Source organism: Cytobacillus sp. FSL H8-0458, assembly GCF_038002165.1.
Lineage (GTDB): Bacteria > Bacillota > Bacilli > Bacillales > Cytobacillaceae > Cytobacillus.
On the sequence record NZ_JBBOBR010000004.1, the window covers coordinates 1 to 57,671 of the forward strand.

Consider the following 57,671-nt stretch of genomic DNA (forward strand, 5'->3'; position numbering starts at 1 on the left):
CGCAGGTGCTTCTTCCTTTGCTTCCCCCTGCTCTTTCGCTTTCATTTTAGCCAGAGCGGCTGCCTTCGCTTTTGCTGCAGCTTCTTTTTTCAGCTGTTCAAGATCTTTTTCTCCGCTCATAGGTTAGATCACCTTCTTCCCAGTCTTAGCCTCATAACGGATTTTCTCTTTTAACTTATTAATTCCATAAATCAATGCTGCCGGGTTCGGCGGGCATCCTGGTATGTATACATCAACAGGGACAATCTGGTCGACCCCTTTAACAACAGAGTAAGATTTCACATATGGTCCTCCCGCAGTTGCACAAGAACCCATCGCGATCACCCATTTTGGTTCAGGCATCTGATCATAAAGGCGGCGGACAATAGGCGCCATTTTCTTTGTTACTGTACCTGAAACAATCATGACATCAGACTGACGGGGAGATGTACGGAAAAAAGAACCAAAACGGTCCAAATCGTAATGCGATGAACCTACACCCATCATTTCAATGGCACAGCAAGCAAGCCCGAAGGTCATTGGCCACAATGAATTACTCCGCGCCCACGCTTTAATCTGTTCCAAAGTTGCCATAAACACATTACGCTGCAGTTCTTCCATTTCTTCCGGTGTAATATTATCCAGCTTTAAATCCATTTCAGCACCTTCTTTTTCCATGCATAAACAAGTCCAATTATTAGCATAAATACAAAAATCAGCATCTCAATCAATGCAAAAATACCAAGCTTCTCATATGCCACTGCCCAAGGATACAAAAATACTGTTTCCACATCAAAAATGACAAACATCAGGGCAAAAATATAATAGCGGACATTGAACTGCACCCTCGAATCATGGAATGGCTCAATCCCGCTTTCATATGTGGTATACTTCGTATCATATGGCTTATAGGGCCGCAAAAGCTTTCCCAAAAACAAAGCCACCACAGGCAGCAAAACGCCCAGGCACAAAAACACGAAAACTATCAAATAGTTATTCTGGTATAAATTCCAAAGCTCCATGCCCATCCCCTCCAATGCTGAAAATTTTCACAACATTTAAACATGTAACCGTAACCATTATACACCCTACTCTCCCATGTGTCGACACAACCTCAGACTATTATTGGAAATTCTCAACGAACGCATAATTGGATCTCCGGAAGAGAATTTACATAGCCACTTTTGACCCATCCTCCTTAGATTATATGAGCTTGCCCCCTGTCAATATCCATTAATTTCTTCTTTATATTCATTTACCATTAAAAAACAAATTTTCTGCTGTGTCAGTGAGATATGTAACACTATCGGATAATTTTCTTCTTACCATTGCAAGGAAAAAATTTCTATATAAACCATCTTAAGGTTTTAATATATCAAATATGACTATTTCTAATGCTTTTTGTCCATCTAATATGAACATTATGATGTTTTGCCATTTCTTCGTTATTTTCCTGAAATGTACGTAATTTAATTATAACCTCTCTGTTCTTTTACTCAGAATTTTCTGTGCTAGCATAATAATTGTCAACCAAGTTTATAGGAGGTTTAAAATGAAAAAGTATTTTTATTATCTGCTCGCGAGCTTAATCATCTGGAGCACAGCAGGTGTAAGCGCATATGCAGAAGAAGTAACTGTAAATAAAGGGGATACCCTATGGTCCATAGCACAAAAACATGAAGTGTCCGTTCAGGATATTAAAAACTGGAATGGTCTAACTGGAGATTTGATTCACCCAAATGATACACTTGATGTTTCACCTGAAGAAATATACATAGTAGTATCCGGTGATACGCTCTGGAATATTGCCAAAACATACAATATAAGTGTACAAAACCTTAAGAAGTGGAATCAGCTGAAATCCGATTTTATTAAACCTGGATTAGAGCTTATCATCTATAAAAATGAATCAATGAAAAAAGAAGCTGCTAATCCTAAGACCGTCGTAAAAGCAGCAAACACCAATGAGCCTGCAGCAAAAGAAGGCAAAGTTCTGACTGTCACTGCAACTGCCTATACAGCAAGCTGTGAAGGATGTATCGGCATTACAAAAACAGGAGTCAATCTTATCGATAACCCGGAGGAAAAAGTAATTGCAGTTGATCCGGACGTAATTCCTTTGGGTTCTAAAGTATTTGTAGAAGGATATGGATATGCTACAGCCGAGGATATTGGCGGAGGAATTAATGGAAATGAAATTGATGTGTTTATTCCTGCAGAAGAAGATGCACTGCAGTGGGGAAGAAAAGATGTAAAGGTTACTATCCTAAATTAAACAAAGAGGTCTCTCACAGCAGAGACCTCTTATTTCAATTCCTCTATATTTATAGGCTTCTATTCGATCAAGTGTGTTTCAGATACCCGGCAAAAAGCCTTTAAAAGATTTTGCATACATTTAATACGGATCGCTTCGTCAAATAAGAATACGTTAAATATCTCAGCTTCAAGCATGATGAATATTTTCATGGTGGCATCATCCTTATTGCATATATGATTATTTGTAAAATAGCTGATTAACTCTCTTTCATAATATTCTATCGTTCCAAATAATACAGTCGACAAGGATATCACCCCCCTGGATTTCTCAAACCTTGTCTTTCTAAGCACATGTTGATACTATATGACTCTATTCTCCGGGTTTCAACAAAATCTGACACTTTTAACAAAATAGTTAAATTAGTCAAAATAGGCATTCCTTTTTAATATAAATGAAATATAGCTGTTTCCCTTGAAATTAATTTTTGTGATAGAGTTATATTAAGAGCTTAGATTAGGAGAAATACTTATGACTAAAAACAACTGCCCAGTAATTCAAAAGTTCGATGAGCTCGTTAAAAAAAGCAATGAGCTAAAAAGGGAGCTGGATGTGACTCCTTTTGAAGATAAACAAAAATTCATGAGCCTTCTAAAAAAACTCATGACCGTGCATAAGAATTTGGATCAGTTAACCCTATATGACCAGACAAAGTATTAAAATAAATGAAGGACAGGCATTTGCCTGTCCTTTCTTCATGTTTCAGCATCAGCCACTCAACCACCAACATATCAACCATCAATAAAACTCCCCTAAAAAACAGGCTGCCCTCTTAAAGGCAGCCTGTTTCTATCATTAGCGTCTTCTGCGGTTTCTAAGGAACGCAGGTGTATCAAGTGACTCTTCCTGCGGGTCAGCCTGCACACGATAGTTATCCTGAAGCGGTTCCCTATATTCCCGAGGCTCTCTAACCGGCCGGCGATGGCTTGGTTCTTCTGCATACTGATATGTATGATCATATTCTTTTTCTACAGATGGTCTTGCACTCGGTTTAGCTCTTAACTCCTCTTGTTCATTAAAGCCGGTAGCGATAACCGTAACAAGAATTTCTTCCTTTAAGGAATCATTAATGACTGAACCAAAAATCATATTCACTTCTTCATCTGAAGCAGAAGCAACAATATCTGCAGCCTCCTGCACTTCATATAAGCTGATATTTGATCCGCCTGTGATATTCATAATGACGCCGCGGGCTCCGTTAATGGATGTTTCAAGCAGCGGGCTCGAAATGGCTTTACGGGCTGCTTCAGCCGCACGATCCTCTCCGGTGGCAATTCCGATCCCCATCAGTGCTGTTCCTTTATGGGACATTACTGTTTTAACATCGGCAAAATCAAGATTGATTAAACCGGGAACGGCAATCAGGTCAGAAATACCCTGAACGCCTTGGCGAAGAACATTATCCGCTTCCATAAACGCTTCAAGCATAGGTGTTTTTTTATCAATAATCTCCAATAAGCGATCATTTGGAATAATAATCAGCGTATCAACAGCTTTTTTCATAGCTTCGATGCCTGCATCAGCATTGGCTGCACGCTTGCGTCCTTCAAATTTGAAAGGACGGGTTACCACACCGATGGTCAGTGCACCCACTTCACGTGCAATACGTGCAATAGCAGGAGCTGCACCCGTTCCGGTTCCGCCGCCCATTCCGGCAGTAACGAATACCATGTCGGCACCCTTCAGCACTTCACGAAGCTGGCTTTCACTTTCCTCAGCTGCTTTTCTCCCCACTTCAGGATTTGCCCCTGCTCCCAGGCCCCTTGTTAAGGCTGCACCGATTTGCATGGTTACTTCTGCCTTTGATTGATTAAGAGCTTGTCCATCTGTATTGACAGCAATAAACTCTACTCCCTCAACTCCATGTTCGATCATCCGATTAACAGCGTTATTCCCCCCGCCGCCGACTCCGATGACTTTGATCGTAGCGTATTGGTCTATATTTGTATCAAACTCCAGCATTGCGGCTCCTCCTTTTATTCAAATAGACTTGCATAATAGCTTCAAAAAAGAGAGTAACCTTTAAAGGTTTACTCTCTTCTATTGTAAAGGCCTATATAAAAGAATTCGAGTGATTTATCTCTTTTTTGGGGAAATTTTCTTAAAATTTGGGTGGTAAATATTTCTGAAAAAAAACACCCCCCAGCTTTGCCAGGAGGTGTTGTTGTTTGTTATTAGAACTTTCTTTCCGAAACTTCGATACGGTTAATCGCACGCTGAAGTGCAAGCTCTGCACGACGGAAATCAATGTTTTCACGCTTCTGCTCGTTCAGGCGCTGTTCAGCACGCTGCTTGGCACGAACGGCACGCTCTACATCAATTTCATCTGCCTGCTCAGCAGATTGCGCTAAAATCGTTACCTGCTCCGGACGGACTTCAAGGAATCCGCCGCTTACTGCGACGAAATCAGTTTTTCCGCCGTTTTTTAAACGAACGGCTCCAATCTGTAACGGTGCAACCATTGGAATGTGTCCAGGTAAAATTCCAAGCTCACCGCTTTGAGCTTTTGTGCTTACCATTTCCACATCTGATTCATACACCGGGCCATCGGGAGTAACAACACTGACTTTAATCGTCTTCATTTTTTACCCTCCTGGTCCAGAATTAGACCTCTACGCCCATTTTCTTTGCACTCTCGATTACTTCTTCGATTCGGCCGACAAGTCGGAATGCATCTTCTGGCAGGTGGTCGTACTTGCCTTCAAGAATATCTTTGAAGCCTTTAACTGTTTCTTTAACAGGTACGTATGAACCTGGCTGGCCAGTAAACTGCTCAGCAACGTGGAAGTTTTGAGATAAGAAGAACTGGATACGGCGCGCACGTGCTACGATTAGCTTATCTTCATCAGAAAGCTCATCCATACCAAGGATCGCAATGATATCCTGAAGTTCTCTGTAACGCTGTAATGTCTGCTGTACCTGGCGTGCAACTGAGTAGTGCTCTTCGCCAACGATTTCCGGTGATAATGCACGGGAAGTGGAAGCTAATGGGTCCACCGCAGGGTAGATACCCATCTCAGAAAGCTTACGCTCTAGGTTAGTTGTTGCATCTAAGTGGGCGAAAGTTGTAGCCGGAGCCGGATCCGTGTAGTCATCGGCTGGTACGTAAATCGCCTGGATGGAAGTAACAGAACCTACGTTAGTAGATGTGATACGTTCCTGTAATTTACCCATTTCAGTAGCAAGTGTCGGCTGGTAACCAACGGCAGATGGCATACGGCCTAATAGGGCTGATACCTCTGAACCTGCCTGTGTGAAACGGAAGATGTTATCCATGAAGAAAAGAACGTCCTGTCCCTGATCATCACGGAAGAATTCAGCCATTGTCAAACCAGTCAGGGCAACACGCATACGCGCTCCCGGCGGCTCGTTCATCTGACCGAATACCATCGCTGTTTTCTTGATAACGCCTGAATCCGTCATTTCATGATAAAGGTCGTTACCTTCACGCGTACGCTCACCAACACCGGCGAATACAGAAATACCGCCGTGCTCCTGAGCGATGTTATTGATCAATTCCTGGATTAATACGGTTTTACCTACACCGGCACCACCGAACAGACCGATCTTACCACCTTTAATGTATGGAGCAAGAAGGTCTACTACCTTAATTCCAGTTTCAAGAATTTCTACTTCAGTAGAAAGCTGCTCAAACTTAGGAGCCTCTCTGTGGATAGAATCACGACGTGCATCTGCAGCGATTGCTGGATCTAAGTCGATTGATTCACCAAGCACGTTAAATACACGTCCAAGTGTTACATCACCTACTGGTACAGAGATAGGAGCACCCGAATCAACAACTTCACTTCCGCGCTGTAAGCCATCAGTAGAAGACATTGCAATGGTGCGGACTGTATCATCACCTAAATGAAGGGCAACTTCAAGGGTTAAGTTGATGTCAACTTCAGATTCGTTACGCGCTGGGTTTGTAACAGTCAATGCATTATAGATCTCAGGAAGCTGGCCGCTTTCGAACTTTACGTCAACAACCGGACCCATAACTTGAAGAACGCGTCCTTTGTTCATCTTTTTCCCTCCTAATTAAGAATGCGGAAGCGCCTCGGTCAGCCCCGACAAGCATAAGACGAGCCCTGCAGGAAGGCGTTCTTTCCTTCCGGAAGGGATCGGCTTATGACTCGAGGGGCTAGGCGCTGTAGCTGGACTACTCTCATATTAGAGTATAAATCCAGGTTTTATTATTCTAACGCGGCTGCTCCGCCGACGATTTCGGTAATTTCCTGCGTGATGGCTGCCTGACGTGCACGGTTGTAGCTTAGGCTTAACGAGTTGATAAGCTCTTTAGCGTTATCCGTTGCATTCTGCATCGCTGTCATCCTTGCAGCATGTTCGCTTGCCTTACTGTCTAAAAGCGCTCCGTAGATTAAGCTTTCAGCGTATTGAGGCAGCAATACTTTTAAAATTTCTTCAGCGGAAGGTTCAAACTCATAAGATGTAAGCTTTGTCGAGCTGGAGATATCCGTAAGCGGAAGAAGCTTCTTCTCTGTTACATCCTGTTGAATCGCGCTGACATAATGGCTGTAGTACATATATAATTCGTCAAATGTCTCATCAGCGAACATGCCAACTGTTTTGCTGGCAATATCCTTGATTTCAGCAAATGCAGGCTGGTCCGCAACAGCAACAATATCCAGAATGACGTTCATATTGCGCTTTCTGAAAAAGTCACGGCCCACACGTCCGACTGCAATGATTGCATACTCATCCGGTGATTTATGGCGCTTTTGAATTGTCTGGTAGACATTTCGCAAGACGTTACTGTTATAAGCTCCCGCAAGTCCGCGGTCAGAAGTGATTACGAGGTAACCAGTTTTCTTGACTGGGCGGCTGGTCAGCATAGGATGTGAGACATCTTTGCTTCCCAAAGCGATGCTTGCCGTAACTTCCTGGATTTTCTCCATATAAGGCACGAATGACCTCGCATTCATTTCCGCCTTATTCATTTTCGCAGCCGATACCATCTGCATTGCTTTTGTAATTTGACTCGTTTTCTTCGTAGAAGTAATACGATTTTTTATATCGCGTAATGATGCCACAGGTTCTCACCACCCTTTTTCAAAGTTTGTCAGACCCTAACAAGAGAAGCAAAGGGAGGGGATTAAACCCCTAACCTTAATTGCATGCTCTATTATTCGGATACTGCGAAAGTTTTCTTAAAGTCGTTAATCGCAGATGCCATATCGTCATCAGAAGGAAGTTCTTTTGTAGTCACGATATGGTCTAACAAATCTTTGCGGTTATGGTCTAACCATGAAAGGAATTCAGATTCGAAACGACGAATATCCTGTACAGGAATGTCATCTAAGAAGCCGCGAGTTAGAGCGTAAAGGATTGCAACCTGCTTCTCAACTTTTAACGGCTTGTTAAGATCCTGCTTTAGAACCTCTACTGTACGGGCACCACGGTTAAGTTTAGCCTGTGTTGCTTTATCAAGGTCAGAACCGAACTGGGCAAATGATTCAAGTTCACGGTATGAAGCAAGGTCAAGACGCAGTGTACCTGCAACCTTTTTCATTGCTTTGATCTGTGCAGATCCACCTACACGTGATACAGAAAGACCTGCGTTGATCGCCGGACGTACACCGGAGAAGAATAGGTCAGACTGAAGGAAAATTTGTCCGTCAGTGATTGAGATAACGTTTGTCGGAATGTAAGCAGAAACATCGCCTGCTTGTGTTTCGATAAATGGAAGAGCAGTGATTGAACCTGCACCTTTCGCATCGCTTAGCTTCGCAGCGCGCTCAAGCAAGCGGCTGTGCAAGTAGAATACGTCCCCTGGATATGCTTCACGGCCTGGAGGACGGCGCAATAGCAATGAAAGCTCACGGTAAGCAGAAGCTTGCTTTGTTAAGTCATCATACACAACAAGAACGTGCTTGCCGTTGTACATGAACTCTTCACCCATTGTTACCCCAGCGTAAGGAGCCAGGTATAGCATTGGAGCAGGCTGTGATGCAGATGCTGTTACAACGATTGTGTAATCAAGCGCACCTTGCTTACGAAGTGTTTCTACTGCATTACGGACTGTAGATTCTTTTTGCCCGATTGCCACATAGATACATACCATATCCTGATCTTTTTGGTTCAGGATTGTATCGATTGCAACGGAAGTTTTACCTGTTTGACGGTCACCGATGATTAACTCACGCTGTCCGCGGCCGATTGGCACAAGTGCGTCAATCGCCTTGATTCCTGTTTGAAGCGGCTCGTGTACGGATTTACGATCCATAACACCTGGTGCCGGGCTTTCAATCGGACGTGATTTAGTTGTGTTGATTGGCCCCATGCCATCTACTGGCTGTCCAAGAGGGTTTACTACGCGGCCGATTAGTTCTTCACCAACCGGTACCTCCATGATGCGGCCCGTACGGCGTACTTCGTCGCCTTCACGGATTTCTGTAAATGGTCCTAAAATGATAATACCGACGTTATTTTCTTCAAGGTTTTGTGCCATACCCATAACGCCGTTTGAAAATTCAACAAGTTCTCCAGCCATGACATTGTCGAGGCCATGAGCACGAGCGATACCGTCACCAACAGAGATAACCGTACCTACATCACTCACTTGAATTTCCGACTGATAGTTTTCGATTTGCTTTTTTATCAGCGCACTGATTTCTTCAGCATTGATGCTCATGAGTTTCACCCCTATCTACGAATCTTAGCCTAACAATTGACGTTCAAGACGCTCTAGCTTCCCGCGCAAGCTGCCGTCGAAAATCCGGTTTCCGATTCGAAGCTTGATGCCGCCGAGCAAGTTAGTATCAACTATATTGTCAATACGAAGTGATTTTTTCCCAACCTTAGCTGCAAATGACACAGATAATGCTTGCTTCTCTGCTTCAGATAGCGGACGGACAGTGTATACTTTTGCATCCGCAATCCCTTTTTTGTCATTCGCCAGGCTTATAAAATGATCTGCCACATCAGAGATATGATCTTCACGGTGGCGTTCAATTAATATCATTAACGTGTTTAATACAAACGTGTTCACAGATGCAAATGCTTCTTTTAAAATCTCTTTTTTCTTCTCAATTGAAAGCTTTGGAGATTTCAAAACAGACTTTAAATCTGAGTTATGGTTTACTACTTCTTTCACTGCACGAAGCTCTTCTTCCATTTGGTCAAGAAGCTGGTGTTCATTCGCAAGCTGGAAAAGAGCCAACGCGTAGCGCTTTGCTACTGTGGAGCCCGTCATCGCTTTTCTCCTGCCTCTTGAATGTATTCATTGATCAGCTTTTCCTGATCAGCTGCACTTAGTTCCTTCTCGATAACCTTGGAAGCAATTAGGACAGACAATGAAGCGACCTGCTCGCGGATAGCGGCAACCGCCTGTTCTTTCTGCTGCTCGATTTCAAGCTTGGCTGATTCCTTAATGCGCTCAGACTCAGTGCGGGCAGCCGCAACGATCTCCTCACGCTGAACATCGCCTTGTTTCTTCGCATTTTCGATAAGACCCTGTGCTTCAGTACGTGCTTCTTTTAAAAGATTTCTTTGCTCTTCTAAAAGTTTCTTTGCTTCTGTACGGCTTTCTTCAGCCGCTTGAATTTCACTGGCAATGTGCTCTTCACGCTGCTGCATAATGCCCATTAACGGACCCCACGCGAATTTTTTCAGCAATGCCAACAAGATAATGAACATGACCAGCTGGTACAAAATGTCCCCGCCGTTAAAACCGCCGCCTGCAGCGCCTAATACTAGACTGTTTGTTAACACCCTCGATTCACTCCCTTCAAGAGTTGTTCCACTTATGAAACGGAGTCATATGCATGATTCCGAATTAGTTTACGGTAAAAAAACATAAAGGAATGGCGAAGGTTCATGGAATGATCTTCGCCATTTTTGAACGATTGGTACAGTATTAATTAACCGCCGATAACCATGAACGCGATAACAACGCCAATGATCGGAACGGCCTCAACTAGTGCAACCCCGATGAACATTGTAGTTTGAAGCATACCGCGAGCTTCTGGCTGGCGAGCCATACCTTCAACTGTTTTTGATACGATAAGACCGTTACCGATACCGGCACCTAGTGCTGCTAAACCGATTGCAATTGCTGCTGCTAAAAGACCCATTATTGAGTTCCTCCTTAAATTGTATGAAAATTTATTTGTTTAAAATGTTTTGTCCATAAAATGAACAGGTATATATTAATGGTCCTGGCTCACTTTGTGTGCCATATAAACCATTGTTAACATACAGAAAATGAATGCCTGGATAGATCCGACAAAGATTGAGAATCCCTGCCATACAAGTGTTGGTATAACTGCGGCAAGCATTCCGCCTATACCGGCATGTGCGAGTCCTCCGACAAGCAACGTCAGCAGGATTTCACCCGCATAGATGTTACCGTAAAGACGAAGTCCTAATGTCAGAGTGTTTGCAAACTCTTCAATAATTTTCAATGGGAACAAGAAAGGCATTGGCCTGATAAAATCCCGGCCGTATTCTCCTACTCCTTTAAGCTTTACGCCATAGTAATGCGAAAGCCCGACTACCATTGCCGCTAATGTTAAGGTGATAACAGGATCGGCTGTTGGCGATTTCCACCATAAAGTGTGATCATAAGTGATCGCGAACGGAAGTCCGAGCATGTTTGAAACAAAAATATACATGATCAGAGTTAATCCAAGGATATGGAATCTTCCGCCTGTCTTCCAGTCCATCGTACTGTTAATGATATTCTTAACAAAATCCATTACCCATTCGAAGAAGTTCTGCATCCCCGTTGGTTTCATGGCCAAGCGACGGGTTGAAAGCAAAGCAATAATGAAGACAATAGCACTTGCCACTGTGATCATCAGTACGTTTGATAAGTTAAAATTCAATCCTAAAAAGTCCACTATAGGAGCTTCATGATGCAATAGTGTTCACCTCTCTTCCCGCTATTTACGTAAATGAAAAGATTGAAGAAAATAATCTATCATAATGACAATATAGGATGTCATTAATCCAAATACCACACTGATCAGATGCAGCTTCTCAGGATATTCCAGAGCGATCATGACAGCAAATACCGCTGTAGCCATCCTGGATACCGTTCCAAGTGAACGCACCTTCTCGCCTCTCTCGACAGCCTCTCCAAATTGAAGCGCCTTTCGGGAAATCAGCCACAAATTGAACAGACTTAAGCTCGTACCAAAGATCAAGCCAAGAAAAATAGATTGATAAGGTGTAAAACCCCAGCCGAGAACATATACAGACAACAAAAGAAATATGTATTTTCGCTGTCTCTGAAAAGTTGCTTTGATTTCCGGCATGTTGTTCATTCCCCTGTGAAAAAATGTTGGATTAGGCGAAGCATGGCGTAAATCCCGGCGCCCAGTCCAATGAACAAGCCGATTAAAAGGAATAAAGGCTCAGTTCCTGCCTTGCTGTCAAGCCATCTTCCAGCGAAAATGCCAATGAGCGTGGAACCTACTAACTGGGAAAGAATGGCGGACATTAAGGCCATCGCCTTAAATGGGTTGCGGTCTTTTTGACGCATAAAAACGCATCCTCCCTTAAAGAGAATGGTAAGAGGGTTTTGAGGCCGTAAATAATCATATAAACATCATGCAGAAGTGGGAAATATGTCTGCAAAAATATTTTGAAAACCCTATCATCTTTTACCCTTTGTAAGCATACAATAGGGCTTTGTCAATGTCAATGCGTTTGGAGTGAAAAAGTTCACAAACAAAAAGGTAAAAATATGGTATGTTCACATATTTATCACAATTAATTTTCGGATTTCTATTGAAAAAGGAGCGAGATTCTGCATCGCTCCTGAAAACGCTTTATTTTCACTTACTTAGTACCCTCTTCTGATTCTGCTGAAGGCTCCGGGTCCCCCAGCTGGCCATCCGGCCTCACAAATAGATACGTTTCGATCCAGTCTTCCCTGCCTGCCTTTTTGGCAAACACTTTCGCCAGGTACAGCCCCGGCCCAGGCAGTTTGTCAGCAGGGATTTCCTGCAGCAGCTGCCCCTTGCCGGCATTTCTTTTCCAATCCAGAAATCCCATGAACCGGAGACTTTCCGAATCAAACATCGCAATTCCGAATTCCTCCGCCCCGCCAGGCAAATACACTTCATAACGATAGGTGCCAGGCTTATCTCCTTTGCCGATTCCGAATCCCATCACCCTTGGGTAATCCGGCTCTTCAAGCACATACAGGTATGGAATATGGATACTCTCTGCTCCTGTTTTCAATAGAAGGTACCCGTCATGGATCTTTTTCTTTAAAAGGGTCGGATCAGCAGACATTTTAATTTCAGCCTTTTTCTTTTCGCCCGGGTTCAATTGAAACGTCATAGGCATTTCCCAATTGATGCCCTGCTCCTTATAGGGTACAGAAAAAGAATAAGACTGCGTTTTTTCACTTATATTTTCAACCGTTATAAAACTGCTGTGGTCATGCAGCCTGTCCGCGATTTGAAATTTCCCGAATTGCATGGAAGCCGGGAAGACAAGCGTTTCTGCTTTCAGCGCCTGATCAAGCTGGATTCTGCCGGCCCCCTGCTCATACGTTCTATATGTTTGTCCTTCCGCGTTCCTAATAAGTTTAGCGGTATTCATGAGTGCCGCCTTGATCTGTTCCGGTCCCCATTCAGGATGAGCCTGTTTGAGGATAGCACAGGCACCTGCTACATGCGGAGCGGCCATGCTTGTTCCCTGAAGCGGGAGGTATCCGCCGGGAATGGTGCTGTTTATGGCGACTCCCGGTGCCACAACATCAGGTTTAATTTCCCATGTGGATGTAACAGGTCCGCGGGAACTGAAGTCAGCCAATATGTCCCTTTCTTCTATTATATTAGTCCGGGCAAGGAGCCGCCCTTCCTTCATGAGCTTCTTGAGCTTCTCTCCCTCTTCCTTTGAAAGTGCCGCTGCCGGAATGGGAACCTCGCTGTCCAGATTGCCAAAGAACCTGCCTTTTGTATTGTTATAGATAATGATTCCCTCTGCTCCTGCTTCCATCGCATGGACCGCTTTATCTGTAAACGTCAGTTCCCCTCTTTCTATTAGTACTATTTTTCCTTCCGCATTCTTCAATTCATCCGGATGCGCGAGTCCTCCATCGATCATTTCATAGGAGCGGTCAAATTCCCATTCCTTTGAACCCTGCAGCAAATCAAGGCGGATTTCGCGACCGTTTATACTCAAAAATGGCACCTTTATCGTTGGTGTAGAGGCTCCAACAGAAATAGCCTTCGACGCTGTTCCCGGAGAACCGACCGTCCATATATTCGGTCCTGAATTGCCTGATGAAGTGACAGCGGTTATTCCTTTTTCAACCGCTTTATTCAGGGCCATGCTTATCGGAAGGTCAGGGCCGTTTACGTTATTTCCTAATGAAAGGTTTAATACATCCACTTTATCCTTTATGGCCTGTTCGATGGCCGCAATCACCTGTTCTGTTGTTCCGCTTCCGCCTGGTCCGAGAGCCCTGTAAGCGATGATGGTTGATTCCGGTGCGACCCCCTGGATCCTGCCATTTGCCGCTATGATGCCTGCGACGTGAGTGCCATGCAGTGTGCCTTGTCCCCCTGCAGCCTTCGTTTCCATCGGATCTCTATCATTATCCACCAGATCGCGACCGCCGCCATAGCTTCTTCGTAAGTCGGGATGATTATAATCGATGCCGGTGTCGATCACGCCTACTTTTACACCCTTACCTGTGAGGCGCTGATTATTTTCATCATAATAGCCTCGGGCATTCAGGCCGCCAATCAGCTTGATATTGTCATTGGAATGTACATGATAGGTATTAACCGGTGAAACAGAAGAGACTGACTCCAGCTTTTGCAGGCTTTGCAATGCAGATGGCTTTCCTTTAACCGAAAAGCCGTTTAAGGCCTGATTGAATGTATGCCTGATTCGCAGATCAGGATTTTGTTCTATCATTTTTTTTATTTCCTGTTCCTTCTTTGCATCACTTAATACAACGATTGCCACTTTTTCAATATCCGATGATTCTTCCGGTATAGGAGGGTGTGAAAGTGTTCGGGCTGAAACAGGCGTTTGACTCCAAAACAAGGATATGACTGTTATGACCAGTAGGAATTTTTTCATTAGAAAACCCACCCTCTTTTTGTTTTAGGGTGGGCTGAATAGATGTCTTGTATGCGTAAATCCATATAAAATTACGGCTAATTCAAGGATTCATAAACAATATTAGCTACTTCTTTAGATAGAGCGCCTGTGCTCCGGTATGAACCGCTTGGTAAAGGGCCGTTGTTTTGTTTGTTCGTCAGCAGGATAATCTGAAGGTTTTCCTCTGGATCGATAATAACCTGTGTTCCGGTAAAACCTGTATGGCCAAAGGCTTTGTCAGAATAGTGTTCTCCCATATACCAGCTTTTACCCAGCTCCCAGCCATAACCTTGGCCAAAGCGCTGAGGAGAGGTAAACATATCAATCACTTCTTTATCATACATTTTGCTTTTCCCATATGTTCCCCCATTTAACATTGTCTGGCCCAATACGGCAAGGTCCCTTGCTGTTGAAAATAAACCGGCATGGCCTGCAACACCTTTATTGCCATAGAAGCTATTTCCATCATTAACTTCTCCAACTAAGGTGTAATTTCTCCAGTATTTGAACATGTCCGGGCTTTCTTCAACATAGTACCCGAAATTAGGGTCATCAATCATTTTATACTCATAAGGATTTCCCCATGAGGTAGCCGCAATTTTTTTCTTGAAATGGTCCGGTGGGGTAAACATCGTATCATGCATTTTTAAAGGTTTATAAATATTTTCTTCTAAGTATTTATCCAATTTCTGTCCACTAATCTCTTCAATCAAAAAACCCAGCATCATAAAGCTAAAATCGCTATATCTTCTGTCAGTGCCAATTGGATATTCAAGGGGCAGCTTGTTTATATAATTCAGGACCTCTTCCGAATTATCAGCGTAAAGGTATGTCGGCTTCCAAGGAGTTAAACCAGAGGTGTGTGTCAGCAGGTCAGCTACTGTAATATCTTCTTTTCCATGCTGGGCAAACTCAGGAATAAAATCAGATATCCTGTCATTGACTGAGAGTTTCCCGTCACTAACAAGTTTCATAATGCCCTGAGTTGTTCCCATTACCTTCGTAACGGAAGCAAGGTCGAACATTGTTTTCTTTTTCATTTTTCTGGGGTTCTCGAGCAATTCCCCCATATCATACTTTTGTGCATATCCGTACGCTTCCTGTTTGACAATCTTTCCATCCTTGGCCACAAGAACTACTGCACCCGGTGTAACACCATCCGCAATAGCCTCCGTAATGGCTTTATCAATACCCTTCAATTTCTCCGGATCAAAGCCTGCCTTTTTCGGATGGGCTTGACTTAATTTCTCCCCGGACCATTCTTTGGCATTCACCATATTTCCAGAAAAAGCTGCAGAACTTAAGACTAATGTGAGTACGATTAACAATAACCTTAATCTTTTCAAAACATCATCTCCTTTATAGGTTAACCAATATACAATATTCTGTATAATTCATACTATCTATCTTTCAATTGATTATCAATATAGTTTTTGGTATTTTCAGAAAATAGTACTTTTAGATTATACGGCAGAAAAAAAGCCATCAAATGAATGATGGCTTTCTCCCTTTATGTATTAAAACAGCTGATTTGGTTCCAGTTTTCCTTTTTGAATTAAATGGTCCCGCTTTTTATCTCTCCACATATCCGCAATGGTCGCGGCTATCAGTAATACTGTAAGCAGGATTCCTTTTCCTTCTGCCAGCTTAAATACCAGGGCGATAAAACCTTCAGACATGAAGGTTCCCATTAATGAACCTACCAGCATGATGATCCAGACAATCAATGCTCCTTCTAAAACGGCTAATGCTCTCATTTATTCGACCTCCTGGGTATATAAAATCATTATGCCAATACCCCGCAGACAGCAGTCTAAACGTTAATCTTACAAATCGGGCATTCCTTTACTTTCCAAAAATCTTCTGCCAGATGCTTTTGCTTTTTTCAGCCTCTAAGGCACCGGCTACTTCTTCTACAGACTTTTGAGTCGCCATCAATTTTTCATACAGAGAAGTAACTTTTTCGCTTTCTTTTTCATAGCCTTGTGCATGGGCATTTCTTAAATCTTCAATTGTGAGTTTGAGCTCGTGCACCTCATGTATCAGCTGTTTATTTTGTTCCCTGATTTTATTCTGGGTAAGACGGGATTGCTCGTTTTGCTGCACAAGGAAGCTGACAAGCTTTTTCATATCTGTCAGTTCGGAATTCACATTCATAAGCGAGGTAGAGCTGCTTTCTTCCTCATCCTCCACTGTAATGATGACCGGAATTCCCGCATCCTCAAGCTTTGCTGTGACTTCCTCTTTTTTCAGCCCATCTGAATATAATTTCCGGATAAATTTAAGCTTTTCAATTTCGGAAGCCTGGATTTTATAGCGATTATGTTCCTTCCGATAATTTATGTATTCTGCATGCTCCTGCAAATAACGCTTTAAGCTATTCTCAGGTATGTCCGGAAGTGCCTCTTTAAGCTCCTTCATTGTCAAATACTGATTTGCCAACGTCCTCAGCACCTTTCTTGGTATCTTGCCGATCACCCAGCTCCCGCCAGGTATTACCCATGACTAACCACCTAACCGCCAACAAAACCACCATGGTCATTTTTACGGTAAATGCTCCTTTAATGATGTCATCTATCCCGCCTTTTCTCCAACCATGATTACGCAATTTGACCACTTTTATTCATCATGAAATATTGATATATCAACATTTTGCATATAACCATCCAACCATCAACATGTTAACCGCTTACTAATTCTATTCGGATCTGCCTTCCTTTTCTTCTATACTCTATCATAACTTTTCCAGCTTTACGGGGAAAGAGACTTTTAACATAAAAATTAAATAGATTTCCCCGCTCATCATCAACCATCCAACCACCAACATATCAACCATGTTGCTTTTCAGATAGTGAGACCCGCTCCTCCCCTCCCCTTTTTGAAAAAAGAACAGAAAAATGCACCTCGATTTAAGAGAGGTGCATTTCTTTTAGTTTTGCGGTTTATATTCTTAGACGATCATTCGTCTGTTTAAAATGGTAGCGGATCGCATCTCAAATTCTCCTGGAAGCATTTCCGTCTCCATATGGGTTTACAGCTTTAGCCATTTTTACGTAAACTGCCCCATCAGTCAGAAGCTCCGTTGCCAGTTCGTAAATTGGCTGTTCCTCAATGCCGGCAAGCTTAAGGGTTCCTGCTTCAATTCCTTCAGGCCTTTCCGTTGTATCATGCAGAACAAGGACAGGCACACCAAGTGATGGTGCTTCTTCCTGAACTCCGCCTGTATCGGTCAGAATCAGATGAGCTCTTGAAGCAAAGTTATGGAAATCTATGACGTCAAGCGGCTCAATTAGGTTAATGCGGCTATCGCTGCCATGGATTTCTGATGCAATCTCCCGTACAGCAGGGTTCATATGAACGGGATATACGACTTGTATATCTTTCTGTTCTTGCACCAGCCTTTTAATAGCCTTGAACATGTTGCGCATCGGTTCGCCCAGGTTTTCACGGCGGTGTGCTGTCAGAAGCACTAGGCGGTCATCACCGATTTACTCAAGGACTTCATGATGCTACGTATCTTTATCCGTTGTTTTAAGCGCATCGATTGCCGTGTTTCCGGTGATGAAAATACTGTTGTTCTCTTTATTCTCATTTAAGAGGTTTTCCGCTGACTTCGATGTTGGCGAGAAGTGCAGATCAGCCATGACACCTGTTAGCTGGCGGTTCATTTCCTCAGGGAATGGAGAGTATTTATTCCAGGTGCGCAGTCCCGCTTCCACATGGCCGACGACAATCTGGTTATAGAAAGCGGCAAGGCTTGCAATAAACGTTGTAGTGGTATCACCGTGAACAAGCACGATATCCGGCTTTACTTCCTTCATGATCTTATCAACACCCTCAAGTCCGCGTGTAGTCACGTCTACCAGTGTCTGGCGGTCTTTCATGATATTCAGGTCATAATCGGGTGTGACCTTAAAAAATATTTAATACCTGATCAAGCATTTCGCGATGCTGTGCCGTCACGGTCACAATCGATTCAAAATGCTCAGGGTGTTTTTGAAGTTCAAGAACAAGAGGGGCCATTTTAATGGCTTCCGGCCTTGTCCCGAAAATTGTCATTACTCTTATTGAGGAAAACATTTAAAGCACCTTCCCCTTACATAAAAGATAAATACCTCTTATCTTTCTATGATTAAAAAGGGGATAAGGTGCTTCAAAAAGGAATTATTTCGTTCCGAATAAACGGTCGCCTGCATCGCCAAGGCCAGGAACAATATAGCCTTTTTCGTTCAATTTTTCGTCTAATGCTGCGATATAGATATCAACGTCAGGGTGAGCTTCTTTCACAGCTTCTACGCCTTCAGGAGCGGCAATTAGGCACATGAATTTAATGTTTTTGCCTCCGCGCTTTTTGAGAGAGTGGATTGCTTCAACTGCAGAGCCGCCCGTTGCAAGCATAGGGTCAACTACGATGAAATCTCTTTCTTCCACATCACTTGGAAGCTTTACATAGTATTCAACCGGCTGCAGGGTTTCCGGGTCGCGGTACAAACCGATATGGCCCACTTTTGCAGCTGGAATCAGCTTCAGGATGCCGTCAACCATTCCAATTCCCGCGCGCAGAATTGGGATGATCCCTATCTTTTTACCTGCAAGCACATTGGACTTCATCGTGCTGACTGGTGTATCAATTGTGATTTCTTCTAAAGGCATATCACGGGTAATTTCGAATGCCATCAGTGTTGCCACTTCATCGACAAGCTCACGGAATTCCTTTGTTCCTGTACTCTTTTCACGAATGTATGTAAGCTTATGCTGAATTAATGGATGATCAAATACGTAAACCTTTGCCATGAGTATCTCTCCTTTTCATTATGCAGATTGGTCGAACCACACTTCGTCTAATTTTACAGAAAAACAATTCCATCGGCAACTATGATTCGTATTTGTAAAAGAAAAGTCATTATTAATAAGAAAAGCGGAAGTCGAGAGTTTATTGGCGACATCGATGAATTTGCTTAGCACCGGTAGCCGTTGGCGCCTGAAGCCAGACAGTTTCTCTAAGTCCAAAATTTTCTTATATTGCCACACAAAAGCCGGCCTCAAGCTGAGACCGGCTGATGATTAATATTCAGGATATAAAGTGAAGCTGCCTGTTAGGGCTTCTACGCGCTGCGCAGCTTCTTGAAGCTTTCCTTCATCTTCATGATTTTTCAGTGTAAAGGCGATGATGGATGCAATTTCCTGCATTTCTTTTTCGCCAAATCCGCGGGACGTAACGGCCGCTGTACCAATACGGATACCGCTTGTCACGAATGGGCTTTCCGGATCGAAAGGGATCGTGTTTTTGTTGACTGTAATGCCGACCTCATCAAGTACTTTCTCAGCTACTTTCCCAGTTAGGCCAAGGGAGCGGAGATCAACCAGCAGCAAATGGTTGTCTGTACCCTGTGATACAAGGTCAATTCCTTCAGCCTGCAATGCTTCAGCCAATTTTTTTGCATTCGAAATGATATTGCCTGCATAGTTTTTGAAATCTTCCTGAAGCGCTTCGCCGAAGGCAACTGCTTTTGCCGCAATGACGTGCATTAAAGGACCGCCCTGGATTCCAGGGAAAATAGATTTATCAATTTTCTTCGCGTATTCTTCTTTGCAGAGAATCATGCCGCCGCGCGGTCCGCGCAATGTCTTGTGAGTAGTAGTTGTAACAAAGTCCGCGAACGGAACAGGATTCTGATGAAGCCCAGCAGCTACAAGTCCTGCAATATGAGCCATATCAACCATCAGCATGGCACCTACTTCATCGGCAATCTCACGGAAACGCTTGAAGTCAATTTCACGCGGATAGGCACTTGCACCCGCTACGATTAATTTCGGCTTAGACGTGCGGGCTTTTTCAAGGACATCTTCGTAATCAATGCGGTGTGTTTCTTTATCCACGCCATATTCAACGAAATTGTACTGCACGCCGCTGAAGTTAACAGGGCTGCCATGAGTTAAATGTCCGCCATGGGATAGATTCATGCCAAGAACAGTATCTCCCTGCTCTAAAACAGTGAAGTATACGGCCATGTTTGCCTGTGCACCTGAATGCGGCTGTACGTTCACATGCTCTGCACCAAAAATTTCTTTCGCACGGTCACGGGCTAAATCTTCGACTACATCCACATGCTCACATCCGCCATAATAGCGGCGGCCCGGATAGCCTTCTGCATACTTGTTGGTCAAAACAGAACCCTGTGCTTCCATTACCGCTTCACTGACAAAGTTTTCAGAAGCGATTAATTCAATCTTTGTTCTCTGGCGTCCTAATTCTTCTTGAATTGACTTGAAAACCTGCTCATCCTGCTGTGCTAAATGCTTCATAAGAATCCTCCCTTTTCTCCAACACACTTTTTAATGAAGGCCAGCCTCTGTGGGCTTGCCATTTCTATGTATCGATCTTTTTGTGAAAATTCTTTTTTATTTTAGCATGTTTTCTGAAAAAGTGACAGGCACCTATACCATTTTGATGAAGTGGTATAGGTACCTGTCACCCAATCCAGCCGGGATGATTAAAGCCCCAATCACGAGTCGATTGGGGCAGCAAATTAATATTAAATCATTTGCAAGATTCGTTTTCCATATTTCGTTCATAAATTGCCCGGGCCCCGCCAATGAGTTTCGGCCTGGTTTTGGCCATGGTGACGTGTGCCGCGCCGACTGATTTTTGGGAGGTCCTGATTGGAACAGCTACATGCTTCAGATGCATGCCGATCAGTGTGTCGCCGATATCAATGCCGGCATCTGCCTTGATAAACTCGACCATGACGGGATCTTTGAAGTGTTCATAGGCATATGTCGCCATCGCGCCGCCGGCCTTGCGGTGAGGAATGACGGCCACTTCATCCAGGTTTTTTGCTTCGGTGACAGCCCGCTCAACGACCAATGCCCTGTTCAAATGTTCGCAGCATTGAAAAGCCAGAGCAGTCCCGGTGTCCTGGCGGAGCTTGTCCAGACGCTCAAAAATCATTTCAGCCACTTGTTCCGTTCCGGCTGTGCCTATTCTTTTCCCGGCGACTTCACTTGTGCTGCAGCCCACTACAAGAAGATGCTTTTCACTTAAAGGAACCTGTTCGCTGAATTCACATATGATTGCATCGAATTCTTTTTTCCATTGATCGATCAAAAAGCTCACCCTTTCGAAAGTTTATTTCGTTTCGTAAGCAGTAATCTTTCCGACACGGTTTTCATGGCGGCCGCCTTCAAAATCTGTTGAAAGCCATACTTTTGCAATTTCACGTGCCAGGCCTGGGCCTATCACTCGTTCACCCATAGCGAGGATGTTGCTGTCATTATGTTCACGGGTTGCTTTTGCACTGAATACATCATGCACAAGTGCACAGCGGATTCCCTTTACTTTGTTGGCAGAGATGCTCATGCCAATTCCAGTTCCGCAGATCAGAATGCCTTTATCGAATTCGCCTTCCGCTACCTTTTCGGCAACAGGCAATGCATAATCCGGATAATCTACCGAAGTTTCGCATTCACAGCCGAAATCTTCATATTCAATGCCCATTTCATCCATCAGGTTTTTTATTTCTTCGCGGAGATTAAGTCCCCCATGGTCTGATGCGATTGCAATTTTCATAATGAAACCCTCCAATTTGAAGCCGTTTTATTTTGACATTATTCTCTTATTTTGACACAAAACCTTGAAAATATAAAGAAAGGGAGCCGCATTTTGGGCTCCCTTATAATTTAAATTTAGTAATGGTGCTATTTAATTTTTCTGCCTGCTCTTTTAGTTCGACGGCGAGCTTTTCCACATTGCCGATTACAGCTGTCTGGTGCTGAGTGGCAGCTGAAACCTCCTGGGCGCCTGCTGATGTTTCTTCAGCAATAGCCGCTACTTCCTGGGATTGAGTGGATGTATGCTGTATGCCTTCCATCTGGTTATCCACCAGCCCCGAAATGGCAGACACTGAAGCAGCCATTTCATTGACCACTTTCGCCATTTCCTCTATCACTTCATTTGTTTTCGTGCCTTTTTTCACTTCATTATTAGCAGTCTCCACCTGATAAGAGATTTGCGTGACAACATTGCGGACCTCTTCCTGAATGTTTTTTATCAGTTCTGAGATGCCTTGGACTGCCTGCGCACTTTCATCTGCAAGTTTCCGCACTTCTTCAGCGACCACGGCAAACCCTTTGCCATGGTCCCCCGCACGGGCTGCTTCAATGGAGGCATTTAAAGCAAGAAGGTTTGTCTGTGCTGCAATGTCACCGACAAGCTGTATAATCTGCTCTACCTTTACGGCATTTTGCTCAAGACGCTTTACTGTCTGAAGTGATTCCTCATTATCCTGGGCCAGTTTTTCTATGCCGGAAATAAGCGAATGGATCACTTTCTTTGATTCCATCAGGTCCTGAACCATTTCACCGGAAACATTTTGTGAAGCTTTTGCTTTATCTTGGACTTCCTGAGCAATGCGCAGGACATCTTCCATAGATTCAGCAGTTGATTGAATAGAAACGGCAGAACTATCTGCTCCCTGGGAAATCTCACTGATGGTTCTGGCAATCGCATCTGCCTGCTCTGCAGCTGCTGAGGACTCGGAAGACATGGCAATGACTTTTTCATTTGTTTCCCGAAAGTTCTCTTCAATCTTTTGAACCATATCTCTTAAATTGAAAAGCATATGGTTGAACGCAATCCCCAATGAACGGATCTCATCATCTGATTTGGAAAGCTCTGCATCCTGGCCGATATCCCCATTGGCGGCCATGAGGGCCGTTTTTTCAAGCTTCTGCAATGGTTTGATAATAAAGCCTGCAGCAAAAAAGGCAAGAACACCTGACCAGAAAATCCCCATTCCTAAGGTTAAAATAGTAAAAACTGCCTCTCCAAATGGTAGCATCTCTTCAATGCTCGGAAATAAAAAGTAAAGAAATATAGCACTTGTCGTGTATGTAATGATGGCCAGCGATGTGATGAATAATACGAGCTTTTTCCTAAGGCCGAATTTATAGCCCTTTTTCTCCCCCATTATGTTGTCCCCCTGATTAATCTTCTCTCTTGACACGATCCAAAATTTGTTCAATCGCTTCTGTCAATTCCTTAAATGTGCTTCTATATATCTCAACCGGCCCCCCATATGGATCAATTATATCTCCCGCAGCTCCGGCAAACTCTTTTAATGTGAAGGTTTTGCCCTCTGCGCCAGGAAACATGGACAGAACCGTATTTTTGTGGCCGGCTGTCATCGTTAAAATATAGGTCGCCCAGTCTATTAAATCTTCATTTATACTGGATGACTGATGCTGAAGCAGAATGCCGTGCTGCTCCAGCACACTTTTCGTATTCGCGGATGCTTCACTGCCGTCTGCCGCATATACGCCAGCCGACTTCACTTCCACACCGGGAATCGATCTGCTTTTTAAAATGGCTTCTGCCATTGGGCTTCTGCATGTATTTCCCGTACAAACAAATAATACATTTGCCATAGAAACTCCCCCTTTTTTATATCGGTTTATAACTATTAAACTTTATCCAAACTTTTCTTACATTATAAGACAATTTTCCTATAACACCTATAGCTCCCGTGCAAAAAAAGAAAAAGGGCAGCTCGCACCCTTTTCATTTTTCACAAAATATTAACATTTAAACACCGGCTGCGTGCCCGACTCGTTACTCGACAAAATTCGGGCGGTGGCTGTCACCCTATTAAAAGCTTTATCCCAAAAGCGAGGAGGATGGCGCCTCCGAGAGCTTCGCTGTAGGAGCCGATCCAGCTTTGGACTTTTCTGCCGGTGAGGAGGCCGGCCCATGTGAGGAGGGCCGCCCCGGCTCCGAAGAATACGAGCACCAGGAATGTTTTAGCTCCGTAGATTCCAAGGCTTAGGCCGACTGAGAAACTATCAAGGCTGACGCTCAGTGCAAAAATCAGCAGCCCTATGCCCACTGGCGTAATTAAGCTGTCTTCATCATCCCTGAAGCTTGACCAAATCATCTGCACACCTAATAAAAGGAGCAGCCCCCCGCCAGCATATCCGGCAATGGCTCCAAATGTATTTGAAAGGAATCTGCCTGCTATCATTCCCAATAAAGGCATCCATACATGGAAAAGTCCAATGGTGATGCCGATTTTAACTATTTGTCTGAGGCGGAGTTTGTACATCCCCATGCCAAGACCTACTGAAAAGGCATCCATTCCCAATGCGAATGCCATTAAAGCCAGTGTTAAAATTTCTCCAATCATTGCAGACATTTTCCCGCCCCCCTTGGACTTGCTAATTCAGCATATGCACGTCCAGGCGGATTTAGAATGCCCTTGCCTTCTTACAAAACAAAAAACCGCTTCAATGACGAAACGGTTTCTTTACTATCTGCTAACGACCCTGTGACCAGCTGCCTTCATCAGGCGGTTCATGATGGCATGCCCCACGCCTTCCCCCGGAAACATCTCACTGAAAATAACATCAGCATCTGTTGTATTGAAATATCTTAATGCTTCATAGAGGGAGCTTGCCACGGTCTCAAGCTTTTCCCGCTGCCCGCACGCATACACATAGTCAGCATGATAGAATTCCCGGTTTTCCACTGTAGTCAGAACGCCGACTGAAAGACCTTCCTGCTTCCTATCCTCAACAAATTGCTGGATATCCTCTCTTGTTCCTTCTACTAAATATAGAGGTGCATCCGGCGCATAGTGACGGTACTTCATACCCGGAGATTTCGGCGCCTGGCTTTCATCCGCTAATGCCGGGTCTACGCTGACCTCTCCCACAACCTCTTCAAGCTGTTCTCTTGTAATGCCGCCCGGCCTTAGGATCACCGGCACTTCAGCCGTACAATCCACAACGGTTGATTCCACACCAACACCAGTCGGACCTCCGTCCACTAATCCGGCAATTCTTCCATTCAGATCTTCCCAGACATGGTCAGCCGTTGTCGGACTTGGCCTTCCGGACCGGTTCGCACTTGGAGCCGCAATGGGCAGACCTGTTTTCTTCAGCAGAGCCAAGGCAACCGGATGATCCGGCATTCTCACAGCCACTGTGGATAAACCTGCTGTGGCATATTCGGAAAGAATGCCCTCCTTATGAGTAAAGATGAGCGTAAGCGGTCCCGGCCAAAATTGTTCCATCAGTGTCTGTGCCTTTTGCGGAATTTCCGTTATAAAAGCGTCCAGCTGAGCTTTATCAGCAATGTGGATAATCAGTGGATTATCACTGGGACGTCCTTTCGCCTCGAATATTTTTTTGACCGCTTCATCATTTTTCGCATTCCCGCCTAATCCATATACGGTTTCTGTTGGAAAAGCGACCACTTCATTATTTTTCAGCAGATCGGCAGCCTGTGAACACTGTGAATAACTATCTTCTTTATCCACACTGTTATCCACCGACCATCTCTTTGTAATCATTGTTATCCACCTTCATAAAAAATGTTTTTTCGCTGTCAAAATTCCTATGTTTTCGACATTTTTTTTGAACATTCCTTTGGAAAGTATAGTAGAAGAAGCTGGATAACTCAAGTCTTATCCACAAATTGTGTATAAATTAGACGGATTTGTGTATAACTTTGGCAAGATACCCACAATTCACATGGATAATTTCAAAAAGAAAGAGTTATCCACAGTCAGGATGTGTTTAACATGCTCTGACTCGAATAATACTTCAGGCAAGTGCCCTGTTTCTTCCTCCTTGAAACCAAGCAGGCTGAAAAAGGCCAGTGAATTTCGTTTATTCGATGCGAGATACAGGGCCTCCATGCCCCGATCCCTGGCCAGCATTAATATTTGCTCAAACAATATAAATAAATCTTTTTCAGTTGCTGTGGATGTCATCACAAGGGATCTCAAGAGACCGACCTTGCCATGGGGTTCAATTCCCAGGGTAGCCTTAATATCCCCGGAATCATTCTCCATAATTAAAAAACATTCAATTGCTTCCTTTATCCCATCCGTACTTAAGTTTGCCGATTCCAGAAAAGATGCCAGATTCTCCACATCTGAAGCATGAGCACATCTCACTACACCTGTTTCCATTTCTTCACCCCATTTTCTTATTGTCAATCTATGAATATGAAAAAATAGAAAAAGTAGAACTAGATTTTCAGGAAAACGGAAGCTCCTTGCCGACACTTCGTGGGGCAGACTGCTTGTGCTGGACAGTTATCGGCATATCATATGAGTTAATAGAAAACACGGCAGCTGTCAGATGCGGCTGCCGTGTTTAAATTACTATCATATACATTTTTTCTGCGGCAGGTTTAGTCGTTCGAGTTGCCGCCTTTTCGGCCGATTTCTTCGTAGAAATCGCGGTCATGATTTTCACTTGTTGCTTCTCCGCCTTTACGTCCAATTTCCTGGTAGAATTCCTTGTCATGATTTTCGGCTGTTGCTTCTCCGCCTTTTTGGCCAATCTCCTGATAGAATTCACTATCATGATTTTCAGCTGTCGCTTCTCCGCCTTTTTTGCCTATTTCCTGGTAGAAGTCCTTGTCATGGTTTTCAGCTGTTGCTTCTCCGCCTTTGGAGCCGATTTCCTGATAGAATTCCTTATCATGGTTGCGGCTTGTTGCTTCTCCGCCCATGCGTCCTCGTTCCTCACGAGACATTTTATCGTTGTTATTGTTGTTGTTTTTAGCCATAATCTTTCATCTCCTTTTTTGTTTGTGTTTTGTTGCTACACTCCTTTAAATATCCGTTTATAGGAGAATCAAACGCATGAAAGGAAGATGTTATCTGCTTGTCTTAATTGTAATTTGATTTCCACTTTTTAAAACAATTCTAAAAAGAGTTGGGATTGGGGTTGGGTTCGGACTCTGCCTGCGCTATTTCTCACTTCTCTGTCTAAAGTTGGCTCGGGTTCCGACTGTGCGAGTGCTTTTTCTCGCTTCTGTGTCTGAAGTTGACTCGAGTTCGGACTCTGCCTGCTCTTTTCCGCTCTTATCTGTCCGAAGTTGGACCAGGTTCTGACTCTACGGGCGCCTTTTCTCGCTTCTGTGTCTGAAGGTGTTCCGGGTTCCGACTCTGAATCTACTTTTCCGCTCCCACTGTCCGAAGTTGACTCCTTGCACAACCATAAATTGCTGAAAAAAAGAAAAACCCCGCTCTGCAGCAGGGCTTAACCAAATATTTTTTCCCATATTTCTACTAAGAAGAATTTTACTTCTACTGGTTCTTCATCTTCCTCCGTGTAAACAGGAGGGGTTTCTTTTTCGGAGTCTGTGTCAGCCGCGATTTCTTCTGCTTGTACTACTCCCTTCTTTTCTCCTTCTTCAAATCCTTCACTTACAGCTACTCCGTTTGAGAAGTCAAGGAAGCATAGAGGAGGGAACAGCACACACCACCAGTTGGCGCCTTTTCCTTCGCCAAGAGTGATAAGGATCGCTTCGTACTCGCCTGCAGGATATAAGAATTGTCCGTATAATTTCGTCGGGAAGCTGACTTTTCCAAAGTCGGCATTTACACTTTGGTTCGACCCTTCTTCAGCTACTACTTGTTCGGCAATCTTCTGAATCTCAGGCAATCTGGACTGAATCAGTTCGCGGGCATCTTCGATTGACGTCAGCTCTGCCACCCACTCTGTGATTTCTGCATTTACTGCGTCCCTTACTTTTCTTTTAACCGCCTGGTCCTCTTCATTATCGCTATTAGCCAGAATGCGCAGCCTGATGGCCTCATTTGGTATTACCATCGGTTCATCAGCTGTCACTTCTGTTTGCGGTATATATAAACTTAAAATGGTTCCTAAGGATAAAATCAATACATATAATTTCACAATCGTTTTTGTGTTCATCATTTCCGGCACCATCCCTTCACTATCCACAGTGTGGACAGGATGGCAGATTCTTAAACTATTAAAATTAATATTTTTCTAGTTTCTATTAATTTTATTAGATTCGACAAAATTCGGGTGGTACCTGTCATCCGATTTCCGCAAAAACCATCCGGTCTTTGCCATTTATGTCGCAGATGGTTTCTATATCGGCATGTGGAAAAGCCTTTTGAAGGAGTGCAGAAACTGCTTCACTTTGGCCGGCTCCTACCTCGAAACCGATGAGGGCACGGTCTTTGATGACAGCTGGCAGCTCTGCCATAAAGCGCTTGTATAGATCCAGTCCCTCTTCCCCTGCAAAAAGGGCACGATGCGGCTCGTGCTTGGTGACTACATCTGACATCCACTCGATATCCCTTTCCGGTATATACGGAGGGTTTGATAGAATGATATCAAATTTCTTTCCTTTTGAGATAAGGGGCTGGAGAAGGTCTCCCTGGAAAAATTCGATTTCTGCGCCATTCTGTTCTGCATTTTTTTGAGCAAGCTCAAGGGTCGGCCCATAAATATCTGTGGCCGTAACATTTAATTCCGGTTTCTCGAGCTTCATCGTAACAGCAATCGCTCCGCTTCCGGTGCCAATGTCCGCCATTTCAAGTCCAGTTACAGTGCCAAACAGCTTGTTTATTTTCTGCAGAGCGTTATAAACCAGTTCTTCTGTTTCCGGCCTTGGAATAAGGACATCTTCATTCACCTGGAAGGTGCGCCCGTAAAATTCCTCAGATCCAATGATATACTGAACAGGCTGGCCCGCTGCGTGTGCCTGCACAGCTCTTTGGAATTCAGCCAGGATCTCCGGATTTAATTCTTCGCGCAGATTAGCCAGAAAGCTTGCCCTGCTCATTTTCATAAAATGCTGCAATAGCAGCTCACCGGCATTCTCATCACGATTTGATGTCTTTAAAAAAGAAGAAGCCCAGTTGAGGGCTTCATATACTTTCATCGTTGAATTACTCATTGGATGCACTATCCAGCTTGGCAGATTGCTCTTCCACGATCAGCGCGTCAATAACCTCATCAAGCTTGCCTTGAAGGATCTGATCAAGCTTTTGGATCGTCAAGCCAATGCGGTGATCGGTTACACGGTTTTGCGGGAAGTTGTACGTACGGATACGCTCAGAGCGGTCTCCGGTACCAACTGCTGATTTACGCTGCTGGTCATATTCCGCCTGTGCTTCCTGCTGGAACTTATCATAAACACGGGCACGAAGAACCTTCATCGCTTTTTCTTTATTCTTGATTTGTGACTTTTCATCCTGGCAGGATACAACTGTCCCTGTCGGCAAGTGAGTAAGACGAACAGCTGACATCGTCGTGTTAACACTCTGTCCGCCCGGCCCGCTTGAAGCAAATGTATCCACACGGATATCTTTTTCATGAATGTCGATTTCCACTTCTTCTGCTTCCGGAAGAACCGCAACCGTTGCCGTTGAAGTATGGATGCGCCCGCCAGATTCAGTCTCCGGTACACGCTGAACACGGTGTGCTCCATTTTCAAATTTAAGCTTGGAATACGCGCCATTTCCGTTAATCATGAAGATGATTTCCTTATAACCGCCAACACCAGTAGAACTGGTTTCAATGACATCGATCTTCCAGCCCTGCGTCTCGGCAAAGCGGCTGTACATGCGGTATAGGTCACCTGCAAATAAGGCAGCTTCATCACCGCCGGCAGCACCGCGGATTTCCATAATAACGTTTTTATCATCATTCGGGTCTTTCGGAATGAGGAGGATTTTCAGACGCGCTTCCAGGTCCTCTTTTCTTTCCTCAAGATCAGCCAGCTCTTCTTTTACCATTTCGCGCATTTCTGCATCCAGCTTCTCTTCAAGCATGGCACGCGCATCCTGATACTGCTCTTTCACTTCTTTATATTCGCGGTATGTGTCAACAGTTTCCTGAATACCGGACTGTTCTTTTGAATATTCGCGAAGCTTTTTCGGATCATTGACAATTTCCGGATCGCTCAAAAGCTCATTTAATCTTTCATAACGGTCCTCGACAGATTGAAGACGATCAAACACAGCCATTCACCTCAATTTTTATCCAATAACCGCGGGGGATTTCCCGACGGAGTATAGTTAAATTTATTTACAGACGTAGCTCCATAACATTCTAATTATAGTATAGCTGAAAGTTACAGTCAAAACGATTCATGCCTTCTTTTGACCGGGGAATTTTCTGAAAAATCATTGCGAGATTTTGCGATATCCGATATATTGGTTTTATGAAAAATAAAAACATTACACCTATCAAACGTTTGTCCCTTAGAGATGAAGTTTACGAAACACTTAAGAAAAATATTATCAAGCTTGATTTTGAACCGGGTTCGCGCCTTCAGGACAAGGAGCTTGCAGAAGACTTTGGGATCAGCCGCACTCCTGTCCGGGAAGCCTTAAAGCGGCTTGAGGATGAAGGGCTCGTTGTATCGACGCCCGGTTCATCAACCCGAGTAACACCTCTAAATGAAGAGGGTGCCAGCCACGCCTTTCCTGTGGCAGCTTCCCTGCATGCTTTAGGTGCAAGGCTTGGCGTTCCCCGCTTAATGCCAAGTGATTTTGAAAGACTTGAAGCTGCCAATAAAAGGCTGGAGGCTGCCATGAAAGAACAGGATATCCTTAGTGCAGTAAAAGCAGATGAAGCCTTCCACGAAGTTTATCTTTCTGCAGCAGATAATCCCGAAATTATCTCTGCATTAAAGAGGATTATGCCTAAAATTCAGCGTCTGGAGATTGCTCAATTTGGATCATTAAATGGGCTGAAATCTGTTGAACAGCACAAGAGGATTATGGAAGCGAGCAGGCAAGGCCAGGAGCAGCTGGCATCCAGACTGGTGGAGGAAAACTGGCTAAGCCTTGGCGGACTTTTAACAGGGAAATGAGGTGAACTCGTATGAAAGCCATTTTATTAGGCGTTTGCTCCGCTTTCTTTTTTGCTTTTACCTTTGTTTTAAACCGGGCAATGGAAATGGATGGCGGGAGTTGGCTATGGAGTGCATCGCTCCGCTATTTTTTCATGATTCCGCTGCTGGGTGCCATTGTGGCATTCAGGGGAAATTTGCGGCCCTTATTTATCGAAATGAAAAAGGCCCCAGGGCCATGGCTGCTATGGAGCTTTGTAGGCTTTGGTTTATTTTACGCACCTTTATGTTTTGCGGCAGCCTATGGACCCGGCTGGCTGATTGCCGGAACCTGGCAGATTACGATTATCTCCGGTTCCCTGCTTGCACCGCTTTTTTTCGTTGCGTTTCAAACCGGAAATGGAACGGTGAAGGTAAGAGGGAAAATTCCTTTTCGCGGAATGATGATGAGCCTGGTTATTCTTCTTGGCGTTGCGGTTATGCAAGTGGAGCACGCATCCTCCATTTCTTGGCGGGATACGCTGCTTGTCATTATTCCTTTGATTATCGCCTCCTTTGCCTACCCGTTAGGCAACCGCAAAATGATGGATGTGTGTGAAAATCGGCTGGATGCCTACCAGCGTGTGCTCGGGATGACGATTGCCAGTCTTCCATTTTGGTTCCTGCTTTCAAGCGCCGCCTTGGCAACAAGCGGAGTGCCCAGTTTCAGCCAGGTCACTCAGTCCGGCTTAGTCGCCCTTTTTTCCGGCGTCTTTGCTACGGTATTGTTCTTTGCCGCAACCGACCTCGTCCGCGGCAATATGCAAAAGCTGGGGGCTGTGGAAGCAACCCAATCTCTCGAGGTCCTTTTCGCAGTTCTCGGTGAAGTGGTGCTGCTGACAAGCCCGCTGCCATCCGGAATTTCTTTAACAGGGATGGCCCTTGTCATTGTTGGCATGGTGCTGCACAGTTATGTGACCTCGAACAAAGCCATTTTAAAAAGAAAAGCCGCGTAAAAAAATGCCCTGGTAAGCAGGGCATTTTACGTGCGGTCTTCCTGAACCTTTACTTCAATATGATAACGGGGAAGAGCCTTGATCAACATTTTGTGCAGTTGAGCTTGAGCATCCATCTTTTCCTGATGGGTCATATTGCCCCGTCGATAAGCTGTCACCCACATATCTTCTCCATTAACCCAGACAGCTCCAGGTCGGAATCCTTCATGAGCAGCAATCACCTTGCGGGCATGGTCGATATCATCCTGATTATCCAGGCGCTTGCCGTCAAAATTGATAAAGTTCGGATTCTGGTCACCGCTCTTCGTCCGGTCCAATGTATCATTGTCCTCCGTGCGATCCAGATTATTATTTATAAATGAAACTCCATCCCGGCTCTCATGGTCATACTCACTTTCAGTTGCCTGATTGTTGGCACACCCAGCCATAAATGTGAGCATCAGAAGGAAAATAATAAGCTTCTTCATTTCTTACACCTCCTTTTTATAGCATGTCCGCTATAAGGAGGGATTGTGCGGTCCAAAATAAGGCAAAGCTGGGGTGACGTTTATGGCAACCTTTTCTCTCCGTCCCTTCCGTTTTTCGGCTTCATGAGCCGCTCATGGCGACCTTTTCTCTCCGTCCCTTCCGTTTTTCGGCTTCATAAGCCGCTCATGGCGACCATTTTTCTGCCTCCCTTCCACTTTTCGGCTTCATGAACCGTTCATGGCGACCATTTTTCTGCTCATCTTCCACTTCTCGGCTTCATGAGCCGCTCATGGCGACCATTTTTCTGCTTCCCTTCCACTTTTCGGCTTCATGAACCGTTCATGGCGACCATTTTTCTGCTCATCTTCCACTTCTCGGCTTCGTGAGCCGCTCATGGCGACCTTTTCTCTGCTTCCCTTCCGCTTTTCGGCTTCATGAACCGTTTATGGAGACCTTTTCTCTGCTTCCCTTTCGTTTTTCGGCTTTGTGAGCCGTTCATGGTGAAATTTTTAATTTCACCTTCCGTCTTCTGCGCACTAATGACCCAAATTAAAAAAACTGCCCGGAACACGCCAGGGCAGAGAGATCGTTAAGTATGAATTTATGATAAAAACTCGGTTGTCTTCTGTTTTTCTAAAACATTGGGTGATTTGGGAACTTCATGGTGATGGCGGCAGCGCGGTTCATAGGCTTCTGAGGCGCCAACTAAAATAACCGGGTCATCATATGAAGCTGGATTTCCATTGATCAGGCGCTGTGTACGGCTTGCAGGTGATCCGCAGACGGCACAGACGGCTTGAAGCTTTGTTACCAATTCTGCTATCGCCATGATGGCAGGCATTTGGCCAAACGGCTCCCCGCGGAAGTCCTGGTCAAGTCCAGCAGCGATGACACGATGTCCGCTGTCGGCCAAGTGCTGAATGACTTTGACAATTTCATCATCAAAAAATTGCACTTCATCGATAGCAATCAAATCAGTTTCAGGTGTAATGTATTTAAAAATATCGGTAGACTGGGTCAGGGGTTTAGCTATGACCGAAGTTCCATTATGTGAAACGACAGCTTCATCACTATATCGGTTATCAATCTGCGGTTTAAATACAGCGATTTGCTGTTTGGCGAACTGAGCTCTGCGCACACGGCGAATCAGTTCTTCTGATTTGCCGGAGAACATGCTGCCGCAAATGACTTCCACCCATCCGTGATGATTCATAACGTACATGAACGGCCTCTCCTTCCTCGTTCTAACTAATAGAATGGCTTGTTTTCCTTATTTTATGAAGAAAGGGTCGGAGCTGTTAATTTTGCTTGCACTCGTGCTTTTTTACAAATCAAAAAGGTCCCTATAAATAGTTCTTCATAACGGCTAATTTTGCAATAAAAAACAGGCAAGAAAGTTAACTTGCCTGTTTTTGTTGTTTATTATTTTTGTTCTGACTTAATGCCGTATTTCTTATTGAAACGGTCAACACGTCCGCCGGCTTCAGCGAATTTTTGACGTCCAGTATAGAATGGATGGCACTCAGAGCAAGTTTCAACGCGGATCTCTTCTTGAACAGAACCGGTTTCGAACTCGTTACCGCAAGCACATTTCACCATTGCTTTTTTATAGTTAGGATGAATTCCTGATTTCATTCTTTTCATCTCCTTCCGCCCTGAATCATTCGAAACAGAGTTATATATTACGGGCAATCATGAATTGCCGTAAACTTCAAAAACACACTGTCATCATTATAACAAGTCCATGTGTTTTTTGCAATAAGCGAATTATGCATCCTGGAATTCCCAAATAGAAAAATTAATGCGAACGCTTAGCCTTCATTTCTTCAGCAAGGTTAGCGAAAAATTCTTCATTCGATTTTGTCTGTCTCAGCTTGCGGAGAAGTTTTTCGGCGAAGTCCGGTGAATCTGACATGGACTTGCGGATTGCCCACAGCTTGTCAAGGTGATCCTTCTGAATAAGAAGTTCCTCTTTACGCGTGCCGGAGCGGCGGATGTCGATGGCCGGGAAGATTCTTCTTTCAGCCAGTGAACGGTCAAGGTGCAGCTCCATATTGCCTGTCCCCTTGAATTCTTCGTAAATAACATCATCCATTCGTGAACCCGTGTCAACGAGTGCAGTTGCCAGAATCGTTAAGCTTCCGCCCTCTTCAATGTTTCGGGCTGCACCGAAGAAACGCTTTGGACGGTGGAATGCCGCCGGGTCAATACCGCCGGAAAGGGTTCTGCCGCTTGGAGGAATAACCAGGTTATATGCTCTAGCCAGTCTTGTAATACTGTCCATCAGAATTACAACATCACGCTTATGCTCAACGAGACGCATAGCGCGTTCAAGAACGAGCTCGGCCACTTTAATATGGTTTTCCGGCACTTCATCAAACGTAGAGCTGACCACATCGCCTGCAACGGAACGCTCGATGTCTGTTACCTCTTCCGGACGCTCGTCAATCAATAGCACGATCAGTTCCGCTTCCGGGTGGTTGGTGGTAATGCTATTGGCAATTTCTTTTAAAAGCATGGTCTTACCTGCTTTTGGAGGAGCGACAATCAGACCGCGCTGACCAAATCCAACCGGTGCAAGCAGATCCATAATTCTTGTAGACAGCTGTCTTGTACCTGTCTCCAATTTCATATGGCGGTTTGGATAGAGTGGTGTCAGACCAGGAAAGTGAACGCGCTCTTTTGCTGATTCCGGATCATCGCCATTCACAGCTTCAACCTGCAGAAGGCCGAAATAACGCTCATTTTCTTTTGGAGGACGGACTTTTCCTGAAACCTTATCTCCGTTTCTCAAATCGAAACGGCGGATTTGGGAAGCGGAAATATAAATATCCTCAGAGCTTGGTGAATAGTTGATTGGACGAAGGAATCCGAATCCTTCTGACTGAATAATCTCCAGGACACCTTCCATGAAGAAGTAGCCTTCCTGCTCTGCTCTTGCTTTCAGGATGGCAAAAATTAATTCTTTTTTCGATAACTTGCTGTAATAAGAAACTTTATATTCACGGGCAAGTTCATAAAGCTCTTTAAGCTTCATATTTTCTAAACTTGAAATGTTTAAACCCATTTTTACACCACACTTTTGAAATTTTCAATTATTTCCTCCATATGCAGCTGTTCAAATTATTGGACTTTATATGAAAGGAAAGGGAAAGATACTTTGAGGCACTGAAAATAGCTGAAGATTCTATCATTATGTTCTAATTAAAGGTTTCGAGGAATGGAACGGTTTGCTGTCCGTTTTCGGTTAAAATATTGAGGTATCCTATTCCATGAAAAACAATCTCTATTTTACCCCTTAATATGAAAATTAATCAATAACAAAATTTGATATGGAAAATATAGCAGGAAGGAAATGAAAATGAGCAGGCTGGCGCAATGTGGCCAGCACTCATTTTCTATCTGTTTATATATATTTATTTAATAACAAGATTAGGCTTTTTCTTCAGACTATGGCGCCCTTCGACAAAGCGGACCGTTCCTGATTTGGCACGCATAACAATTGAATGGGTTGAACCATATGAGCCTTTAAACTGTACACCCTTCAAAAGCTCCCCATCTGTTACGCCAGTTGCAGCAAAAATTGCGTCATCGCCTTTTACCAGGTCTTCCATAAGAAGGACTTTGTTAATATCAAGGCCCATCTTTAAGCAGCGCTCAGCCTCTGCGTCATTTTGCGGAAGAAGTTTCCCCTGAATTTCCCCGCCAAGGCACTTAAGGGCAACAGCTGCCAGCACGCCTTCTGGTGCTCCGCCGGATCCGAACAGAATATCGACACCCGTTTCATCAAAGGCAGTATTAATGGCTCCAGCCACGTCGCCATCATTGATTAATTTAATTCTGGCACCAGCTTCGCGAAGCTGGCTGATGATGTGTTCATGGCGCTCACGGTTAAGCACTGTCGCCACAACATCCTGAATATCCTTGTTTTTGGCTTTTGCCACCGCTTTCAAATTATCCAAAACAGAAGCGTTAATATCAATTTGTCCAACCGCTTCAGGACCGACTGCAATTTTGTCCATGTACATATCCGGAGCATGCAGAAGATTTCCATGGTCAGCTACTGCAAGTACAGCTAATGCATTCCAGCCGCCGGATGCTACGATGTTAGTGCCTTCAAGCGGATCAACAGCGACATCTACACGCGGACCATAGCCTGTTCCAAGCTTTTCGCCGATATAAAGCATTGGCGCTTCATCCATTTCGCCTTCCCCGATAACGACTGTTCCTTTCATTGGCACTGTATCGAATACATCTCTCATTGCAGAAGTAGCGGCATCATCCGCCTCATCTTTTAATCCGCGGCCCATCCAGCGTGCTGATGCTAAAGCGGCACCTTCCGTTACGCGAACTAATTCCATTGACAAACTTCTTTCCATCGATTTTTCCTCCCCGGATTCTAAGGCTGGCAGCATGGCAAATGCGGACCGGCTTCTTACCCCCGGCACCGCAATAGCCCGCCTTAATTTATATTTGTCTGCTGATCTTACAAAAGATCAGTCAGCTGTCAATATTCAAAGGTGTTCTATTTATGCGTTCTTCATTTGTTCCATTTCTTCTTTGCTCATTTCTTCCCGCCAGATTGTGGCACCAAGTCCATTCAGCTTTTCAACCAGGTGGCTGTAGCCTCTGTCGATATGCTCTAAGCCTGTGACTTCAGTGACACCTTCCGCCATTAAGCCGGCAATTACCAGTGCAGCGCCTGCGCGCAAATCACTCGCCTTCACTTTAGCACCCTGAAGCTGAACAGGTCCATTGATGATCGCAGAGCGCCCTTCCACTTTAATGTTGGCATTCATTCTGCGCAGCTCATCAATATGCTTAAAACGGGCACTATAAATAGTATCAGTGACCATGCTTGTCCCTTCTGCTCCCGTTAACAGAGAAGTCAGCGGCTGCTGCAGGTCTGTAGGGAAGCCCGGATAAACAAGTGTTTTTATATCCACAGCTTTCATTTTCTCAGCTGGTCCGACAAATACCTGGTCGTCGTTCGTTTCAATCTGAACGCCCATTTCGCGCAGCTTTGCAATTAAGGACTCAAGATGGTGCGGGATGACATTGTCAATCAGCACGCCTTCTCCGGCCGCTGCACCAACGATCATATACGTTCCCGCTTCAATCCGGTCCGGGATGATTGTATGCTGGCAGCCATGCAGATGGTCCACACCATCAATGCGGATCACATCTGTGCCGGCACCCTTGATTTTCGCGCCCATATTGGTCAAAAGGGTAGCAACATCAATGATTTCAGGCTCTTTTGCTGCATTTTCGATAATGGTTCTGCCTTTTGCCCTGACAGCGGCAAGCATGATATTGATGGTTGCTCCAACACTGACAACATCGAGATAAATACGGGCTCCGCGCAGTTCATCGGCACGAAGGTAAATGGCTCCCTGCTCATTGGTCACACGCGCGCCAAGAGCTTCAAACCCTTTTATATGCTGGTCGATCGGCCTTGGTCCGAGATGGCATCCTCCGGGAAGTCCAATAACCGCTTTTTTAAATCGGCCGAGCATCGCTCCCATTAAATAATAGGAAGCGCGCAGTTTTTTTACTTTTCCGTTCGGCAAAGGCATGGAAATCATGGAAGAGGGATCAACTGTCATATCATTTTCAGAGAATTCGACAGTGCCCCCTATTTCTTCAAGCAAATCTTTTAGAATTTGTACATCCGAAATATCCGGCAAACCTTCAATTGTTACAGGCGATTCCGCTAAAATGGTAGCTGGAATCAGCGCAACAGCACTATTCTTCGCTCCGCTGATCCGGACAGTACCTTTTAAAGGATATCCACCTGCAATCATTAGCTTTTCCATTTGTAACTCCCTTCTAAGCCGTTGTTAAACACACATGCTGGAATTTGACTTCAATTTTTAAAAAATTGATAGCCCTTACAGCAAAAGCTACACACTACTTTTTTAACCAACTTTGGCAGGAAATAGCCATAGCTTCTATAAGAAACCTAATAGGCTTGTCTTTTTTTAATATCGGAAAAATAGTCTTTGGGAAAATATGCACTTTCATATTATCATGTATCTGCATTTTGCAACATTCTAAGTTTCAAAAGGAACAATTTTCCATGTATTTTTTACAGAATCCGACATTATCTTTATCTTATAGTTTACACGAAAAATCAAATCTCATGTATTGTATTCAAAAAAAGTCAAAATTAAGAAAGAAGCACTAAAAAGCCGGGGTACAAGTAATGGGGCTGGCTTTACTCAAGAAAAGCGCAAGCGCCTTGCCCACCCACGACAACTTGATGGGGGTAAGCACTGGAGCTGGACAGCTCTCAAAGTACAAATAAACAAAGCCAGTTTCCTAGAGTTATTTTTCCGAAGAAAGCTTTATCGCAGTCTAACGGGCAGTAAGAAGGACAAAACTAAGAACGCCACGTCCTCCCAAAAGCTGCTTCCTGCGGGCCTCAACTAACAATCAGCAGGGAGAAAAGCGCTCCCCACCGATTGAAGTTTCACTTTATCCTCTTGAGTTCCAGTCTGCGAGGAACGCTTCGATTCCCTTATCTGTCAGAGGATGGCTGAATAATTGCTGGATGACTTTATAAGGAACTGTCGCAATATGAGCTCCTCTTAATGCTGCATCCGTCACATGCTGAGGATGTCTGATGGAAGCCGCAATGATTTCTGTATCAATGTCATGAATCGCGAAGATCTCTGAGATTGTGGAGATCAGATCAAGACCGTTGTGGCCAATATCGTCCAAACGTCCAAGGAATGGAGAAACATATGTTGCACCTGCTCTTGCAGCAAGCAGCGCCTGGTTTGCACTGAAGATCAGCGTTACATTTGTTTTAATGCCTTCTTTTGAAAAAGCACTTACTGCTTTCAGGCCATCCGGTGTCATTGGCACCTTGATTGTGATGTTTGGTGCAATCGCTGCAAGCTCTCTTCCTTCTTTAATCATGCCTTCAGCATCTAGAGCGATGACCTCGGCGCTAACTGAGCCTGGCACCAAATCCGTGATTTCGCGAAGACGGTCAGGAAAGGATACATTCTTTTCCTTTGCCACCAGTGAAGGGTTGGTTGTTACTCCTGCAACTACCCCAAGCGCGTATGCTTCTTTAATTTCGTCCATGTTCGCTGTATCGATGAAAAACTTCATATAAAATCCCACCTTATAAAATATTCTAATATCTATGTATTATTAATTAAAGCTGTGATTCTGTAAAGCCTTACATGCGGGTGCACCTCAATAAACAAGGCAAACCGCCCCTAAATCTAGAAGCGGTTTCTCGTGCAGTTATTTGATTATGCTTTGTTTGAAGAACCGAATTCGCGCATTTTGCCGATTACAGTTTCTTTAATCGCTTCGCGTGCCGGTCCTAAGTATTTGCGCGGATCGTATACTTCTGTATCTGCTGCCAATACTTCGCGAACGCGTTTTGCAGAAGCAATTTGGTTTTCAGTGTTTACATTGATTTTAGCAGTTCCTAAAGAGATGGACTTTTGGATATCCTTTGTTGGGATTCCAGTTCCGCCATGAAGAACTAGAGGAACACCTGTAAGGCTTCCGATCTCTTCCATTTCAGCAAAGCCAAGGTTAGGCTCGCCTTTGTATGGTCCATGAACAGAACCAAGGGCCGGAGCAAGGCAGTCGATGCCTGTGCGCTTAACCAGCTCTTCACATTCTTTAGCATCAGCATAAATAACGCCATCAGCCACAACATCGTCTTCCTGTCCGCCGACAGTTCCTAACTCTGCTTCAACTGAAACGCCTTTTGAATGTGCATATTCAACTACTTTTGAAGTAGTCTCGACGTTTTGTTCGAATGGATCATGGGAAGCATCGATCATAACAGATGTGAATCCGGCATCGATTGCTTCTTTACATTTATCAAAACTTGAACCGTGGTCTAAGTGGATAGCCACAGGAACGGTAATTTTGTAATCTTCAAGCAGTCCTTCAACCATTTTTACAACCGTTTTAAAACCGCCCATGTAGCGCGCAGCACCTTCGGAAACACCAAGGATAACCGGTGACTTTTCTTCTTCTGCCGCCTGCAGGATCGCTTGAGTGAACTCAAGGTTGTTTAAGTTAAATTGACCCACTGCATAGCCTTCTGATTTTGCTTTATTAAGCATTTCAGTCATAGAAACTAAAGGCATTTTTCTTCCTCCTTATTGATAATCGTTTAAGTTCAACAGACTAAATACTGTTAAAGTTTTCCCCTTAACACTATCGAATATGTACCCTTAAAATAGTCTGATAAACTGAGACGACCCTTTGGAATTCATCTGTTATCATACCAAAAAGGACTTAGAAAAGCCATTATTCCAGCGAGTTTTTATGAATTGTCATAAAGCAAACGCTATCATTTTTATCGTGTTGGAATTTCAGGTAAAAAACGGGTATTTTTGGCTTATTATGAGTTAGGGACAAGCAAATATTTCTTTACTGCCGCCCTGATGTCATCGATATCGAATGGCTTCGCAAAGTGAGTAAGAGCACCCAGATCCTTTGCTTCCTGAATCATATCGAGTTCACCGTAAGCTGTCATGATAATAACGCGGATATCTTTATCCACTACTCTCATTCTTTTTAAAATTTCAATCCCGTCCATTCCCGGTATTTTCATATCAAGAAGAACAAGGTCAGGTGAATGCTTGGAAACAATGTCGAGAGCCTGGACTCCATTGGCAGCCTGGTATGTGTCATACCCTTCCTTCTGCAGTACCTCATTAAGTAAAATACGGATTCCGAACTGATCATCTACGATTAAAATTTTCCCTTTCATCAAGCCACCTCTTCCTGTCGTATTGAAAGCACTTAGGTTTAAATACCATACTGAATTATGATTGCAGGTCACTTAACTATACATTCTCCTACAGCTATTTTCTCTGTGAAACATGATTATTCCTTCTTATTTTAGCAATTACCTTTGAATATTTTACCTTTCTTTCTCTATTCTCTATAATAGAACCGCAGGAAGAGATGAAGGAGTGAACTGATTTGCTGAAAATGTTTTCTACCCAGCTGACAGGCTTATTTAAAAGACTTCAGGAAAAAGAGGAATTTTCCATTGAGGACAGCGCCCGCCTTTTGGCCCAGGCTGCTGCCGGTGATGGGAAAATATATATTTACGGAACTAAAGAAATGGCTGCAATCGGTTATGAAGCCATTCAAAGTCAGGAACCCCTTAGAGATGCAGCGATTTTGGAGAAAGAGGCGGAAGTCTCAGAAACAGACCGGGTCATCATCTTTTCTAGATATTCGGATGACGAAGACGCAGCCGTTCTGGCAAAATCTTTATCCGAAAAAGGGATACCATTTGTGGCAGTAAGCACTTTAAGGACTGATCATGGCGGCAGCCTGGCTGATTTCGCTGATATTCATATAGATTTAAAGCTTGCGAAAGGCCTTCTGCCTGACGAAGAGGGCAATCGCTTCGGCTATCCGGCTTCCATGGCTGCTTTGTTTGTGTATTATGGAATTAAGTTTACGATTGATGAGATTTTGGCAGAGTTTGAGTAGATTTGGCGGGTTTCATCTGTAAAAAATACTTTGTGAGCCAAAAACAAAAAATCCCTCCGCAACCGGAGGGATTTTTCACATATTATAGTATCTCGCTAAACTTCAATGATGCCCCGACAAATTCTCGGAATAATGGCTGAGGGCGAGTTGGTCTTGAGATAAATTCAGGATGGAACTGGGAAGCGACGAACCAAGGGTGATCCTTGACTTCGATGATTTCCACTAAGCGGCCATCAGGGCTTGTACCAGAGAAGACAAAGCCTGCTTTTTCCATATCCTGACGGTAGTGGTTGTTGAACTCATAGCGATGGCGATGACGCTCATATACCACTTCATCCTGGTAAGCTTCAAAGGCTTTTGTATCTTCGTTTAATTTGCAGGCCTGCAGTCCAAGTCTCAGTGTTCCGCCTAAATCTTCAATATCCTTTTGCTCAGGCAGAAGGTCGATAATTGGATGCGGTGTTTCAGGAGCAATTTCTGCTGAGTGCGCCCCTTCAAGACCCAATACGTTTCTTGCAAATTCAATGGAAGCCAGCTGCATGCCCAGGCAGATGCCAAGGAATGGCTTCTTGTTTTCGCGCGCATATTGAATAGCAAGGATTTTCCCTTCAATGCCGCGGTCGCCAAATCCGCCCGGCACCAGGATTCCGTCCACGTCCTGAAGCAGTTCATTCACGTTCGTGCTGTACACTTCTTCAGAGTTGATCCATTTAATTTCAATATCAGAATCATATGCATAACCCGCATGTTTTAAGGCTTCTACAACAGAAATGTAAGCATCCTGCAATTCAACATATTTTCCGACAAGAGCAATCTTAGTTTTTCTTGAAAGGTTTAGAACCTTGTCAACCAGCTGTTTCCACTCGGTCATGTCCGCTTCTCCGCAATTCAGCTTCAAATGCTTGCAGACGATTTCATCAAGCTTCTGATCTTGAAGAGATAGCGGTATAGAATATAACGTATCCGCATCTGTTGCTTCAATAACTGCTTCTTTATCGATATCACAGAATAGCGCAATTTTATCCTTCATATCCTGGGAAATTGGCATTTCAGTACGAAGAACGATCACGTTTGGCTGAATGCCAAGGCTTCTAAGTTCTTTAACACTGTGCTGTGTCGGCTTTGTTTTCATTTCCCCTGCTGCCTTGATGTAAGGAACCAATGTACAGTGAATGTACATCACATTATCACGGCCGATATCGCTCTTAATCTGGCGGATCGCTTCAAGGAATGGAAGAGATTCAATATCCCCTACTGTTCCGCCGATTTCCGTGATGACCACATCAGAATTTGTTTCATGGCCTGCACGGAAAACTTTATCCTTAATTTCATTTGTGATATGCGGAATGACCTGTACCGTTCCGCCGTTATAGTCGCCGCGGCGCTCTTTTCTAAGGACTGTTGAGTAGATTTTACCAGTTGTTACACTGCTGTACTTTGTCAGGTTAATATCAACAAAGCGCTCATAGTGGCCTAAGTCCAGGTCAGTCTCTGCGCCGTCACCAGTTACAAACACCTCACCATGCTGGTACGGGCTCATAGTTCCCGGATCCACATTTATGTAAGGATCGAATTTCTGAATCGTAACCGTTAACCCTCTGTTTTTCAGCAGGCGGCCAAGCGATGCTGCCGTGATTCCTTTTCCCAGTGACGAAACAACTCCGCCCGTAACAAAAATATACTTAGTCATGAAAAATTCCCCCTTGATATCAGTTTGTGCATAATGATGCCGGTTTAAAGACTTGATGATAAAAATTCTATTGTTCAGCCTCCGGTTTTTTCAGCGGAAGCTTATCGCAAAGGGATGGTTTAGCTCTTCTTGAAAAGGCACATGGCCTGTAAAAAAAATAAAAAGCGCTCCTCTTACTTAAGTAAGTAAGGGAGCGCTATTAGCGTCTAAACGAATCGTCCTTTTTTAAGGAGCCCAAAAAGTATTCTACAAGCCCTGAAACGAAAAGTCAAGGTTATAAATCTTCTTCTTCGTCTTCGTCTAGTTCATCTTCCTCAAGCTCTTCGTCATCGTCGCCAAGATCGAATTCTTCATCTTTTTCCACGATATCTTCATCTTCGAAATCATCATCATCTTCAAGATCATCGTCATCGTCGAGAAGATCTTCATCATCGTCTTCAGTCAGATCATCATCATCGAATCCGTCGATATCATCGTAATCGATATCCTCTTCATCCAGTTCATCATAATCTTCAAGATCGAGATCATCGTCGTCCTTTTTCTTCGCCTTTTTCTTCTTAGGCTTGATTACCGTTACGACTTCTTCTTCATATTGGTCAACTGGATACCATGAACGAAGACCCCAGCGGTTATCGCCCAATCCGATGAAATGGCCATCTATATTTAAATCTGTATAGAACTGTGCAATTTTCCCCTTGACTTGTTCCTCTGAAAGGTTCATAAGTTTAGCTACTTCTTTCATGATGTCATTAAAGGCCATTGGTTCTTTTTTGCTTGTCAGAAGCTCATAAGCCACTTCGATTAATGACATTTCCTGCAATTCTTCTTTTGAGAACTGTTCCAAACTCAATATCAGCACTTCCTTTCCCTATGTAAACGCTCATAAACGCGCATTTATAACTATATAAGTTAAATTTCCGCAGGGTCCTGCAAATGCATGCGGACAGCCTGCAAGAAGGCATATTCTTCATTATAAACAAATTTTTACGGTTTATGCCAGTTATATCTGCTGTTCTGAGTATTTTTATGCGGTTTATTCTTGATTTTAAATTATCTTAATAGGGCTTTGAAGGATGTCCGTTAATTTCAGTACGGGGCACTTGCTCTCCGCGGGGAGGAACAGAGCTCCTCGGCTTCGCCTGCGGGGTCTCCCGCTCCCTCTCCTCCCGCAGGACATTGAATAGGCTTCCTCGGATAAACACCGCACGAAGAAAATGCGTCAGCATTTTCGAGGATCAAGTGCCTCCGCTCCAATTAACTCAGCAGAAAAACTCTCATTGTATTCGAAAGACAATTAACTTTTTTAAAATTATCCTTTAAAAAGAAGCTAATCTGCCCTCCGCTTTCTCCTGCCTCTCAGCGGCCGGTCCCATTTTTTATAGGCGAGCCAGGTGAAGTAGATGGAGAGCAGGAAGAATGCTATGGCTCCCAGCTGTTTTCCATATAAAAAGTAAACACCTGCAGCAGCGGCAAGTATGGCTGTGTAGAGCAAGATTTTTTTCATATTTTCACATCCCCAGGTTCCCCGAAGTGGACTGCTATGTATTGATTCCATTATATAGGATATGGATGTATTTTATATTAATTCTATGTTAAATAATAGTGCAGAAAACAAGGGCCTGCAGCTGCAGGCCCTGTTTCAATGTTGCTGATAACAGAATTTATATTGCTGAACTTCGCGAACTGTCTAGCTCCACAAGGAACGCTTCCGCAGCATAATCATCGCAGGACTAAAAGTGTTAGCTTTTAGGAGGAGCGCCTACCCCCTCGGGGTCACAAGCTTGGCTTGTTTCGGCTCCTAGGGACTCGAGACATAAGCCAATCCCTTCCAGAAGGAAAGAACACCTTCTTGCAGGGCTCGTCTTGTGCTTGAGGCCCGCAGGATGCGGGTCATGCAGACGTTGCCACAGGACGTGGCGTTCTTAGTCTGCGTTCCTTTGTGGGCAAGGCGCTTCCGCTTTTCTTTTTACATATTCCTCCGGTACTGCCCGCCCACTTCGTATAATGCACGGGTAATCTGGCCGAGGCTTGCCACTTTGACGGTTTCCATCAGCTTGGCGAAAATGTTTCCGCCGCTGACTGCTGCTTCCTTCAATTGTTTCAGTGCCTCTTCCGATCTGTCTTTGTTGCGTTCCTGGAAGCTGCGCAGATTGTGGATTTGCGTTTCTTTTTCTTCCTTCGTTGCCCTTGCAAGCTCCATGTTGTTCATTTCATCCTCTGATGGAGGATTAGGATTCAAGTAGGTGTTGACCCCGATGATCGGTAGCTCGCCGGTATGCTTTTTCATTTCATAGTACATGGACTCATCCTGGATTTTGCCGCGCTGGTATTGAGTTTCCATGGCACCGAGAACGCCGCCGCGGTCATTGATGCGTTCGAACTCTCTCAGTACCTGCTCTTCCACTAAATCTGTGAGTTCATCCACGATAAATGCGCCCTGAAGCGGATTTTCATTTTTAGACAAGCCATGCTCTTTTGTAATGATCATCTGGATGGCCATCGCGCGGCGGACGGATTCTTCCGTAGGTGTCGTGATGGCTTCATCATACGCATTGGTATGAAGCGAGTTGCAGTTATCCTGAAGCGCCATTAACGCCTGCAGTGTTGTGCGGATATCGTTAAAATCGATTTCCTGTGCATGCAGGGAACGCCCTGAAGTCTGGATATGGTACTTCAGCTTCTGGCTTCTCTCGTTCGCACTATATTTATCTCTCATAACAGTTGCCCAGATGCGGCGCGCCACACGGCCAAGCACCGTATACTCCGGATCCAGTCCATTAGAGAAGAAGAATGAAAGGTTTGGAGCAAAATCATTGATGTTCATGCCTCTGCTCAAATAGTACTCCACATACGTAAAGCCATTTGCCAGTGTAAAGGCAAGCTGTGAAATCGGGTTAGCGCCCGCTTCCGCGATATGGTAGCCGGAAATCGATACAGAGTAGTAATTGCGGACCTTGTGATCAATGAAGTATTGCTGAATATCACCCATCATTCTTAAAGCGAATTCTGTCGAGAAGATACATGTATTCTGTCCCTGATCTTCTTTTAAAATATCAGCCTGAACGGTTCCGCGGACCGTCTGCAGCGTTTGCGCCCTGACTTCTGTGAATTCTTCCGGTGTCAGCACGCGGCCAAGCTCCTGCTCTTTTGCCTCAATCTGCTGTTCGATAGCAGTGTTCATGAACATCGCCAAAATTATCGGCGCCGGCCCATTAATCGTCATTGATACAGATGTAGATGGATGGCAAAGGTCAAAGCCGGCATACAGCTTCTTCATATCGTCCAGTGTACAGATGCTGACTCCGCTTTCCCCGACTTTTCCGTAAATATCCGGGCGGTAATCAGGATCCTCCCCGTATAGGGTGACCGAATCAAACGCTGTGCTCAGACGCTTTGCAGCATCATCTTTGGAAAGATAATGGAAGCGGCGGTTTGTCCGTTCAGGCGTCCCTTCTCCGGCAAACTGTCTTTTCGGATCTTCCCCCTCGCGTTTGAATGGGAAAACACCGGCTGTATAAGGGAAGGAACCCGGCACGTTTTCTCTGTACACCCAGCGGATGATTTCTCCGTAATCCTTGTACTTAGGCAGTGCCACTTTTGGAATGGACAGCCCGGATAAGCTCTTTGTTTTTAAAACCGTCACGATTTCTTTATCACGGATTTTTGTTACAAATTGCTCGCCTGAGTATTTTTCCTTCAGATCTTCCCAGCCTGCCAGAATGTTCTTTGTTTCAGCCGTCAGCTTTTCTTCTGCTGCTGATTTAATGGCTTCAAGAGAAGCAATGACTTCTTCGTTTCCTTCTTGTTCCTTTACAGCAAGCAGAGCCCCTTCAAGCTGGAACAGTTTTCGGGCAAGATCCGCCTGCTCCTCGGCTTTCTTATGGTAGCCGCGGACTGTTTCAGATACTTCGCGGAGATAATAGCGCTGTTCATTCGGAATAATGACATTCTGCTTTTCAACTTTTGCGTTTTTTGTAAAACTGGTTTTCCAATCTGTGCCTGCTTTTTCATTAATCGTTTCCACCAGTACCGCAAACACCGCGTTTGTGCCCGGGTCATTGAACTGGCTCGCAATGGTTCCGTAGACAGGCATGTCTTCAAGCTCTTTTTCAAAAAGCATCCGGCTGCGCTGGTACTGCTTTTGCACCTGGCGCATCGCATCCTCTGAGCCTTTGCGCTCAAATTTATTAATGACGATCAAATCGGCATAATCGATCATATCAATTTTTTCAAGCTGGGAAGGTGCACCGAATTCACTTGTCATCACATACATCGAAGCATCACAAATTTCCGTAATGCCGGCATCTCCCTGCCCGATTCCGCTTGTTTCCACAATAATCAAATCAAATCCGGCTGCTTTGACAACTGAAATGGCATCCTGAATCGCTAGCGACAGCTCGCTGCGGGAATTCCTTGTTGCCAGGCTTCGCATGTAGACGCGCGGATTAAAAATGGCGTTCATGCGGATACGGTCGCCAAGAAGGGCTCCGCCCGTTTTTTGCTTTGTCGGATCTACTGAAAGAATCGCGACCTTTTTCTCTGGAATTTCATTAATGAAACGGCGGATCAGCTCATCTGTCAGCGAGCTTTTTCCGGCACCGCCTGTTCCTGTAATCCCTACAACCGGAACCTGCTTTTCGAGGGACTTCACTTTCTCCATAACCGGCTCAAGCGCAGCTGCCGCTTCCTTGCCTACTGTTACCTGATGCTCAGCCAGTGTTATCAGCTTGGCAATGGCATTTGTTTCCCCATCCTGAAGCTTTTCAATCTGCTCGGATGCTTCAGCTGTGAACGTCGGGAAATCACATTCCTTGATCATCTGATCAATCATGCCCTGAAGACCTGACTTCCGGCCGTCTTCCGGCGAGAAAATCCTTGCGATTCCGTAGTCATGCAATTCTTTGATTTCCTTCGGGATAATGACACCGCCGCCGCCGCCATAAATGCGGATGTGGGATGCACCTCTTTCCTTCAAAAGATCATACATATATTTGAAGTATTCCACATGTCCTCCCTGATAAGAGGAAATGGCGATTCCCTGCACATCTTCCTGAATCGCAGCATTTACGACTTCCTCCACAGAACGGTTATGCCCGAGGTGGATGACCTCTGCCCCGCTTGCCTGGATGATGCGGCGCATAATGTTGATGGAAGCATCATGCCCGTCAAATAGACTGGAAGCCGTCACAAAACGAATATGATTTTTCGGCTTATAGACTTCTGGATTGCTCATCGTTCTCCCCCTTGTCCGTAAACGCAAGGCTAATCCCTGCGCACTATTCTTAAGCTTTTTCCGAGACCTTACCCGAATCCTTTATCCCCTGGAAAAGAAGATTGGTCTGCAGCTGGATATACTCCTCAATGCTGTACATTTTCTGCAGGGACCAGCGGCGAAATGCCCACATTTGCCCCTGGACAAAAATGTTATGGGCGATCATTTTGATTTTTTCCTCCGGCAGGTCCAGTTCTCCGTTCTCCACGCAAAGGGTAATGACATGCTCGAACATGCCAACCATTTCAATTTCTTTCTTGAGCACATATGGAAGGGCGTCTTTTGTCAGCGCCTTTACTTCCTGGTACATGACAAGCACCTCATCCTGCATTTCGTCGACCACTTTGAAGTAATCGGCGATGCCCTGTTTCAGGCTCTCAAGTGTGCCCTGTTTTGTATCAAGGCCTTTTTGAAGCCGCTCGGCGACCTGGTCGTAAATGCTGTCGCAAACCAGGTAAAGGACGTCTTCTTTTGTCCGGATGTATTCATAAAGCGTTCCAATACTAAAACCAGATGCCTTTGCGATCTCTCTAGTTGTTGTACGATGGAACCCTTTTTGGATAAAAAGGGTGACGGCACCTTTGATCATCTGATCGCGTCTTTTTTTGACAAGACGCTCATCTTTAACAGAAGCCTGCACTTCTCGTTTTTTCATTGTTACCTACCGCCTCCCCCAGTCAGACATATTATTTCGTTACCATACGAGAGATTACAAGACGCTGTATTTCCTGTGTGCCTTCGTAGATTTGCGTGATTTTGGCGTCGCGCATGAAGCGTTCTACCGGGTAGTCCTTTGTATATCCGTAGCCGCCAAAGATTTGAACGGCATCTGTTGTTACTTTCATGGCCGTGTCACCCGCAAGAAGTTTGGACATGGCAGATTCTTTTCCGTATGGAAGTCCTTCTGATTCCAGCCATGCTGCCTGGTAAGTTAATAGTCTTGAAGCTTCGATGCTTGTTGCCATGTCTGCAAGCTTAAAGCCGATTCCCTGCTGGGCAGCGATCGGCTTGCCGAATTGGTGGCGTTCTTTAGCGTATTCGATGGAAGCATCCAGTGCACCCTGAGCGATTCCGACTGCCTGAGCAGCGATGCCGTTGCGGCCGCCATCAAGTGTCATCATGGCAACTTTGAAGCCTTCGCCTACATTGCCAAGCACGTTCTCAACCGGAACCTTGCACTCTTCAAAAATAATCTCAGTTGTAGGTGATGAACGAATTCCCAATTTCTTTTCCTTCTTGCCGACAGAGAAGCCTTCAAAGCCTGCTTCCACGATGAACGCTGTTGTTCCTTTATGCTTGGAGGATGAATCTGTCAGGGCAAACACGACATAGATATCTGCGATTCCGCCGTTTGTGATGAATATTTTGCTGCCGTTTAAGACGTAATGACCGCCCTCAAGACGTGCTGTCGTTCTCATTCCGCCGGCGTCAGAACCGCTGCCCGGCTCAGTAAGTCCGTATGCGCCTATTTTTTCACCTTGTGCCATTGGCTTTAAGTACTTTTGCTTTTGCTCTTCGTTGCCGAACTTGAAGATCGGCCAGCCTGCAAGGGAAGTATGGGCAGAAAGAGTTACACCTGTAGATGCACACACTCTGGAAAGCTCTTCAACTGCGATGCAGTAAGCCAGGTAATCACTGCCGATTCCGCCGTACTCTTCAGGCCACGGAATCCCTGTTAAGCCAAGCTCCGCCATTTTGTCAAAAATCTCTCTGTCAAAGCGTTCTTCTTCGTCACGTTCTGCAGCTGTCGGAGCCACTTCGTTCCTGGCAAAATCGCGCACCATTTTTCTGATCATTTCATGCTCTTCACTTAATTGGAAATTCATTGTTGGTCCCTCGCTTTATATGGATTCGTTGATTTATTTATTAAAAGGCAGCTTTACAGCTGTTTGCTGATGACAATACGCTGAATTTCACTTGTGCCTTCATAGATTTCGGTAATTTTCGCATCGCGGAAGTAGCGCTCAACCGGGTAATCCTCTGTGTACCCATAGCCGCCGAATACCTGGATGGCCTCTGTTGTCACGTCCACTGCCGTTTTGGATGCAAACAGCTTTGCCATGGAGGCTTCAAGTCCGCACTTGATGCCGCGCTGGCGCATGTCTGCAGCACGATAGATTAATAGTTTTGCTGCTTCAACGCTTGTTGCCATGTCTGCAAGCTTAAAACCGACACCCTGCTGAGCGGCGATCGGCTTGCCGAACTGTACACGTTCCTTTGCATAACCCGCGGCTGCTTCAAAAGCCGCTTCTGCGATTCCAAGTGCCTGTGAAGCAATCCCGATCCGTCCGGCATCCAGATTAGCCATCGCAATCTTGAAGCCCTCTCCTTCATTGCCAAGGAGATTTTCAGCCGGAACCCGCATATCTTCAAATGTCAGCTGCAGCGTTCTTGAGCCGTGCAGACCCATTTTGTGCTCATCTTTCCCAAATACAAGGCCTGGCGTATCCTTCTCGACAATGAAAGCTGAGATGCCTTTGCTGCCAAGCTCCGGACTTGTGGATGCAAATACGATATATACGTCGGCTTCGCCGGCATTCGTAATAAATACTTTAGAGCCATTGATAATGTATTGATCTCCATCTTTTACGGCACGGGACTTTAAGCTTCCGGCATCCGAGCCTGCGCTCGGTTCCGTGAGGCAAAAAGAACCGAGATACTCCCCTGAAGCAAGCTTGGGAATATATTTCTGCTTTTGCTCTTCCGTACCGAAATAAAGGATTGGGTTTGTTCCAACCGATGTGTGAACCGATAAAATGACGCCAACCGTCGCACTTACGCGTGACAGTTCATGGATGGCGATAATGTAAGATGTAAAGTCCATTTCCGATCCGCCGTATTTTTCAGGAATGGGAATCCCCATCAGGCCCAGCTCGCCCATTTTGCGGAGAATCTCCCTCGGGAACACGCCCTGCTCCATTTTTTCAACAAAAGGGGCGATTTCTGCCTGTGCAAAGCCGCGCACCATTTTTCTCATCATTTCCTGCTCTTCTGTAAATCTCAGGTTCATTTGTATACCCTCCGATGCTGCCCGGCTTTGTTCGCCAAGGCCTATTGTTTATTCGTAAACGTAGAAGCCTCTGCCTGTCTTTTTGCCAAGCCAGCCGGCTTTTACATATTTTCTTAACAGCGGGCATGGACGGTATTTATCATCGCCAAAGCCTTCATGAAGGGTTTCCATAATATACAGGCATGTGTCGAGTCCAATAAAGTCAGCTAAAGTCAGCGGCCCCATTGGATGGTTCATGCCAAGCTTCATCACTTCATCAATGGCCTCTTTTGTCGCGACCCCTTCATAAAGCGTAAAGATTGCTTCATTGATCATCGGCATCAGGATGCGGTTGGATACGAATCCTGGGAAATCATTTACTTCAACCGGCACTTTCTTGAGTGTCTTCGTGATGTCTTCAATCGTTTGATACACTTCGTCAGCAGTCGCAAGGCCCCGGATGATTTCCACAAGCTTCATCACCGGCACCGGGTTCATAAAATGCATGCCGATTACTTTTTCCGGACGTTTTGTTGCGGCTGCGATTTCTGTAATCGGAAGGGATGACGTGTTGCTTGCCAGAATCGCATGCTCTGGTGCAATATCATCGAGCTGGCTGAAGATCTTCGTTTTGATCTCCATGTTTTCAACCGCTGCTTCGATGACGAGCTCCACGTTTTTGGCGTCCTGCAGGTCACTTGAAGCGGTTACATTTTTCAGTACTGCTTCCATCTCGTCCGCTGTCATGCGCTCTTTTTCCACCTGGCGGGATAGGTTCTTTTTAATTACAGCAAGGCCGCGTTCCACAAACTCCGGCTTTAAGTCATTTAAGATGACGCTATAGCCTGCCTGTGCACAAACCTGCGCGATTCCTGAACCCATTTGTCCAGCGCCGATTACCATAATGTTTTTTACTTTCATTTTTGTATCCTCCGTTCTAGGGTTTGGCCGGTAAATAACATAGATGACCAAATTGTTATCCGTTTGGCCGGTATTTTTGCTGAATGGCCGGTAAATTCTATTTTTGGCCGGTATACTAATAAAATTGGCCGGTAAATAGCCGATTTTGGCCGGTAAATGTTCGTTCTGTCCCGCGTTTTATACGTTTGGCCGTTAAAAACCTAATTTGGACCGATAAATGGGCCGCCGCACCAATCTTTTGTCCGATAATTCCGAAGTGCAGCCGCCTTATAAAAGCAGATTACTGCTTCGGAACCTCAATCATCACCGCATCGCCCTGGCCGCCGCCGCTGCAGATGGCCGCAATGCCGATTCCGCCTCCTCGGCGCTTCAGTTCGTGCATCAGGGTCAGAATGATTCTTGCTCCGCTCGCTCCTATTGGGTGACCGAGTGCCACTGCCCCGCCGTTGACGTTTACTTTTTCTGCATCAAGTCCGGCAATTTTTCCGCTGGTGAGAGCTACGGCCGCAAATGCTTCATTTATTTCAAAAAGGTCAATCTCTTCCAGGGTTTTTCCTGTCTTTTTCAAAAGGGCATTAATGACAATGCCCGGTGTCTGCGGGAAGTCTTTGGCTTCCACCGCAAGAGCTGTATGGCCTAGAATATAAGCTTCCGGTTCTTTGCCCTCTCGTTCTGCACGTTCTTCGCTCATCAATACCAATGCCGCTGCCCCATCGTTAACGCCAGGCGCATTACCGGCAGTGATCGTTCCGTCGGAGTTGAAGACAGATCCAAGCTTAGCGAGCTTTTCTAAAGAAGTATCTTTACGAGGCGACTCATCCTGAGAAACAACGACCGGGTCCCCTTTTCGCTGCGGAACTTCCACCGGAACAATTTCTTCTGCCAGTTTGCCGGACTCAATTGCAGCAAGCGCACGTTCATGGCTTCTCAGTGCCCAGTTGTCCTGCTCTTCACGGCTGATTTCGAATTCTTTCGCTGTCGAGTTTCCGTACGTTCCCATATGGACGCCTGTGAAGCTGCAGCTTAAACCGTCGTGAACCATTAAATCCTTGACCGTTGAATCACCCATGCGCAAGCCCCAGCGTGCTTTTGGCAGAATGTATGGCGCGTTGCTCATGGACTCCATGCCGCCGGCTACAATTACTTCCTCGTCACCCGCGCGAATAATCTGATCCCCTAATGTGACGCTTCGCATGCCGGAAGCACACACTTTATTGATCGTTTCTGTTTTCACTTCCCATGGCAATCCTGCTTTTCTGGCAGCCTGGCGTGAAGGGATTTGCCCCTGTCCTCCCTGGAGAACGGTTCCGAGAATCACTTCGTCGACATCCTCCGGGTTAACGCCGGCACGGTTCAGTGCTTCTTTAACTGCAAATCCGCCAAGATCAGAAGCTGTATAGCTGCTGAGCCCTCCGGCAAATTTTCCAAAAGGTGTTCTCACTCCGCTAAGAATTACGGTTTTCCCCATAAAGAATCGCTCCTTTGTACTATTAATTTAAAATGTTCGAAAAATTAATTAGAAAAAATAGAGTATTTTCTGCAGGTCTAGTTGAAGTTAATTGTTTGTGAAGGTGCTTTGGCTGACTGAACGCTCGCTCGAAATGACCGCGAAATAAAGTGAAACTTCAATCAGTGGGGTACTCCCCACTGATTGTTAGTTGAACCAATCGGGCCTTTACGGGCAATTTGACCCCCACTTATCCCCCTTTGATTCCTCTGAGTCTTGAAGTGGGGGTCTTACTGCCCGTTAGACTGCGACAAATGGATTTACCTGATCTTCAGTCACCCAGCAAAATTGTAAGCGCTTTTATCATTTTCTATTTTACTAGAAAAATAGCAGAAATTGAAACACTTTACACAAAATTCAGGTAAAAACATTTTTCGTCAAAATGCACTACTGGAATTTCGGCGATGCTTCAATTTCCACTTTCACTATACTAGGATGCTACATTCCGGCTTTCGCCCACCACAGACTTCTCAAGGATTTCAGCAACATCGTACGTATGAACCTGTTCTTCCACTTCTTTCGCTTTCGTTCCATCAGACAGCATCGTTAAGCAATATGGACATCCTGAACTGATCACGGATGGATTTACTGCCAATGCTTGTTCTGTGCGTGATACGTTGATGCGGTGTCCGGTTTCTTCTTCCATCCACATCAGGCCGCCGCCCGCTCCGCAGCACATGCCGGTTTCGCGGTTTCTTTCCATTTCCACAAGCTTGACGCCCGGGATGCTCTTAAGGATTTCACGCGGAGGATCATACACCTCGTTGTAGCGTCCCAGATAGCAGGAATCATGGAAGGTAATCGTTTCTTCCACAGCATATTGCGGCTTCAGCCTGCCTTCTTCCACAAGCTGGGCAAGAACTTCAGTATGGTGATAAACCTCTGCCTCTAATCCGAAATCCGGATACTCATTTTTGAAAATGTTGTAGGCATGAGGATCAATCGTGACGATCTTCTTCACTTCATTTTTCTCAAACTCTTCAATGTTCTTAGTGGCAAGCTCCTGGAACAAGAACTCGTTTCCAAGACGTCTTGGCGTGTCACCGGAGTTCTTTTCCTTGTTGCCAAGGATGGCGAACTTGACGCCGGCTTCATTCATTAGTTTCGCAAAGGAAAGTGCGATCTTCTGGCTGCGGTTGTCATAAGAGCCCATGGAGCCAACCCAGAATAAGTATTCGAACTCTTCTCCCGCCTTTTTCATTTCCTTCACTGTCGGCACATGAACGTCTTCGCGTGCTTCTCTCCAGTCTTCGCGCTCCTTGCGGTTCAGTCCCCAAGGATTGCCCTGGCGCTCAATATTGGTCATGGCGCGCTGTGCGTCCGCGTCCATCTTACCTTCTGTTAACACAAGGTAGCGGCGCAGATCGATAATTTTATCAACATGTTCATTCATAACCGGACATTGGTCTTCACAGTTTCTGCAAGTCGTGCAAGCCCAGATTTCTTCTTCTGTTATGACTTCGCCAATCAGGCTTGGGCTGTAAGCAAGGCCAGCCGCAGCTTCTTCTGCACCCTGGCCGGCAGCTGCAAGGGCAAGCTGATTGCCTTTCGTGTTGGAAAAAGCGAATGTCGGCACCCAAGGCTGCTTCGACGTAACAACCGCACCGTGATTCGTTAAATGATCACGCAATTTCAGGATTAAATCCATTGGGGAAAGCATCTTTCCAGTGCCGGTTGCCGGACACATATTGGTACAGCGTCCGCATTCCACACACGCATAGAAGTCAATCATCTGATGCTGTGTAAAATCTTCAATCTTTCCGACACCAAAGCTTTCCTGTGATTCATCTTCAAAGTCGATTGCCTTTAATTTCCCCGGATTATCCAGCCGGTTGAAGTATACGTTGGCCGGTCCTGCGATTAAGTGAGCGTGCTTGGATTGAGGCACATACACTAGGAATGCAAGCAGGAATAATAAATGAATCCACCATGCGATATAAAAGACAGCAATTGAGGCTGTTTCACCCATCCATGAGAATCCGCCGGCAATCAGGGAAGCAACCGGTTCTGTCCAGGTTCCTTCATGGCCGTGCCAGATCATGCTCATGCCATTGCCAAGCAATACGGAAAGCATGAGCCCTCCGATAAAAATAAGGACGAGGCCTGATTTGAATCCGCGCTTTAAGCGGACAAGCTTTTCCACATAACGGCGGTAGAAAGCCCAGATGACCGCAACAAGGATCGTCAGGGTTACAATTTCCTGGAAAAAAGTGAAGCCAGGATATAAAGGTCCAAGCGGCAGGTGCGCACCTGGCTTAATTCCTTTGATAATAAAATCAATCGCTCCGAATTGGACAAGAATGAAGCCGTAAAAAAACATCACGTGAATGATGCCGCTTTTCTTATCCTTTAAAAGCTTTTTCTGGCCAAAAACATTGACCCAGATCTTTTCAAGGCGCTCTTTCACCTTCCCGTCAAACTCCACCTTTTTGCCAAGCTTAATATATTCAATCCGCGTCTTCACAACATAGACAAACAGGCTGACAGCGTAAGCGGTTACAAGAAGGAATGCAATTAAGTTGATCCATAATAAACCGTTCATGGGCATGTGCTCCTTTCCTCATCTTAGAAAATTTTAAAACAATATAATTTTCTGAATTTACTCTTACTCTCATTATATAATGAATGAGCATTCAGTCAACCATTTTTCTTAAAACTTGTTCGAAAAATTTTATTATTTCCATTTATTAATTTCTTTCCTGAAGTGGAAAAGTCCTCCCTGTTTGACAAGAATCCATGATAGAAATGTCATGGCAGGAAATACTAACGGGAAAACCATGTCGAGAGGAAGATCGCAATGACTGTCTGGAATATCATTATGGCCGTTTTACTCGTCATCTTCTTGTGGCTCTATATCGATTTTACATGGGGCCGGAAAAGCCATATGAAAAAGCTTGAGCGGACCGCATGCCCCATCCGGCTGTCTGATATGGAGCTGTTTGCAGACGGGCCTGCTTTGTTCGATGATTTTTTCTCCGAACTTAAAAAAGCGCAGAAGCACATTCATGTTTTATTTTATATTGTGAAGGATGATAAAATCAGCAAGGAGTTTTTAACCATTTTAATGGGTAAAGCAAAAGAAGGAGTGGAAGTCCGTCTTCTCCTGGATTGGGCCGGAAGCTTTCCTGTCAAAAGAAAAACTGTTAAGGAACTGAAGACCAGCGGCATCAAGTTTTCGTTTGCGCATGTGCCAAAGCTGCCTTTTCTCTTCTATTCGTTTCAGGCCAGGAACCATCGGAAAATTACTGTTATTGATGGGAAGATCGGTTACAGCGGCGGTTTTAATATCGGCAAAGAATACATCAATCACGATAAAAAGCTGAA

56 protein-coding genes and 1 pseudogene (1 of these 57 running past the window's edge) are annotated in these 57,671 nt (G+C 44.8%); 6 read left to right on the forward strand and 51 right to left on the reverse strand.

Going from position 1 to position 57,671, the window contains the following annotated elements:
- Window positions 1-123: 123 nt before the first annotated feature.
- Together NYE23_RS24630 and NYE23_RS24635 are read right to left on the reverse strand one after the other, a co-directional pair.
- Window positions 124-636: a NuoB/complex I 20 kDa subunit family protein gene (locus NYE23_RS24630; protein WP_035327895.1), complete on the reverse strand. Its 513-nt coding sequence runs from the start codon at window positions 634-636 to the stop codon at window positions 124-126.
- Window positions 627-1,001: an NADH-quinone oxidoreductase subunit A gene (locus NYE23_RS24635; protein WP_035327896.1), complete on the reverse strand. Its 375-nt coding sequence runs from the start codon at window positions 999-1,001 to the stop codon at window positions 627-629. The genes NYE23_RS24630 and NYE23_RS24635 overlap by 10 nt, the downstream gene beginning before the upstream one ends.
- A gap of 530 nt (window positions 1,002-1,531) precedes the next feature.
- Here NYE23_RS24635 and NYE23_RS24640 point away from each other — a divergent pair.
- Window positions 1,532-2,254 carry a LysM peptidoglycan-binding and 3D domain-containing protein gene (locus NYE23_RS24640; protein ID WP_341082097.1) on the forward strand — a complete coding sequence of 241 codons (723 nt, stop codon included), beginning with the start codon at window positions 1,532-1,534 and terminating at the stop codon, window positions 2,252-2,254.
- A 59-nt stretch (window positions 2,255-2,313) separates the two neighbouring features.
- Here the strand turns inward: NYE23_RS24640 and NYE23_RS24645 are convergent, their stop codons facing one another.
- Window positions 2,314-2,541 carry a hypothetical protein gene (locus tag NYE23_RS24645; protein ID WP_341082099.1) on the reverse strand — a complete coding sequence of 76 codons (228 nt, stop codon included), beginning with the start codon at window positions 2,539-2,541 and terminating at the stop codon, window positions 2,314-2,316.
- A gap of 223 nt (window positions 2,542-2,764) precedes the next feature.
- Between NYE23_RS24645 and NYE23_RS24650 the strand changes: the two genes are divergently transcribed.
- Window positions 2,765-2,953 carry a hypothetical protein gene (locus NYE23_RS24650; RefSeq protein WP_341082101.1) on the forward strand — a complete coding sequence of 63 codons (189 nt, stop codon included), beginning with the start codon at window positions 2,765-2,767 and terminating at the stop codon, window positions 2,951-2,953.
- Window positions 2,954-3,088: 135 nt separating this feature from the next.
- On the opposite strand, the gene ftsZ is transcribed toward NYE23_RS24650, so the two are convergent.
- The 29 genes and pseudogenes from ftsZ to prfA all read right to left on the reverse strand — a co-directional run bounded on the left by ftsZ (window position 3,089) and on the right by prfA (window position 30,177).
- Window positions 3,089-4,255 (reverse strand): cell division protein FtsZ, encoded by a 1,167-nt coding sequence (ftsZ, locus tag NYE23_RS24655; RefSeq protein WP_341082104.1) that lies wholly within the window; start codon window positions 4,253-4,255, stop codon window positions 3,089-3,091.
- A 212-nt stretch (window positions 4,256-4,467) separates the two neighbouring features.
- A complete protein-coding gene (locus NYE23_RS24660; protein WP_035327916.1) occupies window positions 4,468-4,875 on the reverse strand; it encodes a F0F1 ATP synthase subunit epsilon in 408 nt (135 codons plus the stop codon).
- A gap of 22 nt (window positions 4,876-4,897) precedes the next feature.
- A complete protein-coding gene (gene atpD, locus NYE23_RS24665; protein ID WP_048007945.1) occupies window positions 4,898-6,319 on the reverse strand; it encodes a F0F1 ATP synthase subunit beta in 1,422 nt (473 codons plus the stop codon).
- 170 nt (window positions 6,320-6,489) lie between these two features.
- Window positions 6,490-7,347 (reverse strand): F0F1 ATP synthase subunit gamma, encoded by an 858-nt coding sequence (locus NYE23_RS24670; protein WP_341082106.1) that lies wholly within the window; start codon window positions 7,345-7,347, stop codon window positions 6,490-6,492.
- Window positions 7,348-7,439: 92 nt separating this feature from the next.
- The gene (gene atpA, locus NYE23_RS24675; protein ID WP_035327926.1) at window positions 7,440-8,948 is read right to left on the reverse strand and encodes a F0F1 ATP synthase subunit alpha; all 1,509 of its coding nucleotides are present in this window, start codon (window positions 8,946-8,948) and stop codon (window positions 7,440-7,442) included.
- A 24-nt stretch (window positions 8,949-8,972) separates the two neighbouring features.
- Window positions 8,973-9,509 carry a F0F1 ATP synthase subunit delta gene (locus NYE23_RS24680; RefSeq protein ID WP_341082107.1) on the reverse strand — a complete coding sequence of 179 codons (537 nt, stop codon included), beginning with the start codon at window positions 9,507-9,509 and terminating at the stop codon, window positions 8,973-8,975.
- Window positions 9,506-10,027, reverse strand: a complete 522-nt coding sequence (locus NYE23_RS24685) for a F0F1 ATP synthase subunit B (RefSeq protein WP_159863239.1) — start codon at window positions 10,025-10,027, stop codon at window positions 9,506-9,508. Before NYE23_RS24685 ends, NYE23_RS24680 begins: the two co-directional genes overlap by 4 nt.
- Before the next feature lie 149 nt (window positions 10,028-10,176).
- Window positions 10,177-10,389, reverse strand: coding sequence for a F0F1 ATP synthase subunit C (gene atpE, locus NYE23_RS24690; RefSeq protein WP_009332220.1), 213 nt, complete (start codon window positions 10,387-10,389; stop codon window positions 10,177-10,179).
- A 75-nt stretch (window positions 10,390-10,464) separates the two neighbouring features.
- Window positions 10,465-11,178, reverse strand: a complete 714-nt coding sequence (atpB, locus tag NYE23_RS24695) for a F0F1 ATP synthase subunit A (protein WP_048007942.1) — start codon at window positions 11,176-11,178, stop codon at window positions 10,465-10,467.
- 21 nt (window positions 11,179-11,199) lie between these two features.
- A complete protein-coding gene (locus NYE23_RS24700) occupies window positions 11,200-11,574 on the reverse strand; it encodes an ATP synthase subunit I (protein ID WP_222499247.1) in 375 nt (124 codons plus the stop codon).
- Between the two features lie 5 nt (window positions 11,575-11,579).
- Window positions 11,580-11,801, reverse strand: a complete 222-nt coding sequence (locus NYE23_RS24705; protein ID WP_048007940.1) for an AtpZ/AtpI family protein — start codon at window positions 11,799-11,801, stop codon at window positions 11,580-11,582.
- Between the two features lie 299 nt (window positions 11,802-12,100).
- Window positions 12,101-14,365, reverse strand: a complete 2,265-nt coding sequence (locus tag NYE23_RS24710; RefSeq protein ID WP_341082111.1) for a S8 family serine peptidase — start codon at window positions 14,363-14,365, stop codon at window positions 12,101-12,103.
- 77 nt (window positions 14,366-14,442) lie between these two features.
- Window positions 14,443-15,732 carry a serine hydrolase gene (locus NYE23_RS24715; RefSeq protein WP_341082112.1) on the reverse strand — a complete coding sequence of 430 codons (1,290 nt, stop codon included), beginning with the start codon at window positions 15,730-15,732 and terminating at the stop codon, window positions 14,443-14,445.
- 171 nt (window positions 15,733-15,903) lie between these two features.
- On the reverse strand, window positions 15,904-16,143 hold the full coding sequence (locus tag NYE23_RS24720; protein ID WP_076257111.1) for a hypothetical protein: 240 nt from the start codon (window positions 16,141-16,143) through the stop codon (window positions 15,904-15,906).
- An 88-nt stretch (window positions 16,144-16,231) separates the two neighbouring features.
- Window positions 16,232-16,828, reverse strand: coding sequence for a hypothetical protein (locus tag NYE23_RS24725; RefSeq protein ID WP_222499239.1), 597 nt, complete (start codon window positions 16,826-16,828; stop codon window positions 16,232-16,234).
- A gap of 551 nt (window positions 16,829-17,379) precedes the next feature.
- A pseudogene (gene wecB, locus NYE23_RS24730) lies at window positions 17,380-18,466 on the reverse strand (non-hydrolyzing UDP-N-acetylglucosamine 2-epimerase).
- A gap of 84 nt (window positions 18,467-18,550) precedes the next feature.
- Entirely contained in the window at window positions 18,551-19,180 is a 630-nt protein-coding gene (upp, locus tag NYE23_RS24735) for a uracil phosphoribosyltransferase (RefSeq protein ID WP_035327952.1), read from the reverse strand.
- A gap of 270 nt (window positions 19,181-19,450) precedes the next feature.
- On the reverse strand, window positions 19,451-20,692 hold the full coding sequence (gene glyA / locus NYE23_RS24740; protein ID WP_341082115.1) for a serine hydroxymethyltransferase: 1,242 nt from the start codon (window positions 20,690-20,692) through the stop codon (window positions 19,451-19,453).
- A gap of 235 nt (window positions 20,693-20,927) precedes the next feature.
- Window positions 20,928-21,494 (reverse strand): TIGR01440 family protein, encoded by a 567-nt coding sequence (locus tag NYE23_RS24745; RefSeq protein ID WP_445662631.1) that lies wholly within the window; start codon window positions 21,492-21,494, stop codon window positions 20,928-20,930.
- A 21-nt stretch (window positions 21,495-21,515) separates the two neighbouring features.
- On the reverse strand, window positions 21,516-21,956 hold the full coding sequence (gene rpiB / locus NYE23_RS24750; RefSeq protein WP_341082117.1) for a ribose 5-phosphate isomerase B: 441 nt from the start codon (window positions 21,954-21,956) through the stop codon (window positions 21,516-21,518).
- A 103-nt stretch (window positions 21,957-22,059) separates the two neighbouring features.
- A complete protein-coding gene (locus tag NYE23_RS24755; RefSeq protein ID WP_341082118.1) occupies window positions 22,060-23,355 on the reverse strand; it encodes a methyl-accepting chemotaxis protein in 1,296 nt (431 codons plus the stop codon).
- A gap of 16 nt (window positions 23,356-23,371) precedes the next feature.
- Window positions 23,372-23,812, reverse strand: coding sequence for a low molecular weight protein arginine phosphatase (locus tag NYE23_RS24760; protein WP_341082120.1), 441 nt, complete (start codon window positions 23,810-23,812; stop codon window positions 23,372-23,374).
- 212 nt (window positions 23,813-24,024) lie between these two features.
- On the reverse strand, window positions 24,025-24,576 hold the full coding sequence (locus tag NYE23_RS24765; RefSeq protein WP_341082121.1) for a manganese efflux pump MntP: 552 nt from the start codon (window positions 24,574-24,576) through the stop codon (window positions 24,025-24,027).
- 114 nt (window positions 24,577-24,690) lie between these two features.
- Complete coding sequence (locus NYE23_RS24770) at window positions 24,691-25,734, reverse strand: L-threonylcarbamoyladenylate synthase (protein ID WP_341082122.1); 1,044 nt, start codon at window positions 25,732-25,734, stop codon at window positions 24,691-24,693.
- 177 nt (window positions 25,735-25,911) lie between these two features.
- The gene (locus NYE23_RS24775; protein WP_341082123.1) at window positions 25,912-26,358 is read right to left on the reverse strand and encodes a GNAT family N-acetyltransferase; all 447 of its coding nucleotides are present in this window, start codon (window positions 26,356-26,358) and stop codon (window positions 25,912-25,914) included.
- Between the two features lie 224 nt (window positions 26,359-26,582).
- On the reverse strand, window positions 26,583-26,963 hold the full coding sequence (locus tag NYE23_RS24780) for a KGG domain-containing protein (RefSeq protein ID WP_035327974.1): 381 nt from the start codon (window positions 26,961-26,963) through the stop codon (window positions 26,583-26,585).
- Window positions 26,964-27,439: 476 nt separating this feature from the next.
- Window positions 27,440-28,114, reverse strand: coding sequence for a stage II sporulation protein R (spoIIR, locus tag NYE23_RS24785; protein ID WP_227888715.1), 675 nt, complete (start codon window positions 28,112-28,114; stop codon window positions 27,440-27,442).
- Window positions 28,115-28,241: 127 nt separating this feature from the next.
- Window positions 28,242-29,096, reverse strand: coding sequence for a peptide chain release factor N(5)-glutamine methyltransferase (gene prmC, locus NYE23_RS24790; RefSeq protein WP_341082162.1), 855 nt, complete (start codon window positions 29,094-29,096; stop codon window positions 28,242-28,244).
- Between the two features lie 7 nt (window positions 29,097-29,103).
- A complete protein-coding gene (gene prfA / locus NYE23_RS24795; protein ID WP_341082124.1) occupies window positions 29,104-30,177 on the reverse strand; it encodes a peptide chain release factor 1 in 1,074 nt (357 codons plus the stop codon).
- Window positions 30,178-30,380: 203 nt separating this feature from the next.
- Here prfA and NYE23_RS24800 point away from each other — a divergent pair, with 203 nt between their 5' ends.
- Both NYE23_RS24800 and NYE23_RS24805 read left to right on the forward strand, forming a co-directional pair.
- Entirely contained in the window at window positions 30,381-31,034 is a 654-nt protein-coding gene (locus tag NYE23_RS24800; RefSeq protein ID WP_341082126.1) for a GntR family transcriptional regulator, read from the forward strand.
- A gap of 11 nt (window positions 31,035-31,045) precedes the next feature.
- Window positions 31,046-32,008, forward strand: a complete 963-nt coding sequence (locus NYE23_RS24805; protein ID WP_341082127.1) for a DMT family transporter — start codon at window positions 31,046-31,048, stop codon at window positions 32,006-32,008.
- Window positions 32,009-32,034: 26 nt separating this feature from the next.
- Here the strand turns inward: NYE23_RS24805 and NYE23_RS24810 are convergent, their stop codons facing one another.
- From NYE23_RS24810 to NYE23_RS24850, 9 genes are all read right to left on the reverse strand, one after another.
- Complete coding sequence (locus NYE23_RS24810; RefSeq protein ID WP_341082128.1) at window positions 32,035-32,475, reverse strand: hypothetical protein; 441 nt, start codon at window positions 32,473-32,475, stop codon at window positions 32,035-32,037.
- Window positions 32,476-33,077: 602 nt separating this feature from the next.
- Entirely contained in the window at window positions 33,078-33,698 is a 621-nt protein-coding gene (locus NYE23_RS24815; protein ID WP_035327985.1) for a thymidine kinase, read from the reverse strand.
- Between the two features lie 200 nt (window positions 33,699-33,898).
- Window positions 33,899-34,111 (reverse strand): 50S ribosomal protein L31, encoded by a 213-nt coding sequence (rpmE, locus tag NYE23_RS24820; RefSeq protein ID WP_009332279.1) that lies wholly within the window; start codon window positions 34,109-34,111, stop codon window positions 33,899-33,901.
- A 163-nt stretch (window positions 34,112-34,274) separates the two neighbouring features.
- Window positions 34,275-35,543, reverse strand: coding sequence for a transcription termination factor Rho (rho, locus tag NYE23_RS24825; RefSeq protein WP_341082130.1), 1,269 nt, complete (start codon window positions 35,541-35,543; stop codon window positions 34,275-34,277).
- 349 nt (window positions 35,544-35,892) lie between these two features.
- Window positions 35,893-36,855, reverse strand: coding sequence for a class II fructose-bisphosphatase (gene glpX / locus NYE23_RS24830; RefSeq protein ID WP_035327992.1), 963 nt, complete (start codon window positions 36,853-36,855; stop codon window positions 35,893-35,895).
- Between the two features lie 150 nt (window positions 36,856-37,005).
- Window positions 37,006-38,292, reverse strand: a complete 1,287-nt coding sequence (locus tag NYE23_RS24835) for a UDP-N-acetylglucosamine 1-carboxyvinyltransferase (protein WP_048009438.1) — start codon at window positions 38,290-38,292, stop codon at window positions 37,006-37,008.
- A gap of 661 nt (window positions 38,293-38,953) precedes the next feature.
- On the reverse strand, window positions 38,954-39,598 hold the full coding sequence (fsa, locus tag NYE23_RS24840) for a fructose-6-phosphate aldolase (RefSeq protein WP_341082131.1): 645 nt from the start codon (window positions 39,596-39,598) through the stop codon (window positions 38,954-38,956).
- A 146-nt stretch (window positions 39,599-39,744) separates the two neighbouring features.
- Complete coding sequence (locus NYE23_RS24845) at window positions 39,745-40,602, reverse strand: class II fructose-bisphosphate aldolase (RefSeq protein ID WP_019380596.1); 858 nt, start codon at window positions 40,600-40,602, stop codon at window positions 39,745-39,747.
- Between the two features lie 257 nt (window positions 40,603-40,859).
- Window positions 40,860-41,234, reverse strand: coding sequence for a response regulator (locus NYE23_RS24850; RefSeq protein ID WP_172581936.1), 375 nt, complete (start codon window positions 41,232-41,234; stop codon window positions 40,860-40,862).
- Between the two features lie 212 nt (window positions 41,235-41,446).
- Here NYE23_RS24850 and NYE23_RS24855 point away from each other — a divergent pair, with 212 nt between their 5' ends.
- Window positions 41,447-41,968, forward strand: coding sequence for a DUF2529 domain-containing protein (locus NYE23_RS24855; protein WP_341082136.1), 522 nt, complete (start codon window positions 41,447-41,449; stop codon window positions 41,966-41,968).
- Between the two features lie 82 nt (window positions 41,969-42,050).
- Here the strand turns inward: NYE23_RS24855 and NYE23_RS24860 are convergent, their stop codons facing one another.
- The 10 genes from NYE23_RS24860 to NYE23_RS24905 form a co-directional block, all read right to left on the reverse strand.
- Entirely contained in the window at window positions 42,051-43,658 is a 1,608-nt protein-coding gene (locus NYE23_RS24860) for a CTP synthase (protein ID WP_341082138.1), read from the reverse strand.
- A 274-nt stretch (window positions 43,659-43,932) separates the two neighbouring features.
- Window positions 43,933-44,508: a DNA-directed RNA polymerase subunit delta gene (gene rpoE / locus NYE23_RS24865; protein ID WP_341082141.1), complete on the reverse strand. Its 576-nt coding sequence runs from the start codon at window positions 44,506-44,508 to the stop codon at window positions 43,933-43,935.
- 477 nt (window positions 44,509-44,985) lie between these two features.
- Window positions 44,986-45,162 carry a hypothetical protein gene (locus NYE23_RS24870; protein ID WP_341082144.1) on the reverse strand — a complete coding sequence of 59 codons (177 nt, stop codon included), beginning with the start codon at window positions 45,160-45,162 and terminating at the stop codon, window positions 44,986-44,988.
- A 462-nt stretch (window positions 45,163-45,624) separates the two neighbouring features.
- Window positions 45,625-48,891: a fused isobutyryl-CoA mutase/GTPase IcmF gene (gene icmF / locus NYE23_RS24875; protein WP_341082146.1), complete on the reverse strand. Its 3,267-nt coding sequence runs from the start codon at window positions 48,889-48,891 to the stop codon at window positions 45,625-45,627.
- A 49-nt stretch (window positions 48,892-48,940) separates the two neighbouring features.
- Window positions 48,941-49,585 carry a TetR/AcrR family transcriptional regulator gene (locus tag NYE23_RS24880; protein WP_035328010.1) on the reverse strand — a complete coding sequence of 215 codons (645 nt, stop codon included), beginning with the start codon at window positions 49,583-49,585 and terminating at the stop codon, window positions 48,941-48,943.
- Window positions 49,586-49,616: 31 nt separating this feature from the next.
- Window positions 49,617-50,756 carry an acyl-CoA dehydrogenase gene (locus NYE23_RS24885; protein WP_341082148.1) on the reverse strand — a complete coding sequence of 380 codons (1,140 nt, stop codon included), beginning with the start codon at window positions 50,754-50,756 and terminating at the stop codon, window positions 49,617-49,619.
- Between the two features lie 53 nt (window positions 50,757-50,809).
- Window positions 50,810-51,940: an acyl-CoA dehydrogenase gene (locus NYE23_RS24890; RefSeq protein WP_341082151.1), complete on the reverse strand. Its 1,131-nt coding sequence runs from the start codon at window positions 51,938-51,940 to the stop codon at window positions 50,810-50,812.
- A gap of 48 nt (window positions 51,941-51,988) precedes the next feature.
- A complete protein-coding gene (locus NYE23_RS24895; protein WP_341082153.1) occupies window positions 51,989-52,840 on the reverse strand; it encodes a 3-hydroxybutyryl-CoA dehydrogenase in 852 nt (283 codons plus the stop codon).
- Between the two features lie 280 nt (window positions 52,841-53,120).
- Window positions 53,121-54,308 carry an acetyl-CoA C-acetyltransferase gene (locus tag NYE23_RS24900; protein WP_341082155.1) on the reverse strand — a complete coding sequence of 396 codons (1,188 nt, stop codon included), beginning with the start codon at window positions 54,306-54,308 and terminating at the stop codon, window positions 53,121-53,123.
- Window positions 54,309-54,777: 469 nt separating this feature from the next.
- Window positions 54,778-56,889: a (Fe-S)-binding protein gene (locus NYE23_RS24905; RefSeq protein WP_341082157.1), complete on the reverse strand. Its 2,112-nt coding sequence runs from the start codon at window positions 56,887-56,889 to the stop codon at window positions 54,778-54,780.
- Between the two features lie 255 nt (window positions 56,890-57,144).
- Between NYE23_RS24905 and NYE23_RS24910 the strand changes: the two genes are divergently transcribed.
- On the forward strand, window positions 57,145-57,671 hold part of the coding region annotated (locus tag NYE23_RS24910) for a phospholipase D-like domain-containing protein (RefSeq protein WP_341082159.1) (this coding region is incomplete at its 3' end). 126 nt of the annotated region lie beyond the right edge of the window; 527 of 653 annotated nt are visible.

What these genes read in the sequence shown, in the direction of transcription:
- NYE23_RS24770 (WP_341082122.1), bottom strand. Translation starts at nt 25,734, where the DNA reads ATGATTACAAAGAGATGGTCGGTGGATAACAGTGTGGATAAAGAAGAT.
- rpiB (WP_341082117.1), bottom strand. Translation starts at nt 21,956, where the DNA reads ATGAAAATTGCAATCGCATCAGACCATGGGGGACTTAATCTCCGCGAA.
- NYE23_RS24775 (WP_341082123.1), bottom strand. Translation starts at nt 26,358, where the DNA reads ATGGAAACAGGTGTAGTGAGATGTGCTCATGCTTCAGATGTGGAGAAT.
- NYE23_RS24870 (WP_341082144.1), bottom strand. Translation starts at nt 45,162, where the DNA reads ATGAAAAAAATCTTGCTCTACACAGCCATACTTGCCGCTGCTGCAGGT.
- NYE23_RS24810 (WP_341082128.1), bottom strand. Translation starts at nt 32,475, where the DNA reads ATGAAGAAGCTTATTATTTTCCTTCTGATGCTCACATTTATGGCTGGG.
- NYE23_RS24835 (WP_048009438.1), bottom strand. Translation starts at nt 38,292, where the DNA reads ATGGAAAAGCTAATGATTGCAGGTGGATATCCTTTAAAAGGTACTGTC.
- NYE23_RS24905 (WP_341082157.1), bottom strand. Translation starts at nt 56,889, where the DNA reads ATGAACGGTTTATTATGGATCAACTTAATTGCATTCCTTCTTGTAACC.
- upp (WP_035327952.1), bottom strand. Translation starts at nt 19,180, where the DNA reads ATGGCAAAGGTTTACGTATTTGATCATCCATTAATTCAGCATAAGCTT.
- NYE23_RS24895 (WP_341082153.1), bottom strand. Translation starts at nt 52,840, where the DNA reads ATGAAAGTAAAAAACATTATGGTAATCGGCGCTGGACAAATGGGTTCA.
- NYE23_RS24710 (WP_341082111.1), bottom strand. Translation starts at nt 14,365, where the DNA reads ATGAAAAAATTCCTACTGGTCATAACAGTCATATCCTTGTTTTGGAGT.
- NYE23_RS24755 (WP_341082118.1), bottom strand. Translation starts at nt 23,355, where the DNA reads ATGGGGGAGAAAAAGGGCTATAAATTCGGCCTTAGGAAAAAGCTCGTA.
- rpmE (WP_009332279.1), bottom strand. Translation starts at nt 34,111, where the DNA reads ATGAAATCAGGAATTCATCCTAACTATAAAAAAGCAATGGTGAAATGT.
- NYE23_RS24635 (WP_035327896.1), bottom strand. Translation starts at nt 1,001, where the DNA reads ATGGAGCTTTGGAATTTATACCAGAATAACTATTTGATAGTTTTCGTG.
- NYE23_RS24705 (WP_048007940.1), bottom strand. Translation starts at nt 11,801, where the DNA reads ATGCGTCAAAAAGACCGCAACCCATTTAAGGCGATGGCCTTAATGTCC.
- NYE23_RS24860 (WP_341082138.1), bottom strand. Translation starts at nt 43,658, where the DNA reads ATGACTAAGTATATTTTTGTTACGGGCGGAGTTGTTTCGTCACTGGGA.
- NYE23_RS24880 (WP_035328010.1), bottom strand. Translation starts at nt 49,585, where the DNA reads ATGAAAAAACGAGAAGTGCAGGCTTCTGTTAAAGATGAGCGTCTTGTC.
- NYE23_RS24890 (WP_341082151.1), bottom strand. Translation starts at nt 51,940, where the DNA reads ATGAACCTGAGATTTACAGAAGAGCAGGAAATGATGAGAAAAATGGTG.
- fsa (WP_341082131.1), bottom strand. Translation starts at nt 39,598, where the DNA reads ATGAAGTTTTTCATCGATACAGCGAACATGGACGAAATTAAAGAAGCA.
- prmC (WP_341082162.1), bottom strand. Translation starts at nt 29,096, where the DNA reads ATGAAAGTATATGAAGCCCTCAACTGGGCTTCTTCTTTTTTAAAGACA.
- NYE23_RS24680 (WP_341082107.1), bottom strand. Translation starts at nt 9,509, where the DNA reads ATGACGGGCTCCACAGTAGCAAAGCGCTACGCGTTGGCTCTTTTCCAG.
- icmF (WP_341082146.1), bottom strand. Translation starts at nt 48,891, where the DNA reads ATGAGCAATCCAGAAGTCTATAAGCCGAAAAATCATATTCGTTTTGTG.
- NYE23_RS24760 (WP_341082120.1), bottom strand. Translation starts at nt 23,812, where the DNA reads ATGGCAAATGTATTATTTGTTTGTACGGGAAATACATGCAGAAGCCCA.
- NYE23_RS24650 (WP_341082101.1), top strand. Translation starts at nt 2,765, where the DNA reads ATGACTAAAAACAACTGCCCAGTAATTCAAAAGTTCGATGAGCTCGTT.
- NYE23_RS24845 (WP_019380596.1), bottom strand. Translation starts at nt 40,602, where the DNA reads ATGCCTTTAGTTTCTATGACTGAAATGCTTAATAAAGCAAAATCAGAA.
- NYE23_RS24800 (WP_341082126.1), top strand. Translation starts at nt 30,381, where the DNA reads ATGAAAAATAAAAACATTACACCTATCAAACGTTTGTCCCTTAGAGAT.
- NYE23_RS24765 (WP_341082121.1), bottom strand. Translation starts at nt 24,576, where the DNA reads ATGTCTGCAATGATTGGAGAAATTTTAACACTGGCTTTAATGGCATTC.
- glpX (WP_035327992.1), bottom strand. Translation starts at nt 36,855, where the DNA reads ATGGAAAGAAGTTTGTCAATGGAATTAGTTCGCGTAACGGAAGGTGCC.
- NYE23_RS24780 (WP_035327974.1), bottom strand. Translation starts at nt 26,963, where the DNA reads ATGGCTAAAAACAACAACAATAACAACGATAAAATGTCTCGTGAGGAA.
- NYE23_RS24630 (WP_035327895.1), bottom strand. Translation starts at nt 636, where the DNA reads ATGGATTTAAAGCTGGATAATATTACACCGGAAGAAATGGAAGAACTG.
- NYE23_RS24700 (WP_222499247.1), bottom strand. Translation starts at nt 11,574, where the DNA reads ATGCCGGAAATCAAAGCAACTTTTCAGAGACAGCGAAAATACATATTT.
- NYE23_RS24885 (WP_341082148.1), bottom strand. Translation starts at nt 50,756, where the DNA reads ATGAATTTCCAATTAAGTGAAGAGCATGAAATGATCAGAAAAATGGTG.
- glyA (WP_341082115.1), bottom strand. Translation starts at nt 20,692, where the DNA reads ATGAAGCATTTAGCACAGCAGGATGAGCAGGTTTTCAAGTCAATTCAA.
- NYE23_RS24815 (WP_035327985.1), bottom strand. Translation starts at nt 33,698, where the DNA reads ATGTACGTTATGAATCATCACGGATGGGTGGAAGTCATTTGCGGCAGC.
- NYE23_RS24805 (WP_341082127.1), top strand. Translation starts at nt 31,046, where the DNA reads ATGAAAGCCATTTTATTAGGCGTTTGCTCCGCTTTCTTTTTTGCTTTT.
- atpE (WP_009332220.1), bottom strand. Translation starts at nt 10,389, where the DNA reads ATGGGTCTTTTAGCAGCAGCAATTGCAATCGGTTTAGCAGCACTAGGT.
- NYE23_RS24660 (WP_035327916.1), bottom strand. Translation starts at nt 4,875, where the DNA reads ATGAAGACGATTAAAGTCAGTGTTGTTACTCCCGATGGCCCGGTGTAT.
- atpD (WP_048007945.1), bottom strand. Translation starts at nt 6,319, where the DNA reads ATGAACAAAGGACGCGTTCTTCAAGTTATGGGTCCGGTTGTTGACGTA.
- ftsZ (WP_341082104.1), bottom strand. Translation starts at nt 4,255, where the DNA reads ATGCTGGAGTTTGATACAAATATAGACCAATACGCTACGATCAAAGTC.
- NYE23_RS24900 (WP_341082155.1), bottom strand. Translation starts at nt 54,308, where the DNA reads ATGGGGAAAACCGTAATTCTTAGCGGAGTGAGAACACCTTTTGGAAAA.
- atpA (WP_035327926.1), bottom strand. Translation starts at nt 8,948, where the DNA reads ATGAGCATCAATGCTGAAGAAATCAGTGCGCTGATAAAAAAGCAAATC.
- rho (WP_341082130.1), bottom strand. Translation starts at nt 35,543, where the DNA reads ATGGGTTTAAACATTTCAAGTTTAGAAAATATGAAGCTTAAAGAGCTT.
- NYE23_RS24640 (WP_341082097.1), top strand. Translation starts at nt 1,532, where the DNA reads ATGAAAAAGTATTTTTATTATCTGCTCGCGAGCTTAATCATCTGGAGC.
- NYE23_RS24720 (WP_076257111.1), bottom strand. Translation starts at nt 16,143, where the DNA reads ATGAGAGCATTAGCCGTTTTAGAAGGAGCATTGATTGTCTGGATCATC.
- spoIIR (WP_227888715.1), bottom strand. Translation starts at nt 28,114, where the DNA reads ATGAACACAAAAACGATTGTGAAATTATATGTATTGATTTTATCCTTA.